Origin of the sequence: Capnocytophaga canis (genome assembly GCF_000827555.1) — a bacterium.
Lineage (GTDB): Bacteria > Bacteroidota > Bacteroidia > Flavobacteriales > Flavobacteriaceae > Capnocytophaga > Capnocytophaga canis.
Map to the genome: position 1 here is coordinate 1 of NZ_CDOI01000163.1, position 42,272 is coordinate 42,272.

The 42,272-nt window shown below is 36.8% G+C and carries 37 protein-coding genes and 2 pseudogenes; 20 read left to right on the plus strand and 19 right to left on the minus strand.

What is annotated here, in order from left to right; translation table 11 throughout:
* Positions 1-106 precede the first annotated feature (106 nt).
* Positions 107-1,012, minus strand: a complete 906-nt coding sequence (locus tag CCAND38_RS07945) for a DsbA family protein (protein WP_042344770.1) — start codon at positions 1,010-1,012, stop codon at positions 107-109.
* A 223-nt stretch (positions 1,013-1,235) separates the two neighbouring features.
* Positions 1,236-1,685 (minus strand): hypothetical protein, encoded by a 450-nt coding sequence (locus CCAND38_RS07950; RefSeq protein WP_042344726.1) that lies wholly within the window; start codon positions 1,683-1,685, stop codon positions 1,236-1,238.
* A gap of 332 nt (positions 1,686-2,017) precedes the next feature.
* Here CCAND38_RS07950 and CCAND38_RS07955 point away from each other — a divergent pair, with 332 nt between their 5' ends.
* From CCAND38_RS07955 to CCAND38_RS07980, 6 genes are all read left to right on the plus strand, one after another.
* Entirely contained in the window at positions 2,018-2,932 is a 915-nt protein-coding gene (locus CCAND38_RS07955) for a cation diffusion facilitator family transporter (protein WP_042344727.1), read from the plus strand.
* A gap of 174 nt (positions 2,933-3,106) precedes the next feature.
* Positions 3,107-4,369 carry a hypothetical protein gene (locus CCAND38_RS07960; RefSeq protein WP_042344729.1) on the plus strand — a complete coding sequence of 421 codons (1,263 nt, stop codon included), beginning with the start codon at positions 3,107-3,109 and terminating at the stop codon, positions 4,367-4,369.
* A gap of 12 nt (positions 4,370-4,381) precedes the next feature.
* On the plus strand, positions 4,382-5,383 hold the full coding sequence (locus CCAND38_RS07965; RefSeq protein WP_042344730.1) for an SPFH domain-containing protein: 1,002 nt from the start codon (positions 4,382-4,384) through the stop codon (positions 5,381-5,383).
* A gap of 37 nt (positions 5,384-5,420) precedes the next feature.
* Positions 5,421-5,696: a hypothetical protein gene (locus tag CCAND38_RS07970; RefSeq protein ID WP_042344731.1), complete on the plus strand. Its 276-nt coding sequence runs from the start codon at positions 5,421-5,423 to the stop codon at positions 5,694-5,696.
* A gap of 105 nt (positions 5,697-5,801) precedes the next feature.
* Positions 5,802-6,344 (plus strand): Crp/Fnr family transcriptional regulator, encoded by a 543-nt coding sequence (locus CCAND38_RS07975; RefSeq protein WP_042344733.1) that lies wholly within the window; start codon positions 5,802-5,804, stop codon positions 6,342-6,344.
* A 34-nt stretch (positions 6,345-6,378) separates the two neighbouring features.
* Entirely contained in the window at positions 6,379-6,936 is a 558-nt protein-coding gene (locus CCAND38_RS07980; protein ID WP_042344735.1) for a DinB family protein, read from the plus strand.
* A 61-nt stretch (positions 6,937-6,997) separates the two neighbouring features.
* Here the strand turns inward: CCAND38_RS07980 and CCAND38_RS07985 are convergent, their stop codons facing one another.
* The 5 genes from CCAND38_RS07985 to CCAND38_RS08005 all read right to left on the minus strand — a co-directional run bounded on the left by CCAND38_RS07985 (position 6,998) and on the right by CCAND38_RS08005 (position 13,067).
* Positions 6,998-8,050, minus strand: a complete 1,053-nt coding sequence (locus tag CCAND38_RS07985) for a carbohydrate-binding family 9-like protein (RefSeq protein ID WP_042344737.1) — start codon at positions 8,048-8,050, stop codon at positions 6,998-7,000.
* A 340-nt stretch (positions 8,051-8,390) separates the two neighbouring features.
* Positions 8,391-8,768 carry a VOC family protein gene (locus tag CCAND38_RS07990; protein ID WP_042344739.1) on the minus strand — a complete coding sequence of 126 codons (378 nt, stop codon included), beginning with the start codon at positions 8,766-8,768 and terminating at the stop codon, positions 8,391-8,393.
* Positions 8,769-8,843: 75 nt separating this feature from the next.
* Complete coding sequence (locus CCAND38_RS07995; protein WP_042344740.1) at positions 8,844-9,584, minus strand: DNA alkylation repair protein; 741 nt, start codon at positions 9,582-9,584, stop codon at positions 8,844-8,846.
* Positions 9,585-9,648: 64 nt separating this feature from the next.
* Positions 9,649-10,449, minus strand: coding sequence for a helix-turn-helix domain-containing protein (locus CCAND38_RS08000; RefSeq protein WP_082023474.1), 801 nt, complete (start codon positions 10,447-10,449; stop codon positions 9,649-9,651).
* A gap of 350 nt (positions 10,450-10,799) precedes the next feature.
* On the minus strand, positions 10,800-13,067 hold the full coding sequence (locus CCAND38_RS08005) for an aconitate hydratase (protein WP_042344743.1): 2,268 nt from the start codon (positions 13,065-13,067) through the stop codon (positions 10,800-10,802).
* A 419-nt stretch (positions 13,068-13,486) separates the two neighbouring features.
* Here CCAND38_RS08005 and CCAND38_RS08010 point away from each other — a divergent pair, with 419 nt between their 5' ends.
* The 3 genes from CCAND38_RS08010 to CCAND38_RS08020 all read left to right on the plus strand — a co-directional run bounded on the left by CCAND38_RS08010 (position 13,487) and on the right by CCAND38_RS08020 (position 17,913).
* Positions 13,487-15,748, plus strand: coding sequence for a GH92 family glycosyl hydrolase (locus tag CCAND38_RS08010; protein ID WP_042344744.1), 2,262 nt, complete (start codon positions 13,487-13,489; stop codon positions 15,746-15,748).
* A 103-nt stretch (positions 15,749-15,851) separates the two neighbouring features.
* On the plus strand, positions 15,852-17,618 hold the full coding sequence (gene sppA, locus CCAND38_RS08015) for a signal peptide peptidase SppA (protein ID WP_042344745.1): 1,767 nt from the start codon (positions 15,852-15,854) through the stop codon (positions 17,616-17,618).
* 94 nt (positions 17,619-17,712) lie between these two features.
* The gene (locus tag CCAND38_RS08020) at positions 17,713-17,913 is read left to right on the plus strand and encodes a hypothetical protein (RefSeq protein ID WP_042006441.1); all 201 of its coding nucleotides are present in this window, start codon (positions 17,713-17,715) and stop codon (positions 17,911-17,913) included.
* A 58-nt stretch (positions 17,914-17,971) separates the two neighbouring features.
* On the opposite strand, the gene CCAND38_RS11535 is transcribed toward CCAND38_RS08020, so the two are convergent.
* Entirely contained in the window at positions 17,972-19,093 is a 1,122-nt protein-coding gene (locus CCAND38_RS11535) for an adenylate kinase (protein WP_082024978.1), read from the minus strand.
* Positions 19,094-19,259: 166 nt separating this feature from the next.
* Entirely contained in the window at positions 19,260-21,266 is a 2,007-nt protein-coding gene (locus CCAND38_RS08030; protein WP_042344746.1) for a family 20 glycosylhydrolase, read from the minus strand.
* 171 nt (positions 21,267-21,437) lie between these two features.
* Here CCAND38_RS08030 and CCAND38_RS08035 point away from each other — a divergent pair, with 171 nt between their 5' ends.
* The gene (locus CCAND38_RS08035; protein WP_042344747.1) at positions 21,438-23,720 is read left to right on the plus strand and encodes an NADP-dependent malic enzyme; all 2,283 of its coding nucleotides are present in this window, start codon (positions 21,438-21,440) and stop codon (positions 23,718-23,720) included.
* A gap of 372 nt (positions 23,721-24,092) precedes the next feature.
* On the opposite strand, the gene CCAND38_RS08040 is transcribed toward CCAND38_RS08035, so the two are convergent.
* The 4 genes from CCAND38_RS08040 to fbp form a co-directional block, all read right to left on the minus strand.
* A complete protein-coding gene (locus CCAND38_RS08040) occupies positions 24,093-24,857 on the minus strand; it encodes a UDP-2,3-diacylglucosamine diphosphatase (protein WP_042344748.1) in 765 nt (254 codons plus the stop codon).
* 12 nt (positions 24,858-24,869) lie between these two features.
* Complete coding sequence (locus CCAND38_RS08045; RefSeq protein WP_042005881.1) at positions 24,870-25,322, minus strand: 6-pyruvoyl trahydropterin synthase family protein; 453 nt, start codon at positions 25,320-25,322, stop codon at positions 24,870-24,872.
* Positions 25,323-25,463: 141 nt separating this feature from the next.
* Positions 25,464-26,705: a M48 family metallopeptidase gene (locus CCAND38_RS08050; RefSeq protein ID WP_042344750.1), complete on the minus strand. Its 1,242-nt coding sequence runs from the start codon at positions 26,703-26,705 to the stop codon at positions 25,464-25,466.
* A 91-nt stretch (positions 26,706-26,796) separates the two neighbouring features.
* The gene (fbp, locus tag CCAND38_RS08055; RefSeq protein WP_042005879.1) at positions 26,797-27,813 is read right to left on the minus strand and encodes a class 1 fructose-bisphosphatase; all 1,017 of its coding nucleotides are present in this window, start codon (positions 27,811-27,813) and stop codon (positions 26,797-26,799) included.
* A 130-nt stretch (positions 27,814-27,943) separates the two neighbouring features.
* Between fbp and CCAND38_RS08060 the strand changes: the two genes are divergently transcribed.
* The gene (locus CCAND38_RS08060) at positions 27,944-28,924 is read left to right on the plus strand and encodes a LuxE/PaaK family acyltransferase (protein WP_042344751.1); all 981 of its coding nucleotides are present in this window, start codon (positions 27,944-27,946) and stop codon (positions 28,922-28,924) included.
* Between the two features lie 132 nt (positions 28,925-29,056).
* Here CCAND38_RS08060 and nhaD read toward each other — a convergent pair whose 3' ends face one another.
* Positions 29,057-30,382 (minus strand): sodium:proton antiporter NhaD, encoded by a 1,326-nt coding sequence (gene nhaD, locus CCAND38_RS08065; RefSeq protein WP_042344753.1) that lies wholly within the window; start codon positions 30,380-30,382, stop codon positions 29,057-29,059.
* A gap of 196 nt (positions 30,383-30,578) precedes the next feature.
* Here nhaD and CCAND38_RS08070 point away from each other — a divergent pair, with 196 nt between their 5' ends.
* The 3 genes and pseudogenes from CCAND38_RS08070 to CCAND38_RS08080 all read left to right on the plus strand — a co-directional run bounded on the left by CCAND38_RS08070 (position 30,579) and on the right by CCAND38_RS08080 (position 33,231).
* The gene (locus CCAND38_RS08070; protein ID WP_042344754.1) at positions 30,579-32,255 is read left to right on the plus strand and encodes a formate--tetrahydrofolate ligase; all 1,677 of its coding nucleotides are present in this window, start codon (positions 30,579-30,581) and stop codon (positions 32,253-32,255) included.
* Positions 32,256-32,465: 210 nt separating this feature from the next.
* Positions 32,466-32,612 (plus strand): annotated as a pseudogene (locus CCAND38_RS11640) (TetR/AcrR family transcriptional regulator); the annotation flags it as partial.
* An 82-nt stretch (positions 32,613-32,694) separates the two neighbouring features.
* A complete protein-coding gene (locus CCAND38_RS08080) occupies positions 32,695-33,231 on the plus strand; it encodes a DinB family protein (RefSeq protein WP_042344757.1) in 537 nt (178 codons plus the stop codon).
* A 71-nt stretch (positions 33,232-33,302) separates the two neighbouring features.
* On the opposite strand, the gene CCAND38_RS11645 is transcribed toward CCAND38_RS08080, so the two are convergent.
* From CCAND38_RS11645 to CCAND38_RS12100, 5 genes are all read right to left on the minus strand, one after another.
* Entirely contained in the window at positions 33,303-33,494 is a 192-nt protein-coding gene (locus CCAND38_RS11645) for a hypothetical protein (RefSeq protein ID WP_156127571.1), read from the minus strand.
* The gene (locus tag CCAND38_RS08085; protein ID WP_042344758.1) at positions 33,481-34,020 is read right to left on the minus strand and encodes a dihydrofolate reductase family protein; all 540 of its coding nucleotides are present in this window, start codon (positions 34,018-34,020) and stop codon (positions 33,481-33,483) included. Before CCAND38_RS08085 ends, CCAND38_RS11645 begins: the two co-directional genes overlap by 14 nt.
* A gap of 235 nt (positions 34,021-34,255) precedes the next feature.
* A complete protein-coding gene (locus tag CCAND38_RS08090; protein WP_042344759.1) occupies positions 34,256-35,050 on the minus strand; it encodes a cation efflux transmembrane domain-containing protein in 795 nt (264 codons plus the stop codon).
* A gap of 4 nt (positions 35,051-35,054) precedes the next feature.
* Positions 35,055-37,229, minus strand: coding sequence for a TonB-dependent receptor (locus CCAND38_RS08095; protein WP_042344760.1), 2,175 nt, complete (start codon positions 37,227-37,229; stop codon positions 35,055-35,057).
* A gap of 417 nt (positions 37,230-37,646) precedes the next feature.
* Positions 37,647-38,234, minus strand: a complete 588-nt coding sequence (locus CCAND38_RS12100; protein WP_231550020.1) for a hypothetical protein — start codon at positions 38,232-38,234, stop codon at positions 37,647-37,649.
* Between the two features lie 289 nt (positions 38,235-38,523).
* Here CCAND38_RS12100 and CCAND38_RS11650 point away from each other — a divergent pair, with 289 nt between their 5' ends.
* The 6 genes and pseudogenes from CCAND38_RS11650 to CCAND38_RS08135 form a co-directional block, all read left to right on the plus strand.
* Positions 38,524-38,706 carry a hypothetical protein gene (locus CCAND38_RS11650; RefSeq protein WP_156129786.1) on the plus strand — a complete coding sequence of 61 codons (183 nt, stop codon included), beginning with the start codon at positions 38,524-38,526 and terminating at the stop codon, positions 38,704-38,706.
* A gap of 78 nt (positions 38,707-38,784) precedes the next feature.
* A complete protein-coding gene (locus CCAND38_RS08115) occupies positions 38,785-39,429 on the plus strand; it encodes a hypothetical protein (protein WP_052458201.1) in 645 nt (214 codons plus the stop codon).
* A 306-nt stretch (positions 39,430-39,735) separates the two neighbouring features.
* Positions 39,736-39,906: pseudogene (locus CCAND38_RS08120) on the plus strand (VOC family protein); the annotation flags it as partial.
* Between the two features lie 248 nt (positions 39,907-40,154).
* The gene (locus tag CCAND38_RS08125; RefSeq protein WP_042344766.1) at positions 40,155-40,679 is read left to right on the plus strand and encodes a TetR/AcrR family transcriptional regulator; all 525 of its coding nucleotides are present in this window, start codon (positions 40,155-40,157) and stop codon (positions 40,677-40,679) included.
* Positions 40,680-40,738: 59 nt separating this feature from the next.
* Positions 40,739-41,566 (plus strand): CPBP family intramembrane glutamic endopeptidase, encoded by an 828-nt coding sequence (locus CCAND38_RS08130; RefSeq protein WP_042344767.1) that lies wholly within the window; start codon positions 40,739-40,741, stop codon positions 41,564-41,566.
* Positions 41,567-41,609: 43 nt separating this feature from the next.
* Positions 41,610-42,272: alpha/beta hydrolase (locus CCAND38_RS08135; RefSeq protein WP_042344768.1), on the plus strand; the 663-nt coding region annotated here is incomplete at its 3' end.

A 42,272-nucleotide genomic window follows, 5' to 3' on the forward strand; every position in this document is an offset into this window, starting at 1 on the left:
GTGTAATTGTTATTAGCATTCAACAAAAATACAACTTTATTCCCTGATTGTCAAATTTTTATACCATCATACTTTTTAAAACACGAATAGAAATTTCAAATACTAACTACTTTATTTTCCAGATGGCTCCATTTTTCGTTTCTAATTTACTTAGAATGCCCTGTTGAGTAAGGTCATTTAGTAACTGTTCACTGTCTTTACGAGGCATACCTGATAATTCTGTAAATTCACGAGCGGTCAAACTAGGGTAATAATTAAAAAGGGACTTCCAATCTTTGTGATATTCCTGTTTTGTAGCATCAGGAAGGAGTTTAAGCACGGCCATTTCAAATAAAGCATAGGGTCTCGCTCCGTAGACAATTTCTTGCTTGTTTCCACTTATGAAAATTACAGTAGGAAATCCGCGAATGCCTATTTTTCTTGCTAATTCTAAATCTTTTTGAAACTCTTTCCGCCCTTGATTTTCATAATCTGATTTCAGCTTTGAAATATCAAGTCCTGCTTGTTGAGCTGCTGTGGCAATATGTTCCCATTGAGTGATATTTTTCTTTTCTAAGAAAACCATTTCACGCAATTCACGCAGAAAAATTACAGCTTTGTCATTATCTTGTAATTGAGCAGCCTTGAAAGCAATGGAAGGAGGATAAGAAGAATCTAATGGATTTTCAAGCCAAATATCACCGTCTATAGGCATATCGTAGTATGGGCTTACTTCATCCCAGTGATGGGCTACGTCAGAAGGTTTGCTTATACCGCCACTGTTATAACTCCAATCTGAGAGTAAACCACCCATATGGTAATTTATAACTATTTCATTTCCGTATTCGAGTTTTAGTTTTCTTAATTGGGGTTCAATCCCCCAGCAGGAAGAGCAAATCGGGTCGGTATAATAGATGATTTCTATTTTCTTTGAGTGATTTTGTAGGTTTCTCTCTGATTTTTGGTTGGATTGTGAAGTCTCACAGACACCTGTTTTTGGGTCGCACAGTAGTGGATTAGTATTTTGTCCCATAGTTATTGTAGCTTTTAGAGTTATTAAAAAAAGAATCCATGTTTTCATTGTCAAAAAATTGCTATAATACCTTATTTAAACACATATACTTACCTAGATTTTTGGTGTCACATAACACTGTTTTTAGGCTTACAAAGATATGAAATTAGATGTGAAAGGAACTCAATAATAGTATTTGTTTGGAATTTAGTCATTCCTCCAATCTATCTACTTTCACAGCCCACTAAAAGCCTACCTTTAGATCATCGTAAAAGCGCGAGTATTTTCCAACTGCGATGTTGATTTGTAACCCAAAAGTTATTCCTTTAAAATAGTTTTCTTGGTGTATTGGGATAGCGTAACCTGTATTCAATTTTATTAAGTTTAATACGTTTATTATAAATTGAGGTTCAATAGCATAGGGGGTAATAGAAACTCCTCCGTTAAGGAAATTTCCACATTCGATGTTGATTTGAGGTAATATTTTAGCTTTTCTTTTTACTGTGGTATAAAAAGCTTTCGCTCCTATATTCAATACCGCTTCATCTTTATTCGAAGCACGATATTCTAGACCTAATCCTGCTATATTTCGTCCTAAATATCGATATTCGGCACTTACTGCTAATTTATCAAGGAACTGTGCTTGTACTTTAGTCCAAGAGCATATTATTATCAAGATGAGTGTTATTTTCATGTCTTTATTTAAAAGATGCTTTGTTATCAAAATATGTCAGATTTCTGAATATAAAAATAGCAATCAGGATAAAGTTATAACTTTATTGAATGTTAAAAAATATAACACGCCATTATCCTGATTCTTAGAATACAAAAATAGTAAAAAATGAAAGAATTATATGTAAAATAATGTTGTCTTTTTAGTGATTCCTAAATACAAATTCGTAACGAGTTAAAAAACTATTGCTACATTCAACTTACAAAGGTTCATTTTATGAGTTTTTCGTATAAAAAAAGCAGTATCTTTGTAGCGAGAGATTAACCAATTAAAAATAACAAAAAGAAATCGCAATGGAACATTCACATGAAGGACACAGCCATAGCGTGGCGAGTTTGGAGAGCATCAACCGAGCTTTTTATATAGGTATCGGGTTGAATTTAGTGTACACGATTATTGAATTCGTCGTGGGGTTCCGAATCAATTCCTTGGCGCTTATTTCGGACGCAAGTCATAACCTGAGCGATGTTGCCAGTTTGGTCATTTCACTTCTCGGACTGAAACTTACTCAGAAAGCAGCTACGTATTCATTTACTTACGGTTACAAAAAAGCTTCTATTTTAGCTTCGTTTATCAATGCGGTACTGTTGGTGTATATTGCCGTGAAAATTATCCTTGAGGCTATCGAACGTTTTGACGCTCCCCCCGAAATGGCGGGTAGTATGATCATCATAACGGCGACTATTGGAGTTATTATCAATGCTTTATCTGCTTTTCTTTTCTACAAAGGGCAAAAACAGGATGTCAATGTAAAAGGGGCTTTTCTGCATTTGTTGGTAGACGCTCTGGTATCCGTAGGGGTGATTGTATCGGGAGTAATTATCCATTTTACGGGATGGTACACTGCCGACGTGCTGACCAGTTTGGTGGTTGCAGTGGTGATTTTGGTTTCCACCTGGAATCTGCTTACCGAAAGTGTAAAACTCATCCTTGATGGTGTGCCTCAAAGTATAAAAGTGGATAAAATAAGGCAAATTATGGAGTCGCATCCCAAGGTTTGTTCGGTGCATCACATTCATATTTGGGCATTGAGCAGCCAGGAAAACGCACTTACAGCTCATTTGGTAATAGAAGACAGTAGCACTTTTGAAGAAATTGACCAACTTAAAAAAGAAATAAGACATACTCTCCAACATGAACATATTCAGCATACTACATTTGAAGTGGAACTTTCAAAAATGAAATGTAAGTGTGATGATTGTCATTGATAGAGTGAACATAAAATTCGAAGTGCTAAAAGGAAAGGCTAAGAAGTTTTTAATAGAACCAAATCATTTGTTTCTTCCTATTTTTTTAATCATCTATCTAATCAAATTTTATTTCTTTCATTTGTAGCTTATTATAAAAAAACTATATTTGTGGTTCGTAAATCAATTTCAAAAATGGCAAAACGAATCAAACCCATCAAATGTCCGCAGTGTGGCAGCACACAAGCGACCGAAACCAAAACCGATTATTACCGCTGTAAGAGCTGTAAATCAGAGTTTTTTATTGATAATGATGATATTAACATCAATCATCGGCACAGTTATGATACGCCTCAGCTTTCCGCAAAACATCTAAAAGCACTCAAATTTTTAGGGCTTGCGATGGCGGTGTTTGTGATGATGATGGTGGTAATTTCGTTGCTGCCGTCCAAATCAACCTACACCCCCACCACGGCTGCGGTTCAAGAAAACAAGCCCTATTGGAATATTCAAGAAATTATACCCACAGCCGATAAAGACGGCGAACCCATTGCCATAGTGGTGGGCTCTATTGTTTCTGGAAATCATCCTAACCAAACTTACAAACCCACTTTTGGCTTTTTTCACGCCCAAACTTTTAAAGAAATCGCTGCGGTACCAATTAATGTAGAAGGTTTTTACCCTATTATTAAATGGAAAAAAATGGACGAAGGCAAAACCTATATCGTCATCAATAAAAATCGCCTGTTTTTATTAGACGAGAACACATTGAGCATCAGTGAAGTAACACCGCAAACCATCGGACTGCCTGAATTTGAAAAAGGCTTTGCCGAAATAGACACAAACAGTGCCTATGAAAATTCACTTGAAATAACCAATAATTTAGGCAAAGAGTATTATTATTTTCCCAAGCTTAATCAGGCGATTTTATATGGAAATCGTAAAGAAATGGATCAGCTGATTGCCCAAAATCCGATTGCTCCACAAGGAGTAACTCGATTTGAATTTTCAAGAAAAGATAAAGATAAACTACCTGAGCTTTTTAAAGTAAAAACACAAGGACAAGCGGGGTATCCATATAAGAGGTATTTTTTTCGCTGGTTCAAAGGTGAGTTATATATAGACAAAGAGTCTCAAGTTGTATCTTATGAGAATTTTACCCCTGAACGATTTTATTTTAAACCTGAAGTATTGCACTATGATGACAAAGAAGTGTTTATCTATTTTAAGCACGAATGGGCAGAAAGTAGTCCCTACTTTTTTCAAGTGCTTGATGCTCAGACAGGCGAGATAAAACTTAGCTTACAAAGTCATAAAGATATGCACTATCTAAGCGATGACTTTGTTGCTAAAATAAAAGACGGTTATTTAATAAGCAACTATGATTCTTTTATTCTCAATACCAAAGAAGGTAAATTAGAGAAACTTGAACTTAGAGAAAAATTAACCCAACGATAAAATCAAAAAAAGATGAGCATACTCAACATTTTTAGCAATCAACTTTCCGCCGTCATCGAGTGGAAAAATCCTAAAGCCAATGTAATTTGGTGGAAATATCCATCAAAACGCGATGAAATCATCAATGCCAGCAAACTCATTGTCGCTCCCTCGCAGGGTTGTGCTTTGGTGTATGAAGGGTCGTTGGTAGAAATCATCGAAGAGGAAGGGATTTATAACCTTAAAACCGATAACCATCCGTTTATCACCACGCTTGTCAATCTGCGTCAGAATTTTGACAGTGAGCATAAACTCAAAATTTATTTCTTCCGCAAAGCTCAGATTCTCAATCAGCGTTGGGGAACGCCAAATCCCATCAAATTCATTGATGCTACTTATAAAATCCCTGTGGAATTGGGGCTAAACGGAAATTTTTCGTACAGAATTGCCAATCCTAAGTATTTTTATACCGAAATTATTGGCGAAACCGATGAATTTGAAGCAGAAGCGATGAGCAAAACGGTTGCCGAGCGTATTCCACAGCTTATTGCCCAAAACATTCACGAAAAAAAATATTCCTACATTGAAATAGATGGTAAAATTCACGACATCGCTCAAGAAATCAAGGGTGAAATCAATAGCGAATATCAAAATTTGGGGCTCGAACTCACCGATTTTCGTATCGTAGGAACGCAATTTGACGAGGCTACTCAAGAGCGTATCGGTCGTGTTGCCGATATCAGTGCCGATGTACAAGCCGCCAAAGAAGCAGGATTGGATTATGTGGAACTTGAAAAACTGCGTGCTTTACGCGATGCGGCGCGTAACGAGGGCGGACTTGCCGGGGCAGGGCTTCAATTTGGCGTGGGTATGGAAATCGGTAAGAAATTCAACGAGCAATCCGACACCATTCTTGCCAAAGGAAGTGCCGATGCCGCCGAACAGCTTCGCAAACTCAAAATCCTACTTGATGAAAACATCATCACGGCGGAAGATTTTGAACTTAAAAAGCAAGAAATTTTGAGAAAAATGTAATTTATAAACTTTTACTTCATCTTTTAAATCTAAGAAAATGAAATACATTATAGGAATTATCATTGTACTGATTGTCTTGTCGGTAGGTGCTTATTTTTTAGCGGATTTGTGGGAATATGATACGCTAATTACCCCCGAGCAACTTAGAAAAAGTGCCGTTACTGTGATGATAGTAGGCACGATTTCCGTTTTACTGCTCATTTTTGTTCCGTTTTTTTTCAAAGATCACGCGAAAGGTTACGACAAAAACCACAACGGCATTGCACAACCGAAAAAAAAACACATTAAAAAAGAAAGAAACAGCGAAAAGTAGTCATTACCAAAAGTGAAAAACTTTTGTTGTAAAGAGAAACTGAGATTTATTGACAAACGTTTTGTTATTTTCAATTTCAAATTACTTTAAAAAACACACCTCACAATGAATCTCCATACGATTTTTACAGAAAACTTTTCCTTGGAAAAAGAAATCGTAATCCCAAGAGGAGCGTTTTTAAAAACGCCCGATACGAAAGACACGCATATTTATCTTGTGAAAGAAGGGAGTTTGAAAATCGGATTTTTTACCGAAAATGAAGACAAAATACTGAGGTTCGGGTACGAGAATGATGTAATCACGGCATTGGATTCTTTTATCACAGAACAGAAATCCAAATTGTATATTCAGGCAATCAAAAAGTGTCGTTTGGCGGTGGTTTCTAAGTCGGATTTTATGGCATTTGCACAAAAATCTTCCGAAAACTTGTGGATTTATACCAAAATTTTAGAAAAACTGCTTGTTGACCAATTGGAACGCGAACAAGATTTGCTCTTATCCTCGCCCAGAGAACGCTACCAGCGAATTTTGAAACGCAATCCTAAACTTTTTCAGCAAATTCCGCACAGGCATATCGCCGTGTATTTGGGAATGACCGAAGAGACGCTTTCCAGACTCAAAAAAACATTGACGCCAATCAAGATTTAGCACCTCCATTTTGCTGACCTTTGCCCCAAAAAAGATGGACAGAAAACAATTGTTAGACACGCTTACCCAAATAACGCTTGAAAATAAAACCTTTGCAGAAGCACTGCTACTAAAATCCGAAACAGAACTCAACCATAGCCCCAGTGATGATAGTTGGAGTATTTTGGAATGTATCGAACACCTGAATTTGTACGGAAATTTTTATCTGCCCGAAATAGCTTCGTGTATAGCAAAAGCTGATGAAAGCAACCGTAATCTGTTCAAAAGCGGATTTTTAGGCAATTATTTTGTGAAACTTATTCAGCCCAAACCTCGGCTCAACAAAATGAAAACCGCCACTAAAATGAATCCTAAAGGGCGTAGGCTTACAAAGAATTGTTTGCAAGTTTTTATCCGTCAGCAAAACCAACTCCTTGATTTACTACAAAAAGCCCACACTACGGATTTGACTCAATTAAAAACCAAAATTTCCATTTCCAGATTCCTGCGTCTTCGATTGGGCGATACTTTGCAGTTTGTGGTTTACCACAATCAGCGACATATGGAGCAAGTAAGGCGTATTCTTCAAGAAAAAAAACGTGACTGTTTGTAGAAAATTGCTACTAAAAAAGGATGCAGTTTTTTATAAAATTTTCTACATCTATTCAGAGGTATTATTTTTTTAATACCTCTACTTTACCATCTTGGAAAATCACGATGGTTTCTCCAGAAAATGGACTTACCACGGAAATGTTCCAAAAATGCGGATTTGTATTGAACTTCGGAATGATTTTTTTGTTTGCAATCGTCGTTCCTTTTTTGGTTTCGGTTATTAGTTTTTGAGATGAGTTTTTTTTGCTAAAATGATATAAATCATATAAATATCTTTTTATAGATTCATCTTTTGGTAGTTCAAAACTATCTTTTTGACCTATTATTTTATCCGAAAAATAGACATAGCCCCACAATTCAGGTTCATGCATACTAATTTTCCATTGTGGAGACCATACCCAGTTGTACTCAGGTAAATATTTTCCGTAGGCGTCTTTCTTTTTATCATATCGTCCATTCGTAAGGTCAAAATCCCATTGTACACGAGAAAAATTCACTCTCCAAAACTTGTTTGTAGGGATATTGTTTTGCTTGTGAGCTTCTCGCATTGCTGCCCACGGGATGGCGATTTCTACACTCCAGAAAGTATCTATATCTGAGGGATTATTCAGTGTACCATTCACGTACACAGCGGATTTTAATCCATTGATATCCCAGCCATCCAGTACTTTATTAGTTTCGCGATACGGTTTGGTAAGGAATAAATCCCAAACAGTATTAAGTGCGTTAACTTCAAATTCATAGTAGTTATGTGAATCATTGTCAGGATCTAAGAAAATTTCAAAATCATTATTATGAAAAATAACTGTATCACGCTCTTTGAGAGTTGCCCAAATATGAGGCTCTTCCATCTTTGCGAAGAAATAGAAATAATCATCATCATAGAGCATTTTCACGTTGGTTTTGAAATGTGGAATTTTAACTTCCTCAATATCAATAAAATCATCGGTGTATTCCGATTTTTGCCATGATAATTCACTGTCCTTACCATCGATTTCTATTTTTTCGGTTACGCGGTAGGCAATATATGTTTTTGGATCAGGCTTTGATTGAGCTGACAATGTCGTCATACTGAATACGAATACAGTAGATAGAAATTGGAAAAAGAGTCTCATAATCATATGTTTTTTTTCAAGAGCAAAAATACTAAAATAATTCCAATTTCTAATCTATTGAATTATTTTCATACATTTCGCAGGTTGAATACAACGTTCTTTTTTCGTGTCTTTTTTAAATACAATCCTATTCCTAAGTACATTAGTAAAGGAATAAGTCCGAAAATAAGTGAAATTATTGGAGATTTGTCCAGATTTTAATCCTTTTAACTTTGAAATCTTATAAGTTATGTTCTTTCTAAACCAAAAACGCCCCAATTAAGGAGCGTTTTTGTGTCTTTTACGGTGTATACAATCAATTTATGGATTACAATTCCCGTTTTTAAAATAAAATTGACTATTATTCAGGTTCTGTGTAGGTTACTATATCAATACCGATGCCGTTGGGGTCTTTAATGGCGAAATGGCGATCGCCCCAAGGTTCGTTTCTCAGCTCAATCTCGATAGGAATGTTTCTGTTTTTCAATTCTTTATAAACTTCATCTACATTTTCTACTTCAATAGTGAGGTAAACACCTTGATTTTGAAAAGGTTTCTGAAAAATAGGTTGTTGGCTCGGGTGATTGGGAAGCAAAAAACTGATTTCTGCCTCTTGATTAGGAGTGTGGAGCAAAAGGTAAAATTCGTTTTCGAAGCTCACGCCAAAGTTTAAAATTTCGGTATAAAAGGCTTTGGTCTCTGCTAATTTTTCGGTGATAATTCCTGCATTCAATTTCATTTTTTCTGAATTCTAATTTTTGGCAAAATTATCAAGAGAGATGAAACTGAAATAGGAAAAAAGGGACAGAATTATTTATACATCAAATTTTCTTGTGGCTCGTTTTATAATCCATTGGGTATGCGGATTTTCGAAAGTTTTCCAGCGGTGGATGAGAGGCAAAACAGCTTCTTTATTCACTTTAAGCCAGTCGGTTAGGTGATTGGCAACGGATTTCTTTACAAACATAATTTCATCATCTTTTAGGAGTTCCAAAATTTGAAAAACAGGAGCAGGATTTTCTACAAAAGTATCTAATTTACTCGCCCAAGGAAGCTTGGGTCTCAGTCCCTCACTTGCTAACCTACGTAAGTGAAAATTAGGAGATTTTGCCCATTTTTCAATGATTTCTAGTGATTTTTCAGGGTATTTTCTGATAAATGGACGTACAGCGTATTCGCCTGTATTTCTCTTAGTTATCTCCTCTATAGCGTTCATCGAAAGCGTAAAATGATTAATACCATAACGTTCTACAAATTTTCCAATAGGCAAAATCCAATAATAATGTGTGAACATTCCTGTTTGATTGGGATTTTCTTCGCCCAAAATAGAGAGTAATACACGCAGAGCTTCTTTGTAGTCTGCTGAAAGATAGTTTTTTAACAAATCTGCAATAGTGATTATTCTCTGTGTGTAAGTTTGTCCAATAACCTTATTTCCTGTGTCTTTTATGAAATTTTTACTGTTAAAATCAGGATAAACCCTATTAATTTTTTTAGCTAACAATTCGGCAAGATTTGTACCAAATTTTTCGGTAATGCTGTAATTCGTTCCCATCTTCGTGAATTTTAGGCAAAAATAGAAATGTTTTTTAATAATAAAATAGGAAAAAGGGGACAAATTATTTGTAATAAACCTCCCTCGGCGTTACCCCACAAAAAGTTTTAAACTCTTTGATGAAATGCGATTGGTCGTAATAACCCATATCGTAAAATGATGGATTATCATTATTTTGATTGGAAATTTTAGCATTCAAAAAAGACTGAAAACGAACTACTTGACTAAAAGTTTTTGCGGTATCACCAATGTAAAATTCAAACAATCGGCGTAGATGACGAGGGCTAATTCCCGTATCTAAATCGCTCACTATCCGTGCATTTCCTTTTGATTTTAAGATGATTTCCAAAGCTTTATAGAATCGGTTATCTATACTAAAATCAATCTTTTTCAAATGTTTACTAAAAAATGTATCCAACTCATTTTTAATCTGTTGCAAACCTTGCAAACTACTGAATTTATGAGCAATGAATGTTGCCAAATCGGAAGAAACTAAATTCAAAAGAATATCATTATTGCTCAATTCTTTGGCGTCTTGTTTGAAAATCAACGGAAAAGCAGAAGGTAAAAATCGTATTCCCACATAGTTAAACTCTTTCCCCAAAGGAAATTCCGTATAACTTCGGCAAAACCCCATAAGATAACTTTCATCGGGATTATCCAACTCAAAAAACACATCAATACAACCATCGGAAATCACTCTATATGTATAGTTTTCAGTAAGTTGTGTTTTTGTTTTAAGTTGCCAATAGCAATAGATGAAAGGCAATAATTTTTTGTCAGGAAAGATTTCTGTATAAAACACATTTTTAGTTGATTGAATAATCGTTGGCTGAATAGGTTTGTAGTAATTTCGTATGTTCAAAGAGGATTGCAAGAAGTATGATATTAAAGTAAAAAATTACAGGTGTTTCATCGTTTTTCAAGAATTCCATATGCACTCATTTCTAATATTTTATGTCTCTAAGGAATACAATACGTTGCTTATCAGAAATTTGTCTTCAAACTCTCTAAAAGCATTTTTCCATCGAAAAAACTTCAGTTTATATCCTTATATTATATAGCAAAAGAGGTTTTATAAACATATGTTGTATTCTCTTTAAGACTCAAAATCAGGAAAGCATTCAGATTCAATAGCACTCAGCTCTTAATTTAAAAGACGAAAGAGGCGTATTCCTTTTCAAATAACGCCTCTTTCATTCATATCAACAGAATCTATTTTTTAGCATTTGAAGCAATCAAGTTCAAGGCACTTCCGGCTTTAAACCACTCAATTTGACTTTCGTTATAGGTATGGTTCGCTACTATGATATCTTTTGAACCGTCGGCATGAACAAACTCCAACTGCAACGGTTTGTTAGGAGCAAAGTCAACTAAGTCTAAGAAATTTACAGTGTCGTCTTCTTTAATCTTGTCGTAGTCAGCTTCGTTAGCGAATGTAAGTGCCAACATACCTTGTTTTTTTAGGTTTGTTTCGTGAATACGAGCAAATGATTTAACTAAAACTGCTTTTACTCCTAAATGGCGAGGTTCCATGGCAGCATGTTCACGTGAAGACCCTTCTCCATAGTTCTGATCGCCCACTACGATTGACGGTACTCCTTCAGCTTTGTACTGACGTTGTACTGCAGGGACTTCCTCATAAGCTCCTGTAAATTGGTTTTTTACCGCATTGGTTTTCCCATTGAAAGCATTCACAGCTCCTATGAGCATATTGTTTGAAATATTGTCCAAATGTCCGCGGTAACGCAACCAAGGGCCCGCCATCGAAATATGGTCAGTAGTACATTTTCCTTCTGCTTTAATAAGTAATTTCGCTCCCGTAATATTTTTACCGTCCCATGGTTCAAACGGGGCTAATAATTGTAAACGTTGTGAGTCGGGACGTACAACCACTTCTACGCCCGATCCGTCTGCTGCAGGAGCTTGGTAGCCAGGGTCGTCTACATCAAATCCTTTTACGGGAAGTTCGTCGCCATATGGAGGTTTGAACATAACCTCTTCGCCTTTATCATTTAGTAGCTTATCCGTTATTGGGTTGAAATCTAAACGACCTGAGATAGCTAGAGCAGCGACCATTTCAGGCGAAGTTACGAAAGCGTGTGTATTTGGATTTCCATCAGCACGTTTTGAAAAGTTACGGTTGAAAGAGTGAATAATGGTGTTTTTTTCTTGTTTGTCAGCACCCTCTCTATCCCATTGACCGATACAAGGTCCACAAGCATTAGTAAATACTTTTGTTCCTAGTTTTTCAAAAACTTCAATCATTCCATCGCGTTCTATCGTGTACTTAATCTGCTGAGAACCAGGGTTGATTCCAAATTCAGCTTTAGGGGTAATGCCTAAATCCAATGCTTGTTTTACGATGGATACAGCTCTTGACATATCCTCATAGGAAGAGTTTGTACAAGAACCTATTAGTCCCCACTCTACTTTTAGAGGCCATCCGTTTTCTCTAGCTACTTCTTTCATTTTTGAGACTGGAGTTCCTCGGTCAGGAGTGAAAGGTCCGTTAATATAAGGTTCTAATTCTGAAAGGTTTATTTCAATAAGTTGGTCGAAATATTTTTCTGGATTAGCATATACTTCTGGGTCAGCTGTTAAATATTTTGCGACCTTGTCGGCAGCTTCCACCACATCCTGACGACCTGTTGCCTTTAAATATCTACGCATTGAATCGTCATATCCAAAAGTTGAGGTTGTAGCTCCGATTTCAGCTCCCATATTGCAGATAGTTCCCTTACCTGTACAAGAAATAGACTCTGCTCCTTCACCAAAATACTCTACGATAGCTCCCGTTCCGCCTTTTACAGTTAAGATATCCGCCACGCGTAGGATGATGTCTTTCGGAGCAGTCCATCCGTTTAGTTTCCCCGTGAGTTTTACCCCGATTAGCTTGGGGAATTTTAATTCCCATGCCATTCCTGCCATAACATCCACAGCATCAGCACCTCCCACACCGATGGCAAGCATACCAAGTCCACCAGCGTTCACAGTGTGTGAGTCTGTCCCAATCATCATACCTCCAGGAAATGCGTAATTTTCCAATACTGTTTGGTGGATAATTCCAGCACCTGGCTTCCAGAATCCGATGCCGTATTTATTTGAAACAGATGAAAGAAAATCAAAGACTTCTTTTGATTGCTCGTTTGCCACAGAAAGATCCTTTTCAGCTCCTACTTTGGCTTGGATGAGGTGGTCGCAGTGCACTGTTGTAGGCACTGCAACTTTTGATTTTCCTGCGTGCATAAATTGTAACAATGCCATTTGAGCAGTTGCGTCTTGACATGCCACACGATCGGGTGCAAAATCAACATAGTCTTTTCCTCGCGTGTAAGCCTGTGAAGGTTGCCCGTCCCACAGGTGAGCATATAGAATTTTTTCAGAAAGTGTCAGCGGACGCCCAACCAATTCACGTGCTTTGTCCACACGCGAAGGTATATTTTCGTACACCGCCTTAATCATTTCAATATCGAAAGCCATAATTATGTGTTTTTATATTCATTTCCTAATACGCAAATATATGGTCTTTTTTTTAATTGATAAAATATATCTAATAAAACATTTTTTTGTTGTTTTACTATAAATATGTTTTTTTGATTGCTATAAGCGAGAAATATTTATAAAATAGTAAATTATTTATTTAAAAATAATCATTGTCATATATAAATTGCAAATAAATTGCTTTTTTGAGAATGTAATATTTTCAATAAAATATTCTTATTTATATTAATTCTATTTTGATAAGACTAAGAAAAATGTTTTTTTGATGCGATGCTAAGAAAGGGAATTTAAATTCTATTTTGCACATTCACATGGACATATTTCCCAGAAATAATATTATTTTTCTTACCTTTGCCACTATGTTGTTTACTGAGAATAATATACTAAAATAATAATTTATGAAACTACATAAGATTGTTTTGTCAGCATTCTGTCTGTCGGCAACTGTGTTAACAGCACAAACCCCAGCGGACTATGTAAATCCGTTTATCGGAACCTCTAACTATGGGGCGACTCATCCAGGGGCAATTGCTCCCCGCGGAATGTTGAGTATTTCACCCTTTAACGTTGCATTTGACACTAAGGGAATTAAAGATCCATTGGAAAAAGACAGTCGTTGGCTATCGAATCCTTACGTAAATGAAAATAGATTTTTAACAGGTTTTACGCACGTTAACTTGAGTGGTGTAGGTTGTCCAGAGTTGGGGGTTATCATCACTATGCCGACTACGGGGGAGTTAAAAACGAATCATTTGGACTATGGAACTACTTATTCGAACGAAAAGGCTTCGGCAGGATATTACAGTACGCATTTGACAAAGTATAACGTGAAAGCCGAGATGACAGCTTCAACAAGAGCCGGGGTGAGTCGTTATCATTTTCCGAAAGGGGAAGCAAACATTTTGCTCAATTTGGGTTTAGGACTAACCAATGAGCAAGGAGCGATGGTCAAAATCGTTTCGCCAACCGAGGTGGAGGGAATGCGGATGGTGGGGTCATTCTGCTACAATAGTCCGGAGTTGGCTTATCCCGTTTATTTTGTTGCAAAACTCTCAAAACCTGCAATGAACTACGGCGTTTGGCATAAACCAGAAACGTACAAGGGAGTGGAAGCCGAGTGGATGTGGTACAATGGCGATGTGCGTTTGAAAGAGGGTTTTTCCAGAGAAGTGGTGGGGGATAGCATTGGAGCGTATTTCCGATATAAGTTTGATAAGGAAGAAATAGTAGAGGTGAAAGTAGGTATTTCCTACGTAAGTATTGCTAATGCTCGGGAAAATTTAGAGAAAGAAATTGGCGTAAAAACCTTTGCGGATGTCTACCAACAAACTAAAAACGAATGGAATAAACAACTTCACGCACGTGTTGAAGGAGGTACAGACGACCAAAAAACAATTTTTTATACAGGGTTGTATCATGCTTCAATACATCCCAACGTATTAAATGATGTGAATGGTGATTATCCTCAGAGCAAAACTAACAAAATAGGAAAGTCTAACAACCGATACACCGTTTTTTCTTTGTGGGATACTTATCGTAACTATCACCAATTGATGACCTTACTCTATCCTGAACAGCAATTAGGCATGATAAAGTCAATGTTAGATATCTATGACGAGAGCGGTTGGTTACCCAAATGGGAACTTAATTCCACGGAAACGTTTACTATGGTTGGAGATCCTGCAAGTATCGTTCTGGCGGACACATACTTACGAGGATTGACAAATTTTGATGTCGAAAAAGCGTTTCAAGCAATGCTGAAGGGAGCAAATACCTTAGAGAAAAATCCAATACGTCCGGGTGTAGCCGAATACTGGAAATTAGGCTATCTGAGTGTGGACGGCGGTGTAGCAGGACCTGTTTCTACCACACAGGAATATAACATTGCAGATTTTGCAATTGCTCAATTGGCGAAAAAAATAGGTAAAAAATCTGATTATGAGCGTTTTAATAAACAAGCGTATTCTTACAGAAAGTTGTTTGATAGTCAAACTAAATTACTTCGACCCAAGTATAGCAATGGCAAATGGTATGAACCTTTTAATCCTGCAAGTGGAGCAAATTTTGAGAAAAACGTAGGCTACATTGAAGGAAATGCGTGGCAATATGTATACATGGTAACTCACGATGTGAAAGGAATGATAAAAATGATGGGGGGTGAGAGAGCTTTTGAAAAACAGCTGGATCATATCTTTGATTCCAAGCAATATGACATGGCAAATGAACCTGATATTGCTTATCCTTACTTGTATAACTACGTTCGAGGAAGCGAATGGAAAACTCAAAAAAGAGTACACGACCTCATTGAAGAGTACTTTCAGAATAAACCCGCAGGATTACCAGGTAATGAAGACACAGGGGTAATGTCAGCTTGGTTGATTTACGGAATGATGGGATTCTATCCAGTAAGCCCTGCAGAGCCAATATACACTTTTACAGCTCCAAAATTTAATAAAATCATCCTTTCATTGGATAAAAAATATTATCCAAATGGTGAATTGATTATCGAATCAAACGCTTCTCCTGAAAATTTGTATATAAAACGTATTCTTATTGATGGGAAACCTTACAAATCGTATTTTATAACTCATGAAGAGCTAAAAAAAGCTAAAAACATACGATTTGAATTGGATAGAAAGCCTTTGAATACAAAAAAATAATGCAAACAAGTTCTAAATAGGCTGCTTAAATAATCATACAGAACAAAAATTACGACGTATATAATATTTTTAACGAATAACTAAGGACAAACAGATAAAACAAATGACTTTTTTAAAAAATGTATTAGCGACCATTCTCGGATTTTTTATATCCTTGGGGATATTTTTCATTATTTTTCTCATATTTATGTCAGTAATGATGTCATCGATAGGGTCGACAGACAGTGCTGCGGTGATTGTGAAAGACAATTCAGTGTTAGAATTGGAGTTCAAAATGCCTTTAAGAGATTATGGTGAAAAGGTTTATCTTGAAGATTTTGATTATACCATTGAAGAATACAACGGCTTGAACAGTATTCTTAAAGCAATTAAACATGCCTCAACTGACAGTAAAATTAAGGGTATTCTTTTGAAAAGTTCAGGTAATCTATCGGGATTGGCTTTAGTTCGGGAATTACGTGTTGCTTTGGAGGATTTTAAAACTTCAGGTAAATTTATCTATGCCTACAATGATGTAATTCCACAGTCAGATTACTACTTGCAAACGGTAGCCGATAAGATTTATGTAAGTCCGTTAGGAAAATTGAATTTCAGAGGGCTGTCATCTGAAGTGCTATTTTTAAAAGATTTACAGGATAACACAGGAGTGTCAATGGAAGTAATTCGTCATGGAAAATACAAAAGTGCTGTAGAACCGTTCTTAGACAATAAAATGAGTGATGAAAATCGACTCCAAATCAAAGAGTTATTGAGTTCAGTTTGGGATATTATTGTTCAAGATATTGCCGAAAGTAGAGCCATTACAGTAGAAGATCTGAACGCCATTGCTACAAATTTAGAAGCAAGAACTCCACAGTTGGCCTTGAAAAACAAAATGGTAGACGGAGTGCTTTTCCAAGATGAGTTTGAGAACATACTTTGTGAGGCAATGAATGTCTCTAAAATTGAAGATGTTAATTACATAAACATAGAAGAGTATACCGAAAGTGTTTCTAAAAAATATTCTAAAAAAGCAAAGGATAAAATTGCGGTAATCTATGCCGAAGGTGAAATCATGTATGGGAGTGGTAACTCCAGAATCGTAGGCGATAAAACTATAGTAGAATCATTGCGCAAGGCTGTGAAAAATGATGATGTAAAGGCTATCGTTTTGCGCATCAACTCCCCGGGAGGAAGTGTGTTAGCTTCGGAATTGATTCACAGAGAAATAGCTGTTACAAAACAGCATAAAAATGTATACGTTTCAATGGGAAATTACGCAGCTTCAGGTGGATACTACATTGCTTGTCATGCTGATAAGATTTTTGCCGAAGCCGGAACTATTACAGGTTCGATAGGTGTTTTTGGAGCTGTGCCAAATGTTAGCAAATTAGCAGAAAAATGGGGAGTCAATGCTGAACAGGTGACAACTCATTCTAACGCGTTGGAATACAGTCTTTTTGAAAAGCCGTCTAAAAGTTTCATTGATGAGAATACGGAATCTGTTGAACAGATTTATGAACTCTTTTTGGAACGCGTGGCAGAAGGTCGTGGCATGACAACTGAACAAGTCAATGAAATTGCACAAGGGCGAGTGTGGAGTGGTAAAGACGCATTGAGGTTGGGTTTGGTGGATCAAATTGGGACATTGGATAATGTATTGGAATTTGTCGCTAATGAAAAAGGTTTGGAGTCGTACAGTGTAGTGTCTTACCCTTTGTTTAAGACCAGCTTGAAAGAAATGTTCGGCACTTATGCGATGTCCTTAAAATCTCATTCGTTACAAGAAGAGTTAGGTAAAGAGGCATATCAAATGTACGAGAAAATCAAATTGTTATCGCAACAAGAAGGAATTCAAGCACGGATGCTTTTTGATGTTAGCTTAGATTGATTCTAAGTTTTACCAAAACTTTAACTTTTTATTTTGTTTTGTTTCTGTTTTCTTTCGTATCTTTGTGAAAAGAAAACGTCAAAACATTAATACTATGAAAAGACCGATGGTTGAGTATGCTAAGTTAATTCTGTCAAAAGTAAGTTTTAATTCAGAGCTCTTCTGTAAGGAACTCAACAAAGCCTTAGACAAATTACTACCTTACGAACAAGAGGAGTTGAAAGTGTGGTTAGATAACTACACCAAAGACAAACCAGAATTGATTGATTGTGTGGTTTCTATAAATAAAAAGTAGAATTTTAATTGTTAATCAGAAAAGGCTGTCCGAGAACTATCAGACAGCCTTTTCGTTTTTATTTTTCCAGATTTTCAATAGCTTCGGAAAGTCGATTCGTGATTTCTTCGATACTTCCTATTCCATTGATGGCGTGGTATTTACCTTGCTTTTTGTAGAATTCAATCAGAGGAGCCGTTTTTTGATTGTACTCTACAAATCGATTTCTGATTTTACTTTCATCTTGATCATCGGTACGTCCGCTCACCTTTCCTCGCTCAACAAGGCGTTGGATAAGAATTTCGTCATCTGCTTCTAATGCTAATGTTCCATGAATTTTAATTCCTTTGGAAGTTAAGAATGCATCTAAAGCCTCTGCTTGTGCAATGGTGCGGGGAAATCCGTCAAAAATAAAACCTTTCGCATCTGGATTGCTATCAATTTCTTGTTGTAACATCTGTATGGTTACCTCGTCGGGTACTAAATCTCCCTTGTCCATATACGATTGTGCTAGTTTGCCCAGTGGAGTTTCGTTTTTGATGTTGTATCGGAACAAGTCTCCAGTAGAGATGTGTACCAAATTGTATTTTTCTTTCAGGAAAGTAGCTTGTGTACCTTTTCCTGCTCCTGGTTTTCCAAATAAAACTAAATTTGTCATTGTCAAAGATGTGTTTAATTGATATACATGAGGTAAATTTCGTCCTAATTCGTCATAGTCAAGTCCGTAGCCAACGATAAATCGGTTGGGAATAGGCATACCAACGTAGTCTATTTTCAAGTTCTTTTTGTAGGCATCAGGTTTGAAGAAAAGTGTTGCAATGCGCAAAGATTTCACGCCTTTATTGTGGAAAATACGATAGATTTCTTCGAGTGTATTTCCTGTGTCGATAATATCTTCCAATACTACCACATCGCGTCCTTCGACTGAAATATCCAAACCGATGAGTTCACGTACTTTCTCAGTAGAGTGCATTCCCTCGTAGGACGATAGTTTTACAAACGTTATTTCGCAATCTGCTTTGTAGTTACGTACAAAATCGGATGCAAACATAAATGCCCCGTTAAGCACAGAGACAAATACAGGAGTTGTATCTTCCATGTCTCGAGCTACTTCTGAAGTCATTCGTTGAATAATTTGCTGTATTTGAGCCGCATCAATGTAAGGTTCAAATGATTTGTCGTGTATTTTTATGATTTCCATAGAAAATAAATAAAAAACAAAAGTACGAATTTTTCTCAAAAAAACAATCGTTTTTAATCTTATCGCTGATTTTTTACATTAAGGGACTTGTTGTTAAAAGGTATTTCATATTTCCGACTCTGTGTGTCTGTTTTTTTAGTTTTGTATGCTCTGTTTATTATGATAGTTATTGCGTTTTTCTGTCAGCATCGAACCTGAGCTGTTGTATTTCGTTTTTACCGTCCAAGCTCACGAAAGCAAAATTAAAATGCCATTTCACTAAACGAACTTCTGGAGTTGAGAAATGCCCGATAGGGAGTTTCAATAGTATCTTGTTCCAACCTTTCTTAAGGATTACGGGAATAGGAGGGCGTACCTCAAAATTCTCGTTTCTCAATGGCGTTTCATTAGATTTTTGGGTGTGTGATGACTGCCAATTAGGTGGGTGTATTTCAGAATTGTTTATCCAAACACGACTTTCTTTGTAGTCCCATTTTCCTTGTGGTGGAGGTAAATCTTTTTCTGACCTACTGTAATTCTGAGTGCTTATCCAAAGTCCCACTTTTTGTCTTTTAGGAGAGTATACGTGCGTATAGGCATATGCCGTATGATTCGGTAGAGGATTTTCGTACAATGACTTTACGATTTTTCCCCAAACATGTCTTAAGTAGATGCCTCCGCCGATTGTTTTTTGTGTGTAATAGGTTTTGCCTTGATGGGTATAGCTATTCGACAGTTCTTTTTCAGGAGGAAAAGACCTTGTTAAATCACCTTCGTTTGGGAAAGGATCTGTGATGGTCCATTCCATGTGGGTTTGTTTTACGTAAGCAAAGGGTAGGTTGTTAAAATAGTTATTTTTATGCCACAGCATTCGGCGTTCGAAATCTGCAAAGGCTATGAAATTGAGATCTTTTTTTGATGATAGGATTGTACCTTTGTTGTCAAAATATTCTGTGCCACCGCCTAACCAGGAGCGTTCTGCCAAGGCTAACATTGATGGGTAAAAATTGTTTTGAATCAGTATTTCCCGTTCATTAGGAATAAAGCGATCGTTCCATACAGCAAGTATACATCCTGCGTAGTTGTCACTTCCTTGGGTAACGTTTAGAATACGGCTGTTGTACAAAGCGATTATATCACCAAAAGCATCGAAGTGATTGAGATAGTGAAATCGAGAGTCAATCGCAGGGATGTCTTTTTGTACTTTTCCACGGTAGCTCCACAATTGAGTCATGTCAATATTGCCTGCTTTGTAGTTCCAACCAGGATTCCATGAGATTACTTTTTTACCTCGTTCACGAATGAATTGCACCATGTTGGGAACAAAGTTTGGATTTGTGAATTCCACCTCATCTGTGCCAATGTGAAAGTACGGCACATCGAAATAAGGTAGCATTTCATCCAAAAGTTCTTTCAAAATTTTCGTGCCTTCTTCTGATTGCATATCGTGGTTAAATGCTTTACGAAAGGCCAAACTATGCCCAGGCATGTCAATTTCAGGGATCAGTATCATATTGTGTTGTTTGCAAAATTCAACCAATTCTTTAGCTTCATCAAGAGTGTAAAACTGCCCGTGCGAACGCTCATAGCTGGAAAGATGGTTTAGAATGGGGTGTTTTTTACTTTCTAATCGCCACCCTTGGTTCTCAGTTAGGTGCCAGTGGAAAACGTTGATTTTGTATTGTGAAAGTATGGAAATTTCTTTTTTTAATTCTTCCAAAGAGATAAAAGTTCGCCCTACGTCTTGCATAAATCCACGAAAACGAAAAGCAGGGAAATCTAGTATATAGCAACCTTGAAATTCAGTTATATCTCCTTTATTTGTTGCCAGTTGTCGTAGAGTTTGCATAGCCCAGTACACCCCTTTTTCCGTGGTCGATTCGATTAGTATTTTGTCTTTGGAGATCGATAATGTATAAGCCTCTTCTTTGTTGACTCTAGCTTGAGGGATATCATTGACAAGCTTTACTTCAATGAGTTTGTTAGCCTTATCGGATGTAGTTCCTCCCATTTGTTTGATGAAATTTTGCCACTGTGTTTGCAAAACGGGTGTAGAAAGTCGTACTTTATGCAAAGAAAAAGATGAATTGTTAATCTCTATTAGCTGAGGCTTAGGTAGTAAGTGGTTAACACCCGAAATAGCATAGGAATAAAAAGTTAATAAGCAAATCAGGGATGTAAACATAAACTTCATAACATGGATTTTACAGGTACTTTATTATTTGATTACAAAGATACATTTTTTAAAATTAAAAAAAGTTGAATTTTACCGTCTAATTCATATTTTCCTAAAAATTATTGCTTATTATTTGAAAACATTCTACTTTTGCGGATAGTTTTATTGATTTATTATTATAACATAAACATGAAAGATAACAGAAAAAAACAAGAGGCGTTGGACTATCATCAGTTCCCCAAACCTGGAAAAATAGCCATTGTACCTACTAAAAAATATGCTTCGCAACACGATTTGTCATTAGCATATTCCCCAGGTGTAGCAGAACCTTGTTTGGAAATTGCTAAGGATAAACAAAACGTATATAAATATACTTCAAAAAGTAATTTAGTTGCCGTGATTTCCAATGGAACTGCTGTGTTAGGTCTGGGGGACATTGGCCCTGAGGCCTCCAAACCTGTAATGGAAGGTAAAGGTTTGTTATTCAAGATTTTTGCTGACATTGATGTATTTGACATAGAAGTAGATGCTACTGATATTGACAAATTCGTGGAAACGGTCAAAGCCATTGCCCCTACGTTTGGAGGTATTAATTTGGAGGATATTAAAGCTCCTGAGGCTTTCGAAATTGAACGCCGACTGAAAGAGGAACTTGATATTCCGGTAATGCACGACGACCAACATGGAACAGCTATCATATCTGCAGCAGCCTTAAAAAACGCTTTAGAAATTGTTAAAAAAGATATTCATCAAGTAAAGATTGTAGTCAATGGAGCGGGAGCAGCAGCCATTTCGTGTACCAGACTTTACATTGCTTTAGGAGCAAATCCTAAAAACATTGTGATGTGTGACAGTAAAGGTGTTATCCGTAAGGATAGTCCTAATCTGACAGAGCAAAAGGCAGAATTTGCTACGGATAGAAATATCCACACCTTGGAAGAAGCAATGAAAGATTCAGACGTATTTATCGGATTATCAAAAGGAAATGTAGTGAGTCCAGAAATGTTGTTGTCAATGGCAAAAGATCCTATTGTATTTGCCATGGCGAATCCTGTTCCTGAAATTGACTATCAATTAGCAGTGAATACGCGTCAAGACATTCTGATGGCAACGGGACGCTCTGACTTTCCCAACCAAGTGAATAATGTGTTAGGATTTCCGTTTATTTTCAGAGGGGCTTTGGACGTACGTGCCACCAAAATCAACGAGGAAATGAAATTGGCGGCTGTTCATGCTCTGGCAGATATGGCAAAGAAAACGGTTCCCGATCAAGTGTCGCTAGTTTATGGCAATGAAAACCTTTCTTTTGGACGTAATTATATCATTCCTAAGCCTTTCGATTATCGATTGATTTACGAAATTCCACCAGCGGTGGCTAAAGCGGCAATCGAATCAGGAGTGGCACTAAAACCAATTACGGACTGGGATGCTTATCGTGAGGAACTTATCGAACGTTCAGGTAAAGGTAGTAAGGAAATCAGATTATTACAAGACCGAGCCAAACGAAATCCAAAACGAGTGGTATTTCCTGAAGCCGACCATATTGAAGTGTTGAAAACTGCCCAACGGTTGTATGAAGACGGCATTGGAATTCCGATTCTTTTAGGAAGAAAAGAAATCATTACCGAACTCAAAGAAGAAGTTGGCTTTACTGCTGATGTAATGATTATTGACCCTAAAACAGATACTGAAAAATCAAGGAGAGAGGCCTTTTCAGAAGTCTATTGGCAAAAACATCAGCGACGTGGCGTTACTTTGGTTAGTGCAGAACGATTAATGCGTGAACGCAACTACTTTGGTGCAATGATGGTCAATACAGGGGAGGCTGACGCAATGATAACGGGCTATTCTCGATCGTATCCATCGGCTATTCGTCCAATTTTAGAACTTGTAGAGAAAGAGGAAGGAGTGAAACGCATTGCTGCAACCAGTATTATGATGACTCAACAAGGGCCTTTGTTTATTTCTGATGCAACTATTAATGTTGATCCTTCCGCTGAAGACTTGGCCAATATCACTTTAATGACTGCAAAGGCTGTGAAAATGTTTGGTATAGAGCCTTCAATCGCTATGCTTTCTTATTCAAATTTCGGATCTGCCAGTTCAAAAAGTACACAAAAAGTACGTGAGGCAGTAGCTTATTTACATAAAAATCATCCCGATTTGGTTGTTGATGGAGAAATTCAGGCCGATTTTGCTATCAATCCAGAGAAGTTAGCTAAATCGTTCCCCTTTTCAAAACTAAACAATGGAAAAGGAGCTAACGTGTTGATATTCCCAAACTTGGAGTCAGCTAATATTGTTTATAAAATGCTGAAAGAAATACAACGGTTGGATACCGTTGGGCCTATCGTTTTAGGTCTTAGTAAACCGATTCACGTAACTACTTTGGGCTCAAGCGTTGATGAAATGGTCAATTTAGCAACTTTGGCCGTGGTTGATGCACAAGAACGAGAACTCCGAAAGAAATAATTTCTCACATATAAGACTTGAAGCTGTCCGAAAAGGGTTGTTTTTAGCAAAATATTAAAAATAAAATACTTATTTTCAATGGATTAAGTTTTGTGAAATTGCTAAAATTTGACTTTTTGGACAGCCTCAGTTTTTTTGAGTAAAAATCTATGTGTCAATAGGATTCCAGTTCCCGCAGTCAAAAGATGAGTTTAAATAAATACTTGATTAAAGTAAATTAGCACAAAGATTAGTTATCAACATGAAAAGGAAAAGTTGAATCTGATTATATCGTAAGACGCTCAGATGTGTGATTCTACGAAATATTGAAAACTCAAGAACCAAACAAATCAGATAAATCGTTCTTCAGTCCAGAATCAATCTTAGCGAGAATTACTCATCCCATTTTTCCAAACGCAAACTATTTCCATCAAATACAGCATAAGTGAAGTGATGAATCCAATCACCTGTGTTGACGTAAGTTGCTTTATCATTAAGATGAATTTGCATAGGTAAGTGGCGATGTCCGAAAAGAAAATAGTCGTAGTCTTGGGTTTCTAATTTACGTTTGCAGTATAACACCAGCCATTCTCTGTCTTCTCCTAAAAATTTGACATCTTCATTCCCCGAAATTAATTTATTTTTAACAGACATATGCTGAGCTAATCGCACTCCAAAATCAGGGTGTAACCATCGGAAAAACCACTTGGCAACAGGATTCGTGAACACTTTTTTCATACGTTTGAATCCCTTGTCTCCAGGTCCCAATCCATCACCATGTCCTACAAAAAAACGTTTCCCATTGGCGGTAAAACTTAAAGGTTTGTGAAAGACAGGTATTCCTAATTCATTTTGAAAATAATCTTCCATCCAAAGGTCATGATTGCCCACGAAAAAATAAATAGGAATGCCACTGTCACTTAACTCGGCTAATTTCCCCAAAGTACGGACGAATCCCTTTGGAACCACTGTTTCATATTCAAACCAAAAATCAAAAAGGTCTCCCAAGAGAAAGATAGCTCCTGCATCGGTTTTGATTCGGTCAAGCCATTGGACGAAACGTTTTTCACGTGGACGACTTGCTACAAAATTAGGTGCTCCTAAGTGATTATCCGATGCAAAGTATATTTTTTTATCACCTGCTAATGAGATTTCCATAGCGAAGAAATTTTACAAATTGTCGTTAGCAAACCATTCAGCATACGAACTCTCCGTTTCCTGTAAACGCAACGAAAACAGCGTAACATTACTTGGCAAATGTTTTTTGATACGTTCTGCAAAATCGACAACCAAATTTTCACTTGTAGGTTGATAATCTACAGTTATTATATGGTGTTCTTTATCTATAAGTTCTTGAGCAAGAGTTAAATGAGGAGAATTTCCATTAAAAACCATGGCGTGATCAAATACATCGATAATCTCTCGTTTTACAATTTTTTTCAAATCGCCAAAGTCAATAACCATTCCAAATTTCACATCGGATGGATTAGTAATAGGTTCTCCAATAACAGTAACGTGGAGTTTGTAGCTATGTCCATGCAGGTTTTTACATTTGCCATCATAGCCATAAAGAGCATGTCCAGCTTCAAAGTCAAACTTTTTGGTGATTCGTATTTTTGCCATTATTTGATTAATTTTAGTACGCAAAAATACGCAAGTTTTAGCGATATACAATCAAATTTGCTGTAAAATGTAATATCAATTCAGTATCCGTTCAAGCAATCAAATGCAGTTTTTGGAATCATTGAAAAGTATCTAGTATCTTTACATTTCTTTTTGTAAATGAATTACGCGTTGATAAAGTGTTGGATGTGAATAATTTAAAAACACGTTCCATGAATGTGGAGTCAGATTACTAAGGCTGTTACGAGACAATTTTTTCAAAGCAGTGACCAAGTGCTCTGCCGTACCCATAGTCGTTTTGGCGTATTCATCTGCTTGATATTCGAATTTTCGAGATATGTAGTTAGAAATCAAACCCGTAACTGTTGAAATAGGGCTGTAAAGCAATCCAAAAGCTAACAAACCGACATGGAAACTATGCGTTTGCACTCCTAAAGCTTCCGAAAAAATAGAATTTTCAATAGCTAAAGACAACACGTAAAGCGTTACCCCTGTTAGAATTGTCGATTCTAATATATTGAAAAGAATGTGTTTATGTTTGTAATGTCCAACTTCATGAGCTAAAACAGCAACAATTTCATCTGTAGTAAGGTCTTTGATGAGAGTGTCGTAAAGAGTGATTTGTTTTGTCTTTCCGAACCCTGAGAAATAAGCATTTGCTTTGGTCGAACGTTTTGAACCGTCAATCACATAGATGCTTTTCAGCTGAAAACCAACCTTTTTTGCATATTCTTCAATGGCATCACGCAATTCACCCGCCTCCAAGGGGGTCTGTTTGTTGAACAAAGGGACTATCAATCGAGTATATAGAAACGCCATCGCTACCGAAAAACCACTGACTAACAACCAAGTATAAATCCAAAAATATGTACCCACCCAAAGGTAAAACCACACCACTAAAGCCAATATCCCTCCGCCAATAAATAGAGTCAGAGCCTGTCCCTTCAAAAAGTCCGTAAAAAATAAGGTACGTGTGCTTTTATTAAAGCCATACTTTTCTTCAATAACAAAGGTAGCATAATACTCAAATGGCAAAGCTATTAAGTTGCTAATCAGCATCAGTATTCCGAAAAACAATAAAGAAATAACTATTTCATTTTCAAAATATTGACGTAGAAAACCATCTAAAAAGGCAAAACCATCAAGACTCAAAACCACCAAAGTCAGAGCAAACGACAACCACGAGGAAAAGGTTGAAAAACGATGTCCCTCAAACTTGTAGTTTTGCGATTTTTCGTATGATTTAGTGTCATAAACATCCGCTAACACCTCTGGAATCGGATCTCTAAATTTTCGAGCATTTAATGTTGAAATCCATTCGTCTAACAAATGTTCGGCAATAAATATAGCCAGTATTAGATAAAATAAGGTTGTAGCGTCCATTTTTGATATATTTTGAGGAGCAAAAGTACGGATTTTCTCCGAATAAGTTCTATTTGAAAGAAATGTCTAACTTATTAACCCCAAAATTAAATCATTCTCTCGGATATTTCGCCATAAATTCTTCGGCTTTTTCAACCATATTCACCGAGCCACAAAAAAATGGCACTCGCTGATGTAAGTGGTCTGCTTGAATGTCCATAATGCGTCGATACCCATCAGAAGCTTTGCCTCCTGCTTGTTCGGTAAGGAAAGCGATAGGGTTACATTCGTAAAGTAATCGCAATTTTCCGTGAGGAGTACGTGTTCCCGACGGATAGATATAGATTCCACCTTTAAGCATGTTTCTGTGAAAGTCAGAAACTAACGAACCTATGTAACGAGAGGTATAAGGTCGGTCACCTTCCAATTCTTGGCAATATTTTATATAGTCTTTAACTCCCTGAGGAAAATGTACATAGTTCCCTTCATTAATGGAATAAATAGATCCATCTTTAGGGAATTGCATATTTGGATGCGAAAGATAGTACGTTCCGATGGAAGGATCGAGTGTAAAACCATTAACTCCTCTACCAGTTGTGTACACCATCATTGTAGAAAGTCCATAAATGATATAACCTGCGGCTACTTGTCTATTTCCTGGTTGCAAAAAATCTTCCAACTGCACAGGCGTACCTTCAGGAGTCACACGACGATAAATAGAAAATATCGTTCCGACAGTTACGTTCACATCAGAGTTACTGGAGCCATCAAGAGGGTCAATCAGCACTACATATTTACTCAAATGGCTGTTTTGAGAGGGTTCTACTGAAATAAAAAATTCGTTTTCTTCCGAAGCAATTCCACAAACTACTTCACGCTGTGTTAGGGCTTTGATAAAAATTTCGTTGGCAAATACATCTAGTTTTTTTTGTACTTCGCCTTGTATATTTTCCTCACCCATGTCGCCCAAAATATCCTCCACCAAACCTGCTTTGTTCACCTCACGATTCACAACTTTTGAAGCCAAGCGGATGGAACTCAAAAGTCGAGTCAACTCTCCTGTAGAATATTGAAAATCTTTTTGATTTTGGATGATGAATTCACCCATTGTTTGATATGTTTTAGCCATGTCTTTAAAGTTTTGAGTTTTATGGTATCAAAGTTAGCAAAAAAACATAAAGAATACAAAAATGTTTATCCATTATTTTCTACATTTTTTTCGTAACTTCGCGTTTTGTAAAACAATCGTGCATCACAAAATGTCCTTAGAAGATCGTATTTTTTCTATCAATAACGAGATAGATTTCGAAAATATAAGCTTGGAAGTCTTTGAGTATCAGTTTAATCACAACTTAGTATATCAAGATTTTTGCACCTATTTAAAAAAAACACCTAAAAATGTACGCTCTCTATTTGAAATTCCTTTCTTGCCGATAGAGTTTTTTAAATCACATCGTGTTTTTTGCGGACAAGATTCTGAACAACAGATTTTTACAAGTAGTGGCACCACAGGGATGCTAACATCAAAACATTATGTAAAAAAATTGAGCGTTTACGAAAAAAGTTTCCGAAAGGGGTTTGAGTTGTTTTATGGTAATCCATCCGAGTATGTGATTTTGGCTTTGCTTCCTTCGTACTTAGAACGAACTGGTTCTTCTCTCATTTACATGGTAGAAGATTTAATTCAGCAATCAAACAATCCTAACAGTGGTTTCTATTTGAATGAGTTACAATCTTTAGCTAACCTGCTAAAAGCATTGGATGAGGCAGGAAAAAAAATATTACTCATCGGAGTATCCTTTGCGCTACTGGATATGGTCGAAAAACATTCGTTTTCATTAAAAAATACCATCATTATGGAAACGGGAGGCATGAAAGGGCGTCGTAAAGAGTTGATAAGGGAGGAACTACATCATATTTTATGTAATGGATTTGGTGTTCAAGCTATTCATTCAGAATATGGTATGACGGAATTACTTTCACAAGGTTATTCCTACGGGAATGGCATTTTTAAAACCGTACCTTGGATGAAGATTTTAATTCGAGATACTAACGATGCTCTTTCTTTTCAACCTAATAAAAAAACGGGTGGGATTAATGTAATTGATTTAGCAAATTTACAATCGTGTAGTTTTATTGCTACACAGGATTTAGGCAGACGCCTTTCTGACACAGATTTTGAAGTGTTGGGAAGGTTCGATAATTCAGATATTAGGGGGTGTAATTTATTAGTTTTGTGATAAAAATCCGAAAAGTTTTGTTTTAGACAGATTCGGCACTGAAATACTTCGTATTCTTCGAAAGTGACACACTAATCGTGATGAACAAACAAAACTTTTCGGGTGGTGTATATTTACTTCTTTAGTCGGATTTTATTCGAACACATGAAAACTCTCTAACACGATGAGGGATAAAAACCCAGCAATAAAACCTAAGAAAGCCAACCACAGGATGTTTTTCAAGTACCAAAAAAAGTCTATTTTTTCCATTCCCATAGCAGCCACTCCTGCCGCCGATCCGATTATGAGTAAACTTCCTCCTGTTCCAGCTGCAAAAGCAATAAAATGCCACAAAGCACTATCCACAGGCTCTTGGAACATCCCAATACTTGCTGCTACTAACGGTACGTTGTCAATCACTGATGATCCCATTCCAAGAAGAGCCACTACAATATTCTGATTTGGAACCGCTTCGTTTAATACATTTGCAAAGTTGAATAAAATACCCACGGATTCCAAAGCGGCAACTCCTAATAAAATACCTAAGAAAAATAAAATACTTGATATTTCAATACGCGACAAAGCTCTGTGTGTTGAAAATGAAACAGCTGCATCTTCGTTTAATTCTTTAATAGGTTTCAACAGCTCGGAGAAAAACCACATGGTTGCTAAAGCAAAAAGCATCCCGATGTAAGGAGGTAGACCCGTAACGGATTTGAATACAGGTACAAAAATAATGGACGCAAAACCAATAATCAACACTGGAGTACTACTTTTAAAAGCCTGTGTCTTGTCAGACCGCGGAATGTCCAATCGCCCTTGGAAAACGGGTAAGAATGATGCGATAGCAAAAGGGACAACAAAGCATATAATAGAGGGAAGTAACACATATTCTGTGAGTTTAGCTGCAGTCACTTTATTTGCCATCCAAAGCATCGTCGTAGTTACATCTCCTATAGGTGACCATGCTCCTCCTGCATTAGCAGCAATCACAATGAGTGAAATGTACCAAATGCGTTCAGTTTTGAATGGTACTAATTTACGCATAATTGTAACCAAAACGATGACTGTTGTCAAATTATCAATCAATGCGGAAAGGAAAAAAGCGATAATCCCGACAATCCAAAGTAAGCGTTTTTTTCTACGTGTTTTGATGATTTTTTTTATAATTTCAAAGCCTCGGTGCATATCGATTACCTCAACGATAGTCATTGCTCCGATAAGAAAAAAGAGAATTTCAGCTATTTTTCCCAAATGATGTAACAAAATGTTGTCAATAGCTAAGTCGTTGTTTGTAGGGTTAATAGCGTGAAGGGCTTGATCTTCGATTTCATAGACAGTGAGTCCTCCCATTTTTAAAATAGCCCAACAAATCGATGCCATCCCTAGAGCTGAGATGGTTTTGTCAATCTTCACCTGATGCTCAATAGTGATAAAAAAATAGCCGATAAAAAACACAGCAATCAACAAAATTTCCATAGAATGTATTGATTTTATTATAGATGTAAAATTGGCGACAAAGATAAAAAAATACTCATGAATCCCATATAAAAACTAAAATCTTTTCCTTAAGAAAATCATCTGCTATTTGTATTCTTGATTATCAAAAATAATTTCGTACCTTTGGAACTCATTAATTTTATATTATTTTTAACCAAATAAATAGCTATATATTATGAGTTTTCCAACGGATTTAGAAATTGCACAAAATGCAAAAATGCTTCCTATTAAAGAAGTTGCCAAAAAATTAAATGTTAGTGAAGATGACTTGGAACTGTACGGAAAGTACAAAGCTAAGTTACCTCTACATCTAATTGATAATGAAAAACTTAAGAAGAATAAATTAGTGTTAGTAACGGCTATCACTCCAACACCTGCAGGTGAAGGGAAAACTACTACTAGCATCGGTCTTACTGAAGGGTTGAACAAAATCGGTAAAAAAGCCATTGCAGTGCTTCGTGAACCTTCTTTAGGGCCTGTTTTTGGAATTAAAGGAGGTGCCGCAGGAGGAGGGTATTCACAAGTAGTGCCAATGGAGGATATCAATCTGCATTTCACAGGCGACTTTTCAGCAATTGAAAAAGCAAATAATTTGCTTTCAGCAGTGATTGATAATAATATACAAAGTAAAACACATTCCATTGGTATTGATCCACGTACAGTTGTTTGGAAGCGTGTGATGGATATGAACGACCGTGCATTACGTCAGGTTGTCATCGGCTTGGGAGGTAGTGCCAACGGAGTGCCTCGTGAAGATGGGTTTAACATCACTCCTGCCTCTGAGATAATGGCAATCCTTTGTTTGTCAGAAAGTTTTTCGGATTTAAAGAAGCGTATTGGAAACATCTACATCGGTAAAAAAATCGATGGCACACCTGTTTTTGCTCGTGATTTGAAAGTAGTAGGAGCTATGGCATTACTGTTGAAAGATGCGATAAAACCTAATTTAGTTCAAACTTTAGAAAATAATCCTGCCATTTTGCATGGAGGACCTTTCGCAAGTATTGCTCAAGGAACCAATACAGTATTAGCTACCAAAATGGGAATGTCCTTAGCTGAATATACTATAACGGAAGCCGGTTTTGGAGCTGATTTAGGAGCAGAGAAATTCATGAATATCAAATGTGTGTCTGCTGGACTTGCTCCTGATGCAGCTGTTATTGTTGCAACTGTTAGGGCGTTACGCCATCATGGAGGAGCAATGAAAGAAGAATATACCACAGCAAGTCTTGAAAAAGTAAAAAAAGGTATCGGAAACTTAGAAAAGCACATTGAAAACGTGCAAAAATTTGGATTGAAAGCTGTTGTAGCAATTAATTTCTTCCCTAATGACAGTGATGAAGAAATTCAATTCATCAGACAAGTGTGTGAACAAAAAGGAGTGAAAGCAATTGTTTGTAAAGGATTTGCTGAAGGAGGTAATGGGGCAAAAGAACTGGCACAAGCGGTAGTGGAGATTGTAGAAAGTGGTGAAAGTAAATTTAAACCGCTTTACGACCATGCGATTTCCATTGAAGATAAAATTGTTAAAATTGCAACCGAAATTTATGGAGCTAAAAGCGTGAATTTTACTTCAAAGGCACGTACGCAACTCAATAATATTAACAAATTAGGCTTCGACAAAATGCCTGTTTGTATGGTAAAAACTCCGAAATCATTGAGTGATAATGATAAGAAATTAGCACGTCCAACGGATTTCGAGGTTACGGTTCGGGAGTTTGAATTTGCTTCAGGGGCAGGATTTGTGATTCCTATTTTGGGCGATACAATGCGTATGCCAGGGCTACCAAGCGTTCCTGCGGCAGAAGGTATGGACATAGACGACAATGGAATCATTACAGGACTTTCATAGTTTTTTAGTTCAGTAGGACTTTCTAGTACTACTGGATGACTGATAAAAAAGAGGAGAGAAGCTGTCCGAAAAAGACGGCTTCTTTTTTTTGTGATTAAAGGAAGAAAATTTCGCTCTTTTTTCTTTTAAAATTTGTCTATTCAAAAAAACATATTACTTTTGTAATAAAATATAACAATGGTTATATAATATATGTTATAAAATAATATTATGCCTAAAACAACGACAATAACAAAAGAAATTATCATTGAAACAGCCTTTGAAATGGTTCGAAAAGAAGGGTTTGCTGTGCTTTCTGCCCGAAACATTGCCAAGCAAATTGGTTGTTCAACACCATCGTATTTTTGCCAACGAAACAGTAAAAATTCCTTTTTCAAAAGGCTACGGTCTTGATATGTAGCCCACAACAAAATAGTAACAATCTAAAAATCAGAATAAAATGAACAACAAAAAAATCGCAGAGATTTTGGCTTCGCAGTATAAAGCAAGCCTTGGAATGCTACGTAAAACTTTGGAAAAAGTTCCTGAAGACCAATGGAATACGGATGAGTACAACAATCCGAATTGGCAAATTGCCTATCATTGCATTGCCGCAATACAATATTATTTAGGGGCAAATGACGCCAGTTTTGTACCCTTTGAAAAAGCCATCAGAGGGGCAGAGAGTCTTGGAGGTTCGCAAGAATGGGAAAATCCTGATGCAGGTGTGGTGGTAGAGGGATTTCATACCAAAGAAGAATTGTTTTCGTTTATTGATGAGCTGAATGAAAACTTGCTACAACGGATTGAAGCTCTGCCTTTTGAAGCGGATTCGGGATATGAATGGTATCCAGTTTCGCGTTTTGAATTGCATCTGAACTGCATCCGGCATACCCAACACCATACAGCAGAAATCATTGAGCGATTGAAAATAAAAGGTATTAGCGGTTTCCGTTGGTGGGTAAACGAACACGAACCGGAAGAATGGGAGGGATAAGTCTAAATGCTAAATGGTTAATATAAGAAGGTATATTTCTTAAATTCCATTAGTAAGTGCAATTTTGATGATTAATTTTCTCTCTTTTGAATGGAGCGTAGCGAAATGAAAATGGATAATATACCGCCCAACGGTTTGGGGCTTGGCGTTGGGTTTTGGAGCATAAATATCCAATTTTGAACTTTCAACCCCGCTATTGCAAAACCGATGTTAGCGGTTCGGGCTTTTTGTCGTCCGTCGTTATGTCGGTCAATTGTCTGCACGCTTGTAATGAAGTTGAGTTAGTCCTTTGTCAAATTGTTTTGTTGAGATGAGTTCCAATTTTTGTTCAGGTCGTCCGTCTTTGAAGAGTTTTGTCCCGCTACCAACTAAAATTGGAATAATGGAAATGATAAATTCGTCAATTAAATTTTCTTTTAAAAGTTCGTTTACGATTTCCGCTCCACCGTCAATGAAAATGTTTTTTCCCTGCTCACTTTTTAGCCTTAAAATGAGGTCTTTCAGATTGTCCGTGTAAAAGCTTGTCTTACCAACACTTGGTCTTGATGTCCGTGTTATGATAAAGGAATTTTTGTCAGCGTGAGGAAACTCGGGAACTTGTGTCATTACCCAGTCGTAAGTCTTTCTCCCAAGTATTACTGTGTCTACCGATTTCACAAAGTCTGCATAACCGTAATCTTCACCGTCCTGTTGAACGATTGATAAAAAACTAAGGCCGTCATTTGGTTTTGCAATGTAACCGTCTAAACTTGATGCGATGTATAAAATTACTTTTCTGTCTGTTACCATATTTTAATTGTCGTTTTACAATGCCCGCTAACGGGAAACGGCTTTGCGAAGGAGCGGAAATAGAAGCACAAAAGTTCAGTTTAGCACTACCGTAGCGTAAGCCATTTTCTATTTGCTAAATTACAAAAAAAGGAAATAAAAATGGCTTATGCGGTGATATAATTACTGTCGTTGAATTTTGCACTTAACCCGCTCTTTTGCAAAACCGATGTTACCTGCTGGCGTTCTTTCGGTTTCATTTCGCCAATTTCAATATCCTATACGCTCCTCTTGCCACAACTACAAATACAATAGCTCCGATAATCAAATCGGGATAACTCGAGTTTAACCAATTGACCAAAATTCCCGCAACGATAACTCCCGAATTGATTATAACATCGTTTGACGTGAAAATCATCGAAGCCTGCATATGTGCTTCTTTGCTTTTGTTCTTTTGCAACAGGTAAAGACAAAGTACGTTTGCTATCAATGCCAAAACAGAAACAAAAATCATTGTTTTGAAATCGGGCATCGCTTCTATTCCGATAAAACGTCTGATAACTTCAACAAAACCGATAACGGCTAACAGGATTTGAAAGTAACCTGCAAATTTGGCGATGTTATTTTTTCTTGCAATCGTACCCCCAACAGCAAACAATGCCAAAGCATAAACAATACTGTCCGCAAGCATATCCAAGCTATCCGCTACCAATCCCATTGAGTTGGAAAAAATACCGAACAACATTTCTAATCCAAAGAAAACGAAATTGATAATCAATACCGTCCATAGTAGTTTACGTTGGCTATTGCTTGTATCTGTTTCAACAACTATGTTAGTTTCTTCGGTTGAAATCAACGTTGTATTTAGGTTCAAGGTTTCCAAAGCCGAAAAAATCGGCTCTGGGGTTCCACTATGATAAACATTCAATTTTCTATTGGGAATATCAAACTCCAATGACTTTACCGTATCGAAGTCTTGCAATTTCATACGGATTAATTGCTCCTCACTTGGGCAATCCATTTTTGTTATATTGAATATGGTTTTATTCATCTTCTTAAAGTCTAAATTTTATTCCACCGTTAATTACAAATCCGTCCAATGGTGCATAAATATCTCTAAAAACAGGGTTGGTTATTGTGCCTGTATAAATGTTGTCAAAACGTGTCTGTCTTGTATCAAGGAAGTTTTCAAAGTTGATGTACAAAGAAAACCGTTCCCAAATTTTTTCAGCCATAAAGCCACATATAACATAGTCTTTTCCTGTTGTTCCGTCATTAAGTTTTTGCTGACTAAAATAATAGGCTTCCAAACCGATTTTCCATTTATCCTCTATTTCATACATAAGTACAGAGTTAATGCGATGTTTTGGTGTTAGTGGATTTTCGGTATTTGTTCCGTTTTCAATCAATCGGGTATCGGTAAAGGTGTAGCCCAAAAACAATTTAAAATCATCATAACCGATTTTGATATTTGTTTCTGTTCCTCTTGTATCAATGTGTCCTGTCGAATTGATAAATTGGTATAATCCGCCTGTTTGAGATTCAAGCAACAAAGGGTTATTCAAATAGGTATAGAAAAAAAGTTGGTTGATACTGAACGTTACTTTTTCGCCAAATACGGTGCGATAATTAAAATCAAAATTTCCTCCGTAACTGCGTTCCAATTTGTTGATGTTTTTATCAATGGGCATTACATTTTGGTATTGTATGCGTTCGCTTTCCTCTGTAAATATGGTTGGCGTTTTATAGCCAAAGCCACCGCCAAGCCGTGAAGAAAATTTGTCGGTTATTTTGAATAATGCTGAAACTCTTGGCAGCAAGGCAATACCATAATCAATAACATAGTCGGCTCTGAAACCTGTTTCAAGATTGAGCCACTTGGTTGCTTTCCACGAATTTTGAGCAAATGCACCAAAAGTAATTTGGTCGTAATTTCTCAACGGAAAAGTGTCTGTCTGCTTTTCCTGAAAGTTATCCGACCAAAGATTTACACCTGCAACCCATTCTGTTTTTTCCCGAACATTGGTATAGCTTGCTTCGCTGAATGTGGCTGTTTGTGTGCCGTCAAAGCTATAATTCGGAATATTGATTATCCTGTTAAAATAACTTACGCTGTTTTTAAAATTGAAGAAACTTTTGTCATTAAATTTATGGTCAAAAGACAATTGCGTGGAATAGCGTTGTGTTTTGTTTTCTTCAAAATAGCTGTGGATAGTGTCTCCTTTTCCTTGTATAAAATGTATGTCGCCACCGATACGGTTTTCAATAGCTGTGTTTATTCCAACATTCAGTTTTGTTTTGTCGCTGAAATAAACAAATAACTTGGGATTGAAAACATACCTGTCAAATTTTGGAATTGCTGTAAAATCAATATTGGCAGGGTTGTAAGCCCAATTGCGGTTGTGTGCTGCAAATATTGTTGTTCCAATTTTGTTAAATCGCTGTCCGTAAAAACCGTTAATGTCAAAACCTCTGCCCGAACTTCCGTTTAAATGAAAACGTAATTCTTTTTCATCTGTCGGTGTTTTGGAAATAAGGTTTACCAATCCTGCTATCGCTCCTCCTCCGTAAAGTGTAGATGAAGAACCTTTAATAATTTCTACTTGCTTTAAGTCAAGCGGTGGCGTTTGCAAAAGTCCTAAACCGCTTGCTGCTCCTGCATATAGTGGAAATCCGTCTTTAAGAATTTGAGTATATCGTCCGTCAAGTCCCTGAATACGAATAGAAGCATTGGCAGATGTTGCGGAAGTTTGCTGCGTTTGTATGCCTGTGCTTTCACTTAAAAGCATACGAATATCCCCTGCTTTCATATTGCCTTTTTCGTCTAATTCTTCCCCTCCAATAAATTCAATTCTTGTCGGAATGTCCTTTATGGTTCTGGAACTTCGGGTAGATGAAATCACAATTTCGTCCAATTCGTTTGCATTTGATTTGAGAAAAATCTCTATCAGGTTTGATGTTGTCAACGGAAAATCAAACGTGTCTTTTCTTGTTTCATAACCGATGTAACGAAATTCAATTATCTGCTTTCCGTTTGGGATATTGGTTAAGGTTATCATTCCGTTAATGTCTGCGGTTGCTCCTGTTGCCGTTTCTGATAAAATAGCTGTCGCACCGATTAACGGTTCTTTTGTTTCGCTGTCTTTTATGACCGCTTTAAATGTATTCTGTCCGAATACGGTATTTATGTTGAATGCTACCATTAGTAGCAAAATGATTTTAAACTTCATTGCCTAAATGATTATTAATGTTTGAAAAATAAGAATTGACGATGCGTAGCACCCCAATTTGTTATTGTGCCGAAGGCACGGAAACATTAACTAATCTTGGGCGGTTTCCAAATGGAAGAGAAAAAGTCAGACGTTGTATTTTCCTTGTAAATAGAAACTTTTTTGTCTGAATAAGTGAGGATAGAGTGTATTGAAAATTTTGCTATTGGAAAAGTAAAACCCAAACAGGTATTGCAACTCATAAATGGTGAACAACAATCGCTACAATCTTTGTCACTTTGATTGTCTTGTGATTGTTCGGTTGTTTGCTCCTGAAAACAATTGTCCTCCACCAAGTTTGGTGCTGCTGTCAGCAACAAAACATAAAGGGCTAATATGAAGGAGAAATATTTCACGCTGCAAAGTTAGTATAATTCATTATTTTATTGTCCAATCGTCATTATCATTTTCATTAACGGTTATCTTACTGATAACAGCGTTTGCCCCTGAGTCTGTGTAAGTTCCATACCCATTGACAAATACGCCTTTAGCTCCGTCTTTTTGATTTGTCATTGCGTATAAAATGGCTTCGTCTTCCAAGTCGTTTTGTCCTGTAAAACGATATATTTTGTCAATAACGATGTCGTTCAAATCAACTTTTTCGCCTCCTTTTTTGTAAGATATGTTTTCTTCCAACAAGTTAAAGTCTTCTGTATAACCACGTTGTCTTAGTATTTCTATTACTTCTGATAATGTTTTCTCTGTTGATAGCATAGTGTTCTCTATATAGATGTTTATAAATGCAAAGTTAAAAAAGCGTTGGGAAAAAATGGCTCTTTGGATTTTGCCGAAGCGTGGGCTTTTGTGTGTCGGGGCAAAAGCCAATGTGCCATTGTGCGGTGGCAAAAAATTGAATAAAAAAATGTGCGGTAGGGAAAAGAAAAAATACAGAAGGGTCGGCAAGGTGTGTCGGCTTAGTTCTTGTCCGTTTGTAATATGGTCTGTATGTCTTTGTTTATCTGTCAAAATGGTTTACGCTTCTCTTGTTTGTCTGACCGTTACTGTCAGGGTTGCACGGTCTGTCTTTACGCTTGCAGGTAACACGCAAATATACGCAATTTCGTTTATTCTACACATATAATATTCGTATATCGTTTTATTTTTTTATCCATAATTCTTTTATATATCAATAAATCAACAAGATACAACAACTAGAAACATTTGTATTTCCGAATGTTTTTACTGTCTTTGCAAAAAGAAAACAGAGCAAAGATATGGCTTACATTATTCCCCAAAAAGGATAGGTTTGTGGGTTATGCACTTTCTGTTTTTTCAGATTATCGTATTCGTTTCAAAGGAATTACTATTTTTGTCCTTGCGAAGTAACACCTATGATGCACAACAAGACAAAAACTGCGTTTTTCAACCGTTGGTGGGTAAACGAAAACGAACCAGAAGAATGGGAGGGATAATTCTCAATGCTAAATGGTTAATATAAGGAGGTATAATTCTTCCTTGTTTTTCGTAATTTGTGAAAAATAAATAAAATCTCCTATTTTTGCCAAAAAAATAAAAAATGACACGAAAAAGAACCAAAAAAGAAAACTCAAAAATCAGTGTGATAGAGCGTTGGGACAAGCCTTTTGAGTATTTTGGATTTTTGAATTTGGTGTTGATGGCATTTTATTACGGAAGTTTGTGGTTTTCCGCCACGCCTTTGGACGCTGATAAAGTATTTAAATTCAGTCTTTTAATGGCATTTGAGTTTATAATGGTACATTCAGGTGTGTTTATGGTGGCGTTTTCTGCACGCATCAGTTTGTTTATATTTTTCCCTGTATATGGCTTGTTTGCCTATTCTTTTCAGAGTATTATGGGGTTTTCGGATTGGACGATTACTACGCTTTATTGCGTTACCGTGTTTAACCGAATGCGTTTTGCATTTTTTAACACCAGTGAAGCTGTACAACAAAGAGTAATGGCTCAATCTGTCGTCGCAGTAATGCTGTATTTTTTTCTTGCGATGTTTGTCGCTTTTGGGCAAAATATTGTCCCAGAATTTGCCTTAGATGAAGGATTTCGCAAATCCCAAAGTTACTTAGATGCCAAAAAACACGGTGGACTTTTTTTAGATTTTCCTCATACAGCGATTGCATTGGGAACACTGTATTTCAGCTTTTTAGCTCTTTTTGATTTGAGTTTAATCCGAAAGATGAAGTGAGGCATTTGATAAGATTTTGCATTTTTCAAGAAAGTTTAAAGGTCAGTCGTCAAAAAGGAGGTATTACTATTGATGAAGTAGAATAACGTTTGGTAGATACGCTTCACAGCTTAACACCACCAAAGGTATATTGTCCAAGTCCAAAACAATAATAAAATTTATTATTAAGTTTGTCTTTCCTAAAAAAACACGATGAAAAAACAAAATCAAACGTTGCTTATCATACTGGAAGAAAGTGCTTTTTTTAGCCCAGAATATTATCAAATAATGACACATCAAAATGTCAAATATTTGAAAATCAATTGTTATTCAGTGATTGAAGTCGAAAATGTAGATGAGGTTTATAAAGAACTGAAAAACAAAAGCGTTCCTATTGAAATGGAGCTACGAAATGAGCCTTGGGGCGACCGCCATTTCGCTATCAAAGACCCCAATGGCATCGGTATTGATATAGTAACCTACACAGAACCTGAATGATAATCAATTTTCTTGTAAAAACCAATATCGTGTAATTTAGGAATTTATTAGATAATTAAAAAAGATATAAAAACGCTCCAATCGGGGCGTTTTTTGGTTTAGAGATAACATAACTTATAAGATTTCAAGATTAAAGGAACGAGTAATTTCGTTCCTTTTTCTTTTAAAATTTGTCTATTCAAAAAAACATATTACCTTTGCAATAAAATATAACAATAGTTATATAATGTATGTTATAAAATAATATTATGCCTAAAACAACGACAATAACGAAAGAAATTATCATTGAAACTGCCTTTGAAATGGTTCGAAAAGAAGGGTTTGAGGTGCTTTCTGCCCGAAACATTGCCAAAAAAATCGGTTGTTCAACACAGCCCATTTATTGGACATACAAAAATATGGACGACCTCAAAGCCGAAGTCTGCCAAAAAGCTCTTATTCACTTACAAAACACAATGTTAGGCTATTCAAAAACAGGAAACTCTTTCCTTGATTTAGGATTGGGATATGTGCAAATGGCTCATATAGAACCTGCTTTATTTAAGGCTTTCTATATGGATAATATTATGAATATAAAACTTACAGATATTTTTCCGGAAAGTCAGCAAGTAGTGGACATAATGAAAAATTCAGAAGAATACCGACAATTATCCGACGAAGGCGTGAAGAACATTATCGCTAAATCGTGGATGTTGGCTCACGGTATAGCTTCACTGGTAGCAGTTGGAATGTTTGTTTATGATGAGGAGAAAATTTTGGATATTTTAAAATAATATCATTTCTATACCTAAAATGAAATATCATTCAAAAAACAATGTAACACTTTAACAATATGAACACCAAATCAAAAACTTTCAGAAATGTTGCCCTATTCAGCTTGGTGGCTATCACTTGCGGTTGGGTGGGTGTAGGGGTGGATAAGTTACTTGGTCAGCCCTCGAATTTGGAATCGCTCGGAGCATTGATTTTTATCGCCACACCACTTTTGTGTATGCTTTTGCTTCGCCTCTTCGGTGGAGATGGCTGGAAAGACATTCCCCTGAAACCGAATTTCAAGCAAAACGCTCGTTGGTATTTATTTGCCTTTGCAGTTTATCCGTTGGTTATCGGTATAACGCTTTGTATAGGGCAAATGCTGGGCTGGGCAGATGTGGGCAAGTTTAGTTTTACAGCCTATTTACCGATATTGGCAACCGTTTTTCTGCCCGAATTTATCAAAAATATCTTTGAAGAATCGGTTTGGCGAGGCTATCTCACCCTAAAAATGGAGCAACTTACCAAAAACGAATGGTTGATTTATCTGGTGGTAGCGTTGGTTTGGCAGACTTGGCACGCTCCTTATTATCTGGTGTTTTTGGAAGACGGCTATCTGGCTCAATTTTTCCCTTATGGTGGACTTTGGCTTTTTATTTATGGCTTTGTGGTAGTGGGTGTTTGGACGATTATGTACACCGAAGTCTTTTTCCTTTCGCGTTCGCTGTGGGTGGTCATTTTAATGCACACGATGGAAGACGCACTCAATCCGCTAATTTCCGAAGGATTCGCAACAATTCCACCCGACAAAACGCTACTCATTTCGCCAACATTTGGAGTAGTTCCATTACTGATATATCTGTGTATCGGATTGTATTTGAGAAAAATACGAAAAAGAAAGAATTAAATGATTTTAAATGAATTAATTATAAAACTAAAATTTCAGCAATATGAACACAAACAAAAAAACATCCATATGCGATAATTGTTGGGACAAAATTTTCCCGAAAAGTGATAAAGTAGAACATAAAAAAGTAACGTTCAGAAATCGCTACGGCATAGTTCTTGTCGGCGATTTGTACTTTCCGAAAAACAGCGAGAACACGAAACTTGCAGCTCTTGCCGTTTGCGGTGGATTCGGAGCGGTAAAGGAGCAAGCCTCCGGATTTTACGCCCAGATGATGGCGGAAAGAGGTTTTGTAACCTTGGCTTTTGACCCTTCTTATACAGGCGAAAGCGGTGGCGAACCTCGCAATGTAGCCTCACCCGACATCAATACCGAAGACTTTTCGGCTGCGGTCGATTGCTTGGGGCTTCAACCCTTTGTGGACAGAGAAAAAATAGGGCTTATTGGCATCTGCGGTTGGGGCGGATTTGCCCTGAACGCTACGGCTATCGACACGCGAATAAAGGCGGTGGCGACGATGGTAATGTACGATATGTCTCGCGTCTTTAGCAAAGGATATTTCGACAGTAACACACCCGAAATGCGTCTAGAAATGAAGCGTTCGCTCAATGCGCTTCGTTGGACGGATGCCGAAACGGGAATGCCTGCTCCTGGCTATCCGATGCCAGACGCTCCTTCCGATAAAGTTCCTCAGTTCCTGAACGAT

Bases quoted from the DNA above. Each gene is read 5' to 3' on its own strand.
- CCAND38_RS08115 (WP_052458201.1), top strand. From the start codon at position 38,785: ATGACACGAAAAAGAACCAAAAAAGAAAACTCAAAAATCAGTGTGATA.
- CCAND38_RS08095 (WP_042344760.1), bottom strand. From the start codon at position 37,229: ATGAAGTTTAAAATCATTTTGCTACTAATGGTAGCATTCAACATAAAT.
- CCAND38_RS08005 (WP_042344743.1), bottom strand. From the start codon at position 13,067: ATGGCTTTCGATATTGAAATGATTAAGGCGGTGTACGAAAATATACCT.
- CCAND38_RS08050 (WP_042344750.1), bottom strand. From the start codon at position 26,705: ATGGACGCTACAACCTTATTTTATCTAATACTGGCTATATTTATTGCC.
- CCAND38_RS07980 (WP_042344735.1), top strand. From the start codon at position 6,379: ATGGACAGAAAACAATTGTTAGACACGCTTACCCAAATAACGCTTGAA.
- CCAND38_RS07985 (WP_042344737.1), bottom strand. From the start codon at position 8,050: ATGAGACTCTTTTTCCAATTTCTATCTACTGTATTCGTATTCAGTATG.
- CCAND38_RS08030 (WP_042344746.1), bottom strand. From the start codon at position 21,266: ATGAAGTTTATGTTTACATCCCTGATTTGCTTATTAACTTTTTATTCC.
- CCAND38_RS07945 (WP_042344770.1), bottom strand. From the start codon at position 1,012: ATGGGACAAAATACTAATCCACTACTGTGCGACCCAAAAACAGGTGTC.
- CCAND38_RS11650 (WP_156129786.1), top strand. From the start codon at position 38,524: ATGCACTTTCTGTTTTTTCAGATTATCGTATTCGTTTCAAAGGAATTA.
- CCAND38_RS07970 (WP_042344731.1), top strand. From the start codon at position 5,421: ATGAAATACATTATAGGAATTATCATTGTACTGATTGTCTTGTCGGTA.
- CCAND38_RS07965 (WP_042344730.1), top strand. From the start codon at position 4,382: ATGAGCATACTCAACATTTTTAGCAATCAACTTTCCGCCGTCATCGAG.
- CCAND38_RS08125 (WP_042344766.1), top strand. From the start codon at position 40,155: ATGCCTAAAACAACGACAATAACGAAAGAAATTATCATTGAAACTGCC.
- CCAND38_RS08035 (WP_042344747.1), top strand. From the start codon at position 21,438: ATGAAAGATAACAGAAAAAAACAAGAGGCGTTGGACTATCATCAGTTC.
- CCAND38_RS07950 (WP_042344726.1), bottom strand. From the start codon at position 1,685: ATGAAAATAACACTCATCTTGATAATAATATGCTCTTGGACTAAAGTA.
- CCAND38_RS08070 (WP_042344754.1), top strand. From the start codon at position 30,579: ATGAGTTTTCCAACGGATTTAGAAATTGCACAAAATGCAAAAATGCTT.
- nhaD (WP_042344753.1), bottom strand. From the start codon at position 30,382: ATGGAAATTTTGTTGATTGCTGTGTTTTTTATCGGCTATTTTTTTATC.
- CCAND38_RS08060 (WP_042344751.1), top strand. From the start codon at position 27,944: ATGTCCTTAGAAGATCGTATTTTTTCTATCAATAACGAGATAGATTTC.
- CCAND38_RS08045 (WP_042005881.1), bottom strand. From the start codon at position 25,322: ATGGCAAAAATACGAATCACCAAAAAGTTTGACTTTGAAGCTGGACAT.
- sppA (WP_042344745.1), top strand. From the start codon at position 15,852: ATGACTTTTTTAAAAAATGTATTAGCGACCATTCTCGGATTTTTTATA.
- CCAND38_RS07990 (WP_042344739.1), bottom strand. From the start codon at position 8,768: ATGAAATTGAATGCAGGAATTATCACCGAAAAATTAGCAGAGACCAAA.
- CCAND38_RS08130 (WP_042344767.1), top strand. From the start codon at position 40,739: ATGAACACCAAATCAAAAACTTTCAGAAATGTTGCCCTATTCAGCTTG.
- CCAND38_RS08090 (WP_042344759.1), bottom strand. From the start codon at position 35,050: ATGAATAAAACCATATTCAATATAACAAAAATGGATTGCCCAAGTGAG.
- CCAND38_RS07955 (WP_042344727.1), top strand. From the start codon at position 2,018: ATGGAACATTCACATGAAGGACACAGCCATAGCGTGGCGAGTTTGGAG.
- CCAND38_RS07995 (WP_042344740.1), bottom strand. From the start codon at position 9,584: ATGGGAACGAATTACAGCATTACCGAAAAATTTGGTACAAATCTTGCC.
- CCAND38_RS08040 (WP_042344748.1), bottom strand. From the start codon at position 24,857: ATGGAAATCTCATTAGCAGGTGATAAAAAAATATACTTTGCATCGGAT.
- CCAND38_RS08010 (WP_042344744.1), top strand. From the start codon at position 13,487: ATGAAACTACATAAGATTGTTTTGTCAGCATTCTGTCTGTCGGCAACT.
- CCAND38_RS08020 (WP_042006441.1), top strand. From the start codon at position 17,713: ATGAAAAGACCGATGGTTGAGTATGCTAAGTTAATTCTGTCAAAAGTA.
- CCAND38_RS07960 (WP_042344729.1), top strand. From the start codon at position 3,107: ATGGCAAAACGAATCAAACCCATCAAATGTCCGCAGTGTGGCAGCACA.
- CCAND38_RS08085 (WP_042344758.1), bottom strand. From the start codon at position 34,020: ATGGTAACAGACAGAAAAGTAATTTTATACATCGCATCAAGTTTAGAC.
- CCAND38_RS08080 (WP_042344757.1), top strand. From the start codon at position 32,695: ATGAACAACAAAAAAATCGCAGAGATTTTGGCTTCGCAGTATAAAGCA.
- CCAND38_RS07975 (WP_042344733.1), top strand. From the start codon at position 5,802: ATGAATCTCCATACGATTTTTACAGAAAACTTTTCCTTGGAAAAAGAA.
- CCAND38_RS11535 (WP_082024978.1), bottom strand. From the start codon at position 19,093: ATGGAAATCATAAAAATACACGACAAATCATTTGAACCTTACATTGAT.
- fbp (WP_042005879.1), bottom strand. From the start codon at position 27,813: ATGGCTAAAACATATCAAACAATGGGTGAATTCATCATCCAAAATCAA.